The sequence below is a fragment of the Streptomyces sp. NPDC058001 genome, from assembly GCF_042886315.1.
GTDB lineage: Bacteria > Actinomycetota > Actinomycetes > Streptomycetales > Streptomycetaceae > Streptomyces.
In genome coordinates this window covers 170,835-227,162 of sequence record NZ_JBHVQT010000002.1, presented here as the reverse complement: position 1 = coordinate 227,162, position 56,328 = coordinate 170,835, and the positions used below count along the sequence as shown (strand labels likewise).

Genomic DNA, 56,328 nt, shown 5'->3' with positions numbered 1-56,328 from the left:
TCGCGTTCCAGGAGTCGACGAAGTCCCGTTCCATCGGGCTGAACGCGTATGCCTCCGCCTCCTCCGGGGTCGGGACCAGGCCGGGGCGGCCGGTGCGCAGGCGGACCATGTTCAGGGCCGCCGCCTGCACCTGCCGGCGGGCCTCCCGCTCGTCGTCGGTCGCCAGGGCCGAGACTCCGATCAGGGCGTACGGGGCGTCGAGCACCTGGGACGGGCGGAACGACTCCCGGTACAGGTCGAGCGCCGGGATGGTGTTCTGCGCCGAGAAGTGGTGCGCGAACGCGAACGGCAGGCCGAGCGTGCCCGCGAGCCGCGCGCTGAAGCCGGACGAGCCCAGCAGCCAGATCGGCGGGCGGTGCGGCGACTGCACCCCGCCGGGTGAGGTCGCCTGAATCGGACCCGGCACGGCGTGGATACGGGCGTACGGGTGGCCGTCAGGGAAGTCGTCGTCCAGGAAACGCGTCAACTCGGCGAGCTGCTGCGGGAAGTCGTCGGCGCCCTCGTTCAGGCGGTCGGTGCGGCGCAGGGCCGCCGCCGTCGCGCCGTCGGTGCCGGGGGCGCGGCCCAGGCCCAGGTCGATACGGCCCGGGGCCAGCGCCTCCAGGGTGCCGAACTGCTCCGCGATCACCAGCGGGGCGTGGTTGGGGAGCATGACGCCGCCCGAGCCCAGGCGGATGGTGGTCGTGTGGGCCGCCAGGTGGGCCAGGATGACCGCCGGGGACGTCGAGGCCACGCCCGGCATGGAGTGGTGTTCCGCCACCCAGTACCGGTGATAGCCCCGCTGCTCGGCCTCCGTCACGATCTTGACACTGGTACGGAGGGCTTCCGTGGCGGTGGTGCCGGCGCCTACCGTCGCGAGGTCCAGGACCGAGAGGGGGACAGGGGCGCTGCCTTGAGCGGTGCCTCGGATGTCGTCCTTCGCCTGGTTGTTCGTCGCCACGGGGTCCTCCTGATCGGGGGTTCGGTACTCCAGCCACGGCTAACAGGAGGTGGGCTCCGTTTTATTCCCGGCGCCCATGGGGGCGGGGAAGGGGACCTCCCTTTGCCTACCCGTGTTGCCTACCCGTGGGCCTGGACCAGCGGTTCCTTGGTGAACAGGGTGCCCAGGGCCGGGGCGTTCACCCTGCGGGCCGCGAGGCGCAGGGCCTCCCAGACCGTGACCTGGTTGGCCGTGAGGACCGGTTTGCCGAGGTCGGATTCCAGGTCGCGGACGTAGGCGGCGGTGTGCAGGGCCGTGTCGGGCAGGAGGATCGCCTCCGCTTCGGGGTGATCCGCCGTCCGGGCGAGGGCCGTGACCTCGGCCCGGCCCCAGGTGCCGACTTCCGCCGCCGTGATGATCCCGCTCCCCCGCGTCGCCACGACCTCCACGCCCGCCGCCTTCAGGAAGGCCGCGAAGAGGGCCGCCACGTCCTCGGGGTACGTCGCCCCGATCGCGACCCGCCGCACCCCCAGCTCCCGCACCGCGTGCGCGAAGGCGAAGGAGGTGCTGGACGCCGGGATCCCCGCCGTACGGGCCAGGGCGCGTACCTGTTCGTGCGCGCCCTCCCAGCCGAAGACGAAACTGGCGCTGGTGCACGCCCACACCAGGGCCTCGGCGCCGGCGAGCCGGATCTCCTCGACCCCGGCGGCCAGCCGGTCCGCCGAGCCCATCTCCAGGAGCGCGTCGACCCGGTGCGCGTCCTCGCCGATGTCCGTGTGGACCACGGCCAGCCGGATGTCGCTGCCCAGTAGCTGCTCGATCCTCGGATAGTCGTCCTCCGCCGAGTACCCCGGGTACAGGAATCCGAGTGCGGTCACGTCCAGCCTCCTTCGCGTGGGTGCCCCCCGCCGCACCCTCAGGGCAGCGGCGGAGGACCGTCGGGCAGGGTCGGTGTCCCCCCGCCCGGTGCGGGAGGCGTGTCGAGCTGCACCGCGCCCGGCCTCGCGCCGGGATCGAGCAGCGCCTGATACGGCCCCACCGCACGCGTACCCAATCGACGCAGGGCTGCCCACATCGTCACCTGGTTCGCGGAGATCACCGGCATCCGCAGTTCGGCCTCCAACTGGGGGATCACGTCGTACGTCGGCAGGTTCGTACAGCTGATGAACAGTGCGTCAGCGGCCCCACGTACAGCATGCCTCGCCATGGTCACGACGTCCCGGTAGGGCACCTTCCAGATGTGCCGGGTCAGTCCGAGGCTGGCGCGGCCCGTGACGACGACGCCGGCCTCGGCGAGGTAGTCCTCCAGGGACCGGGTCACGGAGGTCGTGTACGGCGTGACCAGGGCGATCCTGCGGGCCGACAGTTCGGCCAGGGCGTCCAGCAGGGCGCCGGACGTGGTGAGCGAGGGCAGGGCGCCCGCGCGGGTCATCGCCTCGCACATGGCGCGCTCACCGGCGATACCGCCGACGAAGCTGCCGGAGGTGCAGGCGTAGGCGATGACCTCGGGTTCGGCGGCGCCGAGCGCGCGTACCGCCTCGCCGAGGGTCTCGTGCTCGCTGACCAGGCGCGCCAGGTCGAGGCTGACCTCGACGGGCACGTACGGCGTTCGGGTCAGGAACAGCGAGATGTCGTCGGGCACCCAGCGCCACAGTTCGCGGTCGAGGGCGAAGTCGAAGGGGGCGACCACACCGATCCCGCGTTGGGGGTGTGGTCCACCGAGGAAGGAGACGAAGGAGACGTCCATAGCAGGCCCCAGAGTGGGTAAGAGCGTGCGAGGCCAGCGGTGTCCGGAGGTACGGCCGCCGGTGGCCGGGGACAGAGAGCCGGCAACAGGCCGGGACGTCGGGACGGGATGGTGCGGGTCGAGAGACACAGGCCCGTGTTGACGAAGGTAGTTTCGGGTGCCAGCGTGGTCAATCCGCCCCTCTCGGACAACCAGAACAGCCCAGCTCGGACGGCTGCCCGGACGACACATCGGACAACGACTCGGACGACAACTCCGACGGCAACCAGAGAAGCGGATCCGCATTGCGAAACGGTTTCCCGACCATGTCCGAAGCGACTTCCCACCCCCCGACCTCCCGCCCCCCGACCCTCCTCGTCCTCGACGCGGACCCGCCGCCCCGCCTCGGACGGCTGACCGGGCGGGCCAGGATCGTGCACACCGACGCGGCGGGGCTCGCGGACCGACTTCCGGACGCCGATGCGCTGTTGGTGTGGGATTTCCGCTCGGACGCGGTGCGCGGGGCATGGCCGGGTGAGGGGCCGCGCCCCGGCTGGGTGCACACGGCGAGCGCGGGCGTCGACCATCTGCTCGGTCCGGAACTCGCCGCGTCGGACACGGTCGTCACCAACGCGCGCGGTGTCTTCGACCGGCCCATCGCCGAGTACGTCGGCGGACTCGTGCTCGCCATGGCCAAGGATCTGCCGCGCACCCTCGCCCTCCAGGAGCGGCGCGAATGGCGGCACCGCGAGACGCTGAAGGTGTCCGGCACCCGGGCCTGCGTGGTCGGTTCAGGGCCGATCGGGCAAGCCATCGCCGGGACGCTGAAGGCGCTCGGCGTCCTCACGGCCGTGGTGGGCCGCACCGCACGCTCCGGAGTGCACGGGCCCGCCGAGTTGGACCGGCTGGCGGCGCGCGCCGACTGGGTGGTGTGCGCGGCGCCGCTGACCGACGACACCCGGGGCATGTTCGACGCGCGGCGGTTCGGCCTGATGCAGCCGTCGGCGCGGTTCATCAATGTGGGGCGCGGCCCGCTGGTCGTGGAGGCGGACCTGGTGGCCGCGCTGGAGCACCGTTGGATCGCGGGCGCGGCCCTGGACGTCTTCACGGACGAGCCGCTGCCGCCGGACAGCCCCCTGTGGAGCGCACCGGGACTGATCGTCTCGCCGCACATGAGCGGGGACACGGTCGGCTGGCGGGACGAGTTGGGCACCCAGTTCGTGGAGCAGTACGAGCGCTGGGTGGCCGGAAAGCCGCTGTTGAACGTGGTCGACAAGAAACGTGGGTATGTCCCCGGTGACTGAAACCGGTCACTGAACCCGGTTCACGAAACCGGTCACTGAACCCGGTCACGGAACGGCAAGCCCTGGAGGGTGCATGACGCGGCTCACGGATCTGACGGCGGCCCAGCTCGTGGACGGCTACCGCAAGGGCGAGTTCAGCCCCGTGGACGCGGTGGAGGCGGTGCTGCGGCGGATCGAGGAGACACAGGACGCCGTCAACGCGTTCGTGCTCGTGAACGGGGACGAGTCCCTGGCGGCGGCGCGCGCGTCCGCCGACCGCTGGCAGCGCGGTGAACCGGCCGGGCTGCTCGACGGTGTCCCGGTCACGGTCAAGGACCTGCTCCTGATGCGCGGACACCCGACGCTGCGCGGTTCCCTGACGGTCGACGCGGACGGGTCCTGGGACGAGGACGCGCCGTCCGTGGCGCGGCTGCGGGAGCACGGCGCGGTGTTCGTGGCGAAGACGACGACGCCCGAGTTCGGCTGGAAGGGTGTCACGGACTCCCCGCGGTACGGCGTGACCCGCAACCCGTACGACACCGCGCGGACCTCGGGCGGCTCCAGCGGGGGCAGCGCGGTCGCGGTGGCGGTCGGCGCGGGACCGCTGTCGCTCGGTACGGACGGCGGCGGCAGTGTCCGTATCCCCGCGTCGTTCTGCGGGATCTTCGGGCTGAAGCCGACGTACGGACGGGTGCCGCTGTATCCGGTGAGCGCCTTCGGGACGCTGTCCCATGTGGGGCCGATGACACGGGACGCGGCGGACGCGGCGCTGATGATGGACGTGATCAGCGGGCCCGACGCGCGGGACTGGTCCCAGCTCGGGCCGGTCACCGGAAGCTTCCTGGACGGCATCGACGGCGGGGTGCGCGGGCTGCGGGTCGCGTTCTCGCCGACGCTCGGCGGCCAGGTCGCGGTACGCCCCGCCGTCGCCGCCGCCGTGCGGCGGGCCGTGGAGGGCCTGGCCGGACTCGGCGCGTACGTCGAGGAGACCGACCCCGATCTGACGGAGCCGGTGGACGCCTTCCACACCCTGTGGTTCAGCGGCGCGGCCGGCGTGACGCACGCGCTCGGTCCTGACCGGCGCGAGCTGCTCGACCCGGGGCTGCGCGAGATCATCACGGCCGGCGCCCGCTACAGCGCCCAGGACTACATCACCGCCACGGACACCCGGGCGGAACTGGGGCGCCGGATGGGCCGGTTCCACGAGACGTACGACGTACTGGTGACGCCGACGATGCCGCTGACCGCGTTCGAGGCGGGGGCCGAGGTGCCCGCGGGGAGCGGGGCGCGCCGGTGGACGGGGTGGACGCCGTTCACGTACCCGTTCAACATGACGCAGCAGCCCGCCGCGACCGTGCCGTGCGGTCTCGACGGGGACGGGCTGCCGGTCGGGCTCCAGATCGTGGCGGCCCGGCACGGGGACCGGACGGTGCTGCGCACGGCCCACGCGCTGTACGAGGCCGGGATCGCGGGAATTCCGGCGCCATCGGTGCCGTAGAGGCGTCGGTGCCGTAGGGGCGTCGCTCCCGTAGCGGCAAGGGCCTTTCAGGCCCGTCGGAAGGTGAGCGTCTCGCCCAGCGCGCCGGCCCGCCACAGGTCGTTCGCGGCCTCCGCCATCGCGTCCAGCCCTTCGACCACCTGGCCCCAGACGATCCCCGGGACCCAGCCGACGTCCCCGTTGAGCAGCAGGTTGTTGCGCTCGTAGAACAGGGCCAGGTCGACCGTGGTGGCGCCCGCCGCGACACCGGAGCCCGAGCCGTAGCCGTACGCCTGGCTGCCGAGCTGGGTGCCGTTGAACGTGAAGTAGCAGAGGTCCCCGGGGATCGGGGTCACCGTCGGGTTCTCCAGCGGGGGCTCCTCGGCGGCGAACGGCGGGAACAGGGCGTAGATCTCGTTCCGGGCGTATTTGGCGTGGTACACGTCACCTTCCAGCGGCAGCGCGTCCCAGACGGCGGCGCAGGTCAGCGGTGCCCGGTCGGTGAGGAGTTTCGCGGTGCAGTGCACACCGCGCCGGGTCAGGGCGATGTCGAGATAGCGATCAGTCATGCACCAAGGGTTCCCAGGGGTCACCGGCGCATACCCGGGTCACGGAAGCATCAGGGGCTCGAAATGATCCGCATACCTCGCGTGAGCCGGGGTAGCCGCGCGGCCATGGCTCCACCATTCGGAAACGACGCAGAGACCATAGGCCGGACGGCGCCCGGCTCTCCCCGATTCGGCAGACGCGCCCTGCTCGCGGGCGCAGCGGCGGTCGGTGCCGCCGGGGCGCTCGGCGCCGCGGGATGCAGCCGCGTGCCCAGCGGCGACACCCTGGCCCGGCTGAAATCGCAGGGCACCGTCCGCCTCGGCATCGCCGGTGAGGTGCCGTACGGCTATATCGACGACGACGGCGAGTTCACCGGTGAGGCCGTCGAGCTGGCGAAGGTGATCTTCAAGCGGCTGGGTGTGGACCAGGTGCAGCCCGTGGCGACGGACTTCAGCTCACTGATCCCCGGGCTCCAGACCCAGCAGTTCGATGTGGTCTCCGCCGGTATGTACATCAACAAGGAACGCTGCCAGCAGGTCATCTTCTCGGACCCCGAGTACCAGATGCTCGACTCGTTCATCGTCCGCAAGGGCAACCCGAAGAACCTGCGCTCGTACCAGGACGTCGTACGGACCAAGGCGAAGTTCGGTACGGGGACGGGGTACGCGGAGATCCAGTACGCCGTCGACTCGGGGTACCCGGAGAAGGACATCGTCATCCTCCAGGACCAGGTCGCGGGCCTGAACGCGGTGGAGGCCGGGCGGATCGACGTGTTCGCCGGGACCGCGCTCACCACCCGTGAGGTGACGAAGAAGAGCGCGAAGGCGGAGGCTACCGAGCCGTTCGCGCCCCTGATCAAGGGCGAGAAGCGGATCGACGGCGGCGGGTTCACCTTCCGGCCGAACGACACCAAGCTGCGGGACGCCTTCAACGTGGAGATCCACAAGATGAAGGACAGCGGCGAACTCTTCCGCATCCTGCGGCCGTTCGGCTTCACCGAGGCCGAGATGACCACGCTGACGGCAGAGGAGCTGTGCCGATGACAGCGGGACTCTGGCAGAACTGGGTGCTCCCCGGAATCTGGGTCACCCTCCAACTCACTGTCTACAGCGCCGCGCTGGCGACCGCGGTCGCCTTCGGCGTGGGCATCGCCCGAACCCACCGGCTGCGCTTCATACGCTTCCTCGCCGGTCTGTACACCGAGATATTCCGCGGTACGTCGGCGCTGGTCCTGATGTTCTGGATCTTCTTCGTGCTGCCGCAGCTCGCGGGCTGGTCACTGGTCCCGATGTGGGCCGCGGTCCTCGCGCTCGGCCTGTCCTACGGCGCGTACGGCGCCGAGGTCGTGCGGGGCGCGCTGGGCGCGGTGGCGCCCGCGCAGCGTGAGGCGGGCGTCGCGCTGAGCTTCACGCCCTGGCAGCGGATGCGGCTGATCCTGCTGCCGCAGGCGGTGCCGGAGATGATCCCGCCGTTCAACAATCTGCTGATCGAGCTGCTCAAGGGCACCGCCCTGGTCTCGCTGCTCGGTATCGGCGATGTGTCCTTCGCCGCCTATCTGGTCCGGCTCGCCACCCAGGAGAGCGCGCAGATCTACGCGATCACGCTGGTCATCTACTTCGTGATCGCGTTCCTCCTGACGCGCGGGATGCGCGCCCTGGAACGGAAGACCAAGGCCGGGATCGGCCGGCGCCCGGAGCCCGCCGGCACGGGAGGGGGCGTCGCGTGAACACCACGTATATAGCGAGCAGCGGGGGTACGACCGTGGCGGCGGACAGCTGGGACTGGTCCGCCGTCGGGGACTTCATGCCGCACTTCTGGGACGGCGTCGTCACCACCCTCCAGGTCCTGGCGCTCGGTTCGCTGATCTCGTTCTCGGTCGGTCTGGTGTGGGCGCTGGCCCTGCGCGCCCCGACCCGTTTCGTCCGGTGGCCGGTCGGTGTCTTCACCGAGTTCGTCCGCAACACCCCCCTGCTCGTGCAGTTGTTCTTCCTGTTCTTCGTGCTGCCGGAGTGGGGCATCCAGTTCTCCGCCCTGACCACCGGCATCGTGGCGATCGGGCTGCACTACTCGACGTACACCGCGCAGGTCTACCGCGCGGGCATCGAGGCCGTACCGGCCGGGCAGTGGGAGGCGGCCAGGGCGTTGAGCCTGCCGTACGGCCGCACCTGGACCGCGGTGATCCTGCCGCAGGCCGTCCGCCGGGTGATACCGGCGCTCGGCAACTACGTCATCGCGATGCTCAAGGACACCCCGCTGCTCGCCGGGATCGGGGTGCTCGAACTGTTGCAGCGCTCGCGTCTGGAGGCCGCGCAGACCTTCCAGTACACCGAGGCGCTGACCGTCGTCGGGGTCGCCTTCATCCTCATCGCCTATCCGTCCTCGCTGTTGATCCGAACCCTGGAGCGTCGTCTTGTCCGCTGACACCAGCCCCCGCCCGCATCAGGACCCCCACAAGGAACAGGCCAATCCGGCCGTCGACGGCAGCGAGCTGATCCGGTTCGACAACGTCACCAAGCGGTTCGGCGACACCACCGTCCTCGACCGGCTCGACTTCTCGGTCGCCTCCGGCAAGCACGTCACGCTGATCGGTCCCTCCGGCTCCGGCAAGACGACGATCCTGCGGCTGCTGATGACGCTGCTGAAGCCCGACGAGGGCACGATCAAGGTCGGCGGCGACTTCCTCACGCACGAGGAGAGGAACGGCAAGCTGGTCCCGGCCGGTGAGAAGCATGTCCGGGAGGTCCGCAAGAACATCGGGATGGTGTTCCAGCAGTTCAACCTCTTCCCGAACATGAAGGTGCTGCGCAACATCACCGAGGCACCCGTGACCGTACTCGGCCTGTCCAAGGACGAGGCGGAGGAGCGGGCCAGGGAACTCCTCGACATGGTCGGGCTCGGTGACCGCTGCGACGCCTATCCGACACAGTTGTCCGGCGGGCAGCAGCAGCGGGTCGCCATCGCGCGGGCGCTCGCGATGCGGCCCCAGGTGCTGCTCCTGGACGAGGTGACGTCCGCGCTCGACCCGGAACTCGTCGCGGGTGTCCTCGACGTCCTCAGGGACATCGCCCGCACCACGGACATCACGATGCTCTGCGTGACCCACGAGATGAACTTCGCCCGGGACATCTCCGACCAGGTGCTGATGTTCGACGCCGGGCGGGTCATCGAGTCCGGGTCGCCGGAGAAAATGTTCAGCGAGCCGGAGCAGGAGCGGACCCGTGAGTTTCTGAGCGCAGTGCTGTGAGCACGGACGGTAACCATCCAGGTCGGGGCTCCGTGGCGTGCCTCAGGCATATGCCAGAGGTGTCGCGCCCCTGTTGAAAGGGGTCGGGGCGCGCGGACAATCTTCGTCAACAGGCGCGCCCCGGGACCCGGTTGACGGCTATCGTGGACGCAGCCCAGCCGTCCGGAAGAGGCCCATCCAGGGAGATGCCGTGGCGCTGAAGCACGAGTCGACCGCGCCGTACCAGTCGGTACAGCACGCACTGCGGGTGCTCGACCTCGTCTCCCGGCGCGGTACGGGGGTGACGGAGCCGGAGCTGTCCCGCGAGACCGGGCTGCCCGCCGACCGCCTGGCACCCCTGCTGCGGATGCTGCGCCGCGAGGGGTACGTGGCCCAGCTCACCGATGCCGCCTATGTCACCGGCGACGCCCTGAACCGGCTCGCCGCCGCGCACGGCCGGGACCAGGCGCTGCGCGAAACCCTCCAGCAGACCCTGGACCGGCTGCGCGAGAGTCTGGGCGCGGCGATCTACGTCAGCCGGTACATCGACGGCGAGGTCCGGATCACCCAGTGCGCGGACGGGCCGCTGACGCCCGCGGTGCACGAGTGGGTGGACTTCCGGAAGTCGGCGCACGCCAGCGCGGTCGGCAAGAGCCTGCTCGGGCAACTCGACCTGGACGGCCGCCGCGACCATCTCGCCCGGCACCGGATGGCCCGGCTGACCTCGCGGACCATCACCGACGAGCGGGTCCTGCTGAACCGGCTCGACGCCCACCCCGCGACGGTGCCGGTGCTGGACCTCCAGGAGTACGCGGTGGGGACGGTCTGCGCGGCCGTGCCGATCACCGCGGGCTCATCGGCCGGCGCACTCGCCCTGTCCCTTCCGGTGGAGCAGGCACACCGGTTACGGGAGGCCGCGGACACCCTGAACCGCGAGGCGGCACCGGTCCTGCTGTCGCTGACGCTCTAGCAGCGTGGCGCGTGGGTTCGGCGGCCGGAGCACCCTTCCGGACCAGGTACTATTTTCTGCGTCAGCGCGCGCCGCTAGCTCAGTTGGTTAGAGCAGCTGACTCTTAATCAGCGGGTCCGGGGTTCGAGTCCCTGGCGGCGCACAGACGCGGTACGGCATGGGGCTCCTCGGTTTCCGAGGGGCCCCGGTCGCGTTCCGGACGGGGCCGAGCGGAGGATACGGACATGACCGGCACAGGTACCGGCACAGGTACCGACTCCTCGCCCCTGTTCCCGGCCTCCGTGGTCCATGTCGAGATGTTCCACGATCCGCCGGACGCGGTGCTGTTCCCCGAGGAGGAGGCGCTGATCGCGCGGGCCGTACCGAAGCGGCGGCGCGAGTTCACCACCGCCCGCCTCTGTGCCCGTGAGGCGCTGGCCCGGCTCGGGTACCCGGCGGCGCCGATCCTGCGCGATCCTCGCGGGGCGCCGCTCTGGCCCGAGGGCGTGGTCGGCAGCCTGACGCACTGCGCCGGGTACCGGGCGGCGGCGGTGGCGCACCGCACGGATCTGGTGGCCCTGGGCCTGGACGCCGAGCCGAACGCGCCGCTCCCCGACCGTGACACGCTCGCCCTCATCGCCCTGCCCGGGGAGCGCGACCACCTCGCCGAACTGGCGGCGGCCCACCCCGACCTGGAAGTCCACTGGGACCGGCTCCTGTTCAGCGCCAAGGAGAGCGTCTACAAGGCGTGGTATCCGCTGACGGGCCGCTGGCTGGGTTTCGAGGAGGCCGAAGTCACCCTCTCGGCACGGGAGAATTCTTTCCGCGCCAAGTTCCTGGTACCGGGCCCGACGGTAGGGGGTACCCCCCTGACCCACATCACGGGCCGCTGGCACAGCAGCGGCGGCCTGGTCCTGACCTCGACGGCGGTTCCAACTTTTCCCCACCCACCCACCCATTAGAAACCGCCACCGGACGAGAGCCGGGGTCCGTCCGACAAGGGGAGCGGTGCGGGACGGCACGGGGGGGGCGGTGCGGGACGGCAAGGGGGGGGTGCGGGACGGCAAGGGGCGGGGTCCGGGCCCACGAGTGCCGGGGTCCGTCCGGCAAGGCGCGGGGGCCGGGACGGCCAGAGGCGGGGGCGGGCCGGCGAGGCCCGTATTTCATCCCGCCGCAGCGGTGGCCCGCCACGACGGCGAGTGTCCGGCGGAACAGGTGGCAGCGGTCAGCCCGCGAGCAGATCTTCTCTGCCCTCACCTTGGAACTCCGCCCGAAGGGCAGTCCAGCCCGCCAGCGCCAAGGGGCCGGGACAGCCAGAGGCAAGGGCGGGTCGGTGAGGTCCGTCAGTCCGGGAACAGGTGCTGTCTGCCCTGGGCCTGGAATTCTGCCCGCAGGGCGGTCAAGTCCGTCGGGGTCAGGGGGCGGTAGCCCGGGGTGCCGGGTGGGCGCCACCAGACCGGTTCCGCGGTGCCGAACCCCTGTCGCCGCAAAGCCACGCGGTGCACTTTGTTCGTCGCCGTCACCGGCATCCGGTCGACCACCCGGACGAAACGCGGCGCCATCTTCGTACCCAAGTCCGGTTGGGAGTCGAGGAATTCGGCGAAGGCCAGGGGGTCGAAGGAGGCTCCGTCGTGGAGGGCGAGGGCCGCCATGACCTGGTCGCCGGCCACGGGATCCGGCACCGCGTACACGGCCACGGCGGCGGCACCCCCGTATCGCGCGAGGATGTTCTCGATCATCGCGGCGGCCAGGTTCTCGCTGTCGACGCGCAGCCGGTCGTCGGTGCGGCCCGCGAAGTACAGGAAGCCGTCGGCGTCGCGGTAGAAGAGGTCCCCGGTCCAGTACCAGCCTCCGCGCCGGCGGGCGGCGTCGGCCTCGGGGTTGCGCCAGTACCCCTCGAAGGGGTTGGGGCCGCGGTTGACCAACTCCCCTATAGACACATCGCCGTTGAGCAGGCGGCCCGCCGTGTCGAAGGTCGCCGGGGGACACTCCGTACGGGTCTCGGGGTCGACCACCGCGAGGTCGTCGCCGGGCGCGGCCCGGCCCACGGCGCCCACCGGTGTCCCGGGGGTGCGCTGGATCGCGGCGCCGCCCTCGGACGACCCGTACCCCTCGACCAGGCGTACCCCGAACCGCTCCTCGAAACGGGCCGCGTCCACCGCCCCCGCCTCGGTGCCGAAGCCGATGCGCAGCGTGTGCTCCCGGTCGTCGGGGCGCGGCGGGGTCGCGAGGAGGTACTGCACGGCCCGGCCCACGTAGGTGAAGTACGTGGCCCGGTAGGCGCGTACGTCGTCGAGGAACCGGGACGCGGAGAAGCGGCGGCGCAGCGCGACCCCGGCCCCGGCGGCGAGCGCGGGCGCCCAGTCGGCGATGACGGCGTTGCCGTGGAAGAGGGGCATGCAGATGTAGTGCACGTCGTCCGGTCCCACGGCGAAGTGGTCGGCGAGGGAGCGGCCCGCGGCGGCGAGCCGGCCCTGGGTGCAGATCGCCGCCTTGGGCGCCCCGGTCGAGCCGGAGGTGAAGTAGAGCAGCAGCCGGTCCCCCGGCCGGGCCCGGCCGGCGTCGGGTTCGGCACCGGCGTAGGGCGCGAGCAGTTCCGCGTAGGCGTCCGTGTCGGTCACCAGGACGCGTACGCCCGGCAGTTCGAGGCCGTCCAGGAGCGGCAGCCGGCTCCGCTCGGTGATCAGCACGCGGCACTCGGTGTGCCGGATGTCGCGGGCGAGTTCGGGGCCGCGCCGGGTCGGGTTGACGCCCGCGACGGCGGCCCCGGCGAGCGCGGCGGCGCTCAGCCACAGCGGGTATTCGGGGGTGTTGTCGAGCAGCACACCGAGGTGGGGCGGGGCGCCGGGCGGCAGCAGGTCGGCCAGCAGCGCGGCCCGCGCCGCCGCGCCCGCGGCGACCTCGTGATGGCTCAGCGTCCGGTCCTCGCACCACAGCCCGGGGCGGTGGTCGCCCCACCCCCGCCGGACCAGCTCCGCGACGGTCATCGCCTGGGATCCCATGACCGCGCACCATAATTGACGGAGCGTCAGAAGAACATGTTCGCGGCGGTCACCATGAACCCGGCGCAGAAGGCGATGACGACGCCGAGGAAGACCAGGATGCCGGCGAGTGCCAGTCCGGCCTTGACGGGAGCGACCGGCCGGGCCGTGGCCTTCTCGGGCCGCTCGGCGGCGTAGTGCACGACGACGACGTCGCCTTCGATGACCGTGCCGGGCCCGTCGGCCTCCTCGAACCGGACGGACCGGCCGTCGCGGGTCGTGAACTCGTAGACATGGTGCAGGGTCGTGTACGTGTGTCCCGAATCGCTGTCGCGCCGGGTCGTCGTGTACGTCCGCAGACAGCGCGCCTCCGCCGTCAGCCCGCTGTTCCAGGCCCGGCGCACCTCCAGCCAGCGCGTGATCGTCTTCGCGGCCATGAACAGCGCCAACGCCGCGATGAGCGACGGCACCGCGTAGAACATGAACTCCATGACATACCCCCCGTGTCGGCCGGTTCGGCCCTGCGCACGCCACGCGTGGAGTGGCGTGCGCAGAACCTACCTGTGGGGGGTTCGGTGAAGCCTCAGGTAATGCTCAGAGAGCTGGGGATGCTCGGATTACTCAGTGCTTGCCCGGTCAGAACGTGACGTCCGAGCAGGCGTAGAACGCGTTCCCGGTGTCGGCGATCGTCCACACCGCGAGGATCACGTGGTGCCCGCTCCTGCCGGACGGGACGGTGCCCGAGTGCGAGAGCGTGGCCGGCGGCTGGCCGCTGTACGGCACCGTCAGGAACGGGGTCGTGTCGAGCGCGGCCCGGGTCAGCGGAGCGTTCTCGTTCCAGCCGTTCTTGGTGATGTAGTACCTGAAGTCGGTCGTGGAGTGCCTGGCCGTGAACTGCCAGCGGAAGGTGTAGCTCTGCCCGCCGTTCAGTTTCGTGGTGGGCCAGGCGCCCCCGGACGGCGTCTTCGGCTGGTCGAGCGCGCTGAACTGGGTGAGGTTCGCGGAGCAGATCCTGCCGTCGGCAGGCCCGCCGCCCGGGAAGCCCTTCGGGCCCTCGACACTCTGGGGCTCCCACTGGATGGCACCGCAGTTCGCGACGGATCCACCGGTGGCACAGAGTTTCTGACGACTGACGGGGAGATCGGTGTAGCCGTGGCTGCTCGCGCCACCGGCCGACAGCACGAACGCGCCGACGGTGGTGAGGCCGAGCATGGCCGCGTAGATCTTTTTTCGCATGCTGCCGCTCCTGGGGAAACGTGGGGGTGTTCCGTGAGGCGTACGCAGAGCTGCGGTCTAGACCAAGTCTCAGATTATTGCCGTTAGTTGAACATGTCCATACCAATGATGAGCCGGTTCCGGTCAGGCTGGAACCGGTCAGGACAGGGGCAGGACAAAGGATCAGGGCGAGAGGTCAGGGCGGCGAGTCGGCGTTCCGGCCCGTGCAGAACGCGACCGTCAGATCCTTCACCAGGGCCTTGCGCTCGTAGTCGTCCAGCTCGACGAGACCCCGCACGGTGAGCCGTGTGACCGTGTCCTCGACCGAGTCGACCACCGACGTGAGCACGGTGTCGCGGTGCTGCGCGTCGAGCGCCGCGATCCGGCGCCGCTGCATCGCCGCCGCCACCTCGGGCGCGTACTCGATCCGGGTCGGCTGCGCCGAGAACACCTCCAGGCCGACCGGCGCGGTCTCCGCCGCGAGCAGCCCGGTCAGCGCGTCCCCGACCGCCTCCGCGTCCCGCAGCGTCGGCGCGTCCTGCCGGAAGGCGTCGGCCGGCAACTGCGAGAGGACCCGGGCGAGCGCCGCCTCCACGCACTCCCGCAGATACTCCTGATGGTCCGCCACGGCGAGCGTCGCCCGCGCGGTGTCCTTGATCCGCCACACCACGAGCACCACGGCCCGCAGCGCAACCCCGTTGGCGTCGACCGCCGGCATCGGCTCGCTGCGCCAGTGCCGCAGCCGTACGTCGACTCCGCGCCGCAACAGCAGCGGGTTGACCCACATCAGACCGGTACGCCGGACGCTGCCCCGGTACCGGCCGAAGAGCGTGAGCACCGAGGCCCGTCCGACCCGGCCCCGGGCCAGGCCGCCGAAGCCGAAGAGGGCGACGGTGCCCGAGGCGGCGAGCGCGGCCCACTGCCTGGTGCTGATGTCGCCGCCGCCGAGCCCCCTGCCGGTCAGCCGGGGTACGTCGAACCCGGCGCCGCCGAGCCCGGCCTTCCCGAGCCCGACCCCCGCGTATCCACCGCCCGCGTACGCCGGCAGGCCCAGGAGCTGGACGAGCAGCGGGGGCAGTACGCCCGCCCACCACAGCGTGACCAGACAGCCCGCGATGCCGGCGAGTCCGGCCAGGACACCGACCGCGCCCGGCAGGGCACGGCCGAGCCGTTCGACCGGGACGGGACCGATGTCCGGCGCGGACCGGGCGCCGACCGACGCGGGCGCGGCACGGCGCACCGGCGCACGCTGCGGGGACCGGAGGTCGGGCCAGGGCTGCTGGTCCGCGCGGAACGGGTGCTCGCTACGGGGCTGTTCGCCCGTGCGGAACGGGTGGTCGGTGCGGGGCTGTTCGCCCGTGCGGAACGGGTGGTCCGTGCGGGGCTGTTCGCCCGTGCGGAACGGGTGGTCCGTGCGGGGCTGTTCGCCCGTGCCGTGGCGCCTGCCCACGACGGCCGGGGGCAGATCGACCGGCGGCGCCTCGGGCTCGTCGCGGAACAGGAGATGGACCGGGATCTCGGTGGTGACCTCGTTGTGGATCAGCCGCGGCGGGCGAGCGCCGGGTTCGTCGGGCCGCGGGGACCGCGGGGTTGTCGTGCTGCTCATCCGTGCCTCCGTCATGAGAAGAGCCGCCGCCAGGTCTCGGGGCCGGGGTAACCGTCGGCCGCGGCGCCGCGCCAGCCCTGCGCGCGCTGGAACGCCTCGACGCAGCGCCGGTCGCTCTCGCTCCAGCGCGGTCCGGGACCCCGCGTGTAGTACTTGCCGAACCCCTTCTTCACGAGCTGCCTGCCGAGCCGCTCGACATACGCGTTGGACTGCCCCGGGCGGAAGACCCCCAGGCCGGGGTAGGCGGGCACACCGGCCGACGGCGACCCGCCCGGCTTCCCCCCACCGGACTGCCCTGTGCCTCCTGATCCGGCGGGTTTCGGGGCGCCTGCCGCCTTCGGGATGTCCTGCCCCTTCCCCTTCACCAGCAGATCCCAGGTGGCCGCACCCGGGATGCCGTCCGCGTCGGCGCCCTTCCAGCCCTGGGCCTGCTGGAACGCCTGGGTCGCGCGCCGGTCCGCCTCGCCCCAGCGCGGTCCGGGACCCGAGGTGTAGAAGCGCTGGCCGCCCCGGGCGGCGAGCATGGCGCCGAGCTGGGTCACGTGCTTGTTGTTCGCGCCCGGCCCGAAGGACGCCTTGCCCGGGTACGGCGTGACCCCGGTGGACGGCCGGGAACCCGCGGGGACGGCGCCGCCGGGCCTCACGCCCTTGTACCGGTAGGGCACATAGCGGTCGGAGTACTGCCAGTACGGGTACGGCGTCGACTGCTTGCGCGCGTTCGGCGGGGTCAGCTCGTAGGCGGTGTAGTACGTCCTCGTGTAATCCGCCCAGCCGCCGAAGATCGTGACGTGCGAGCCCTTCTCCGGATCGGACGGATTGTGGAAGAGGAGCATGTCGCCGGGCTGCAACTCGTCCTTGGTGATCCGCACCCCGTACGCCCCGAGGCTGCCGGTCCACTCGTTCTGGCCGAGCCCCCAGGCCATCGACACGAACCCCGAGCAGTCCTGGCGGTACCCGTCCCTCCAGTACTTGGACATGCTGTACGGCACCCTCGCCGCCATCCACCCCTTGGCCCGGTTGATGATCTCGGCCCGGCTCGTCGGGGGCGTCCTGACCGGGGTCGACGCCGTGCCCGGCGGCCCGCTCGCCCCACCGTGCAACGGAGCCTTCGTACCCTGCGGGGTGTCCGGCTCGTCATCGAGGGGGTCACGGGGTTGTCCGTGAGCGGACGGGGCAGCGGGTCGTCCGTGAGCGGACTGAGCACCGGCCCGCTCCTGGGCGGACGAAGGGGCGGGTTGCCCGGGGCCGAGCGGAGCGGCGGGCTGCCCTGAAGCGGACCGAGCACTCGCCTGCCCCGGATCCGACTGAGCACCCGCCTGCTCCTGAGCGGACTGGCCGGCCAGCTGCCCGGGACCGGGCGAATCAACGGATTGCCCCACGGCGGCCCCCGTCACCGGCTGCCCGGAACCGGCGGGAGCGCCCGGCGCGACCGGCAGCCCCGGACCGGCCGGACGGTTGTCCGCGACCCCGGAAACAGACTGGCCGTCCACCTGCCCCGGACCTGACTGAGCACCCGCCTGCCCTGGACCGGACTGAGCGGCCGACTGTCCCGCAGCGGACCGGTTCACCGGCAACCCGGAATCGGCGGTGCCCGACTGCCCCAGTTCCGCCGGGCGGTGCTCCGCTGCGACCGCCGGCATCCCCTGCGTACCGCCCAGGACCGTCCCCGCCGCTGCCGCGAGGACGAGCGCGCGGCGCGCACCGTGCGCCGCCGGGCTGCCGCCGAGCCGGACCGGCAGGGCATACATGGCACGCCGCCAGTGGACACAGCCGGCACAGTCACAGTCGCTCGCGGGATCGATCTCTTCGAACTCCGGAGCGTCCATACGATTCCCCTCACCCACCGGATTGACATCTCCGCGCATCTGCACGGTCGTCAGTTTCTCAACGGTCCGGGCATATCGCACGTTGATGATCCAAATGACTGACAGTCAGGACATAAGCCGCGTTACGGGCATGGGATGGAGGGCGTGCCAACGGGCGCGGCAGCGGGTGGAACCGCGAGTCACGGAGGTGCTGAGCACCCTTTCCGGTCGGGTAGAGTTCTCCAGGTCAGCAGGCGCCGCTAGCTCAGTTGGTTAGAGCAGCTGACTCTTAATCAGCGGGTCCGGGGTTCGAGTCCCTGGCGGCGCACCGACCGAAGAGGCCCTCGCGACAGCGGGGGCCTTTCCGTTGTCTCCGTTCCTGGACGCCCGCCACCTGGGGGGCGCCGGACGGATACCGTGGGCGTCATGGCGCGCGACATCCAGGAGCGGATCAAGAAGCTCATCATCGACCGGCGGTTGCCCTCCGGTGCGGTCCTGCCGACCGAGCCCGAACTGATGGAGTTGCTCGGCGTGAGCCGCAACTCCGTCCGCGAGGCGCTCAAGGCACTTCAGGCGATGGGCATCGTCGAGATCCGGCACGGCTTCGGCACGTATGTCGGACCGATGTCGATGGCCCCCATGATCGAGGGCCTCACCTTCCGCACGGTCGCCGGGCACTACCGGGGCGAGGACAGCCTCCGCCAGCTCCTGGAGCTGCGGGCCGCCGTCGAGACCGGGCTGATCGCCCGGCTCGCGGGCCGGCTGCCCGCCGCGGATCTCGCCGAACTGGACGCCCTGGTGGACCGCATGGACGCCGCGGCAGCCGCGGGCGACGGGCTCATCGAGAGCGACCGCGCCTTCCACGCGACGCTCTACCGCGGCCTCGGCAACCAGTTGCTCAGCGAACTGCTCGAAGCGTTCTGGGACGCCTTCCACCGGGTGCGGACGGACCTCGTGGACCTGCCGCACGACCCCAAGGTCACCTGCCGCCAGCACCGCGAGATCCTCGACGCCGTACGTTCGGGCGACGCGGTCCGCGCCGAGCGGGCCATACAGGAGCACTTCGGTGACATCCGCACCCGACTGAGCGGCACAAGCAACGGTACGGGCTCCGACACAGGCAGCGTTACGGGCACCGACACAGGCACCGGTACATCACAGTCGTATACGTCACCCCCGCCCGAAAGCCCCGCGCCCTTGCGATCATGACAAGCGGCATAGAACCCTGGCCCGGAGCCCGGAAATCCCATGAGGCCACAGGGACGGACGAGTTGGGAGTCCGGACCCGTCGCGGCGCGGGGGGCGGGCGGCGGGGCCCCGGTTCGTGAACGGATGCCGAGACGGGCATCATGCAACCGGAAGGCCGCCGTTCATCATCTCACTGAGCGGTGGCCTGCCACTGATGTGCCCGGGAAGATCAGGGGAATCCGTACCGGGCGGACGATCGACGAACACGCGGTCTCCCGCGTGTTGGGGGGTATGACTCATGACGTCGCCGCCTGACGGCGCCCGGCAGAACTTCGACCCGTCCGAGACCACGCAACTGCGCGTGCCGTCTCACCGGACGGGAGGCTTCCGAAGAATCAAGAAGACGCTGCCGCGCTACGACTACGAGCACTACAGCCGGCTCGCCGGACCCCTCACGCAGCCCGATCCGGGCAAGCCGTACAAGGTGCAGTACCGCTCACTGCTCTCGCAGGAGCCGCACCGCGTGCGGGCCGCGCTCATGCTGGGCGCCGCGCCGCTGCTCTCCCTCGTACTGCTCGCCTGGCTGCTCCAGCCGACGCACTGGACCGAGCGGGACTACCCGAAGTACGACTTCCTGCCCGTCCTCGACATGGTGATGCTCGTCTCCATCGGCCTCATCGAGTTCTTCCGGTGCATGAACGTCCTGTCGAACGCGCACGCCACACTCGTCGCCAGGGATCCCATACCGGTCGTCCCGGAGACCGGCACCCGGGTCGCGTTCCTCACCTCCTTCGTGCCCGGCAAGGAACCCCTCGCCATGGTCACGAAGACGCTGGAGGCCGCCGTCAAGGTGCGCCACCGCGGGCTGCTGCACATCTGGCTCCTCGACGAGGGCGACGACCCGGAGGTGAAGGAGGTCTGCGCGCGCCTGGGCGTGCACCACTTCTCCCGCAAGGGGATACCCCAGTGGAACCAGCCCAAGGGCCCGCACCGGGCGAAGACGAAGCACGGCAACTACAACGCGTGGCTCGACGCGCACGGCGGCGACTACGACTTCTTCGCCTCCGTCGACACCGACCACGTACCGCTGCCGAACTATCTGGAGCGGATGCTCGGCTTCTTCCGTGACCCGGACGTCGGCTTCGTCATCGGCCCGCAGGTGTACGGAAACTACGACACCTTCGTCACCAAGGCCGCCGAGTCGCAGCAGTTCCTCTTCCACGCCCTGATCCAGCGCGCGGGCAACGCCTACGGCGCGCCGATGTTCGTCGGCACCTCCAACGCCGTACGGATCAGCGCGCTCAAGCAGATCGGCGGTCTGTACGACTCGATCACCGAGGACATGGCGACCGGGTTCGAGATCCACCGGGCGAAGAACCCGGTGACCGGCAAGAAGTGGCGCTCGGTCTACACCCCGGACGTGCTGGCCGTCGGTGAGGGTCCCAACGCCTGGACGGACTTCTTCACCCAGCAACTGCGCTGGTCGCGCGGGACGTACGAGACGATCCTCAAGCAGTACTGGAAGGGCTTCTACTCGCTGCCGCCGAGCAAGCTCTTCAACTACACGATGATGATCATCTTCTACCCGATGTCCGCGCTCAACTGGATCCTGGCGGCGCTGAGTTGTGCGCTGTTCCTGGGTATGGGCGCCTCGGGTGTGAACATCGACCCGACGATCTGGCTGATGCTGTACGGCAACGCGTCCGCCCTCCAGATCGGGCTCTACATCTGGAACCGCCGGCACAATGTGTCCCCGCACGAGCCGGAGGGCTCCGGCGGTGTCGCCGGCATGGTGATGTCCGCGCTGTCCGCGCCGATCTACGCGCGGTCGCTGATGGATGCCGTGCTGCGCCGCAAGAGCAAGTTCGTGGTGACGCCGAAGGGCGATTCGGCGAGCCCGGACACCCTGTTCGGCACCTTCCGGATCCATCTCTTCTTCATCGCGGTGTTCGGTGCCTCGATGGGTGCCTCCTTCTACTTCGGGCACTCCCATCCCGCCATGCTGATCTGGGCGTCGTTCGCCCTGCTGATCACGGCCGCCCCGATCTTCGCGTGGCGCTGGACGCTGCGGCAGGCGAAGAAGAAGCCGCCCGTCGCGCCTCCGCCGTCCGACGGCACGGTCCCACCGCAGGCCGGCCCGGCACGTGGACGGCACGCGGCCCCTGGCGCCCACACCCCGCAGCAGAAACCGAACTGGACGTCGACACCGAACGACCAGACCGTACAGATCGCCCTTGGGGGACGTAAGAAATGAAAGACGGTTCCAGCCGCCGCCGCTTCCGACGCATCGCGATAGGCGCGGCGGTAGTTGTTGCGCTGGCCGCGATGAACGGTCCCGCCCTGTATCGGTTCGGGTCCGAGAAATACCACGACTACAAGATCAACAAGCCGGAGTACAAGGCCGCGAACGGGAAATGGGACATCGTCGAATTCCCGGCGGAGTTCAAGCAGAACACGATTCACGCGGCGCTTCTGCACACCGGAAAGATTCTGCTGGTCGCGGGGTCGGGCAACAATCAGCAGAACTTCGACGACAAGAAGTTCGACACCCGGCTGTGGGATCCGATCAGAAACACGATCAAGAAGATCCCCACGCCGAAGGACCTGTTCTGCACGGGCCATACGCAGTTGTCCAACGGAAATCTGCTGATAGCCGGCGGCACCAAACGGTACGAGAAGCTGAAGGGTGACGTCAGCAAGGCGGGCGGCCTGATGGTCGTCCACAACGAGAACCCGGACAAGCCGATCACGCTGCCCGCGGGCACCAAGTTCACCGGCAAGTCCAACGGCAAGACGTTCACGTCGAGGGACCCCGTCGTGGTCGAGCGGGCGGAGAAGGTCTTCGACCCGGACACCGGTGAGTTCGTACGCAACGACCCGGGGCTCGGCCGGATCTATGTCGAGGCACAGAAGAGCGGCGCGCAGTACGAGACGGGCACCCAGGACAACTACCGGGTGCAGGGTCTCTCCGGCGCCGACGCCCGTAACACCTACGGCATGGCGGAGAAGCTGGCCCTGGACAAGAAGGACTTCCAGGGGATCCGGGACGCCTTCGAGTTCGATCCGGTCGCCGAGAAGTACATCCAGGTCGACCCGATGAAGGAGGCCCGCTGGTACCCGACGCTGACGACGCTCAGCGACGGCAAGGTGCTCAGCCTGTCGGGCCTGGACGAGATCGGGCAGCTGGTGCCGGGCAAGAACGAGGTGTTCGACCCCGAGACCAGGACCTGGGAGTACACCGAGGGCATCCGGCAGTTCCCGACGTATCCGGCGATCTCGCTGATGCAGAACGGCAAGCTGTTCTACTCCGGTTCCAACGCGGGGTACGGCCCTGACGACGTGGGCCGTGACCCGGGCATCTGGGACCTGGAGACCAACAAGTTCCGCAAGCTGCCCGGGATGAGCGACCCGAAGCTCCTGGAGACCTCCGGCACGGTGCTGCTGCCGCCCGCGCAGGACGAGAAGTACATGGTGATCGGCGGCGGCGGGGTCGGCGAGTCCCAGGAGTCCAGCAGGAAGACCCGCATCGTCGACCTCCAGGCGGACGACCCGAAGTTCGTGGACGGTCCCGAGCTGGAGAAGGGGACCCGCTATCCGCAGTCCTCGATCCTGCCCGACGACACGGTGCTGGTGTCGGGCGGCTCGGAGGACTACCGGGGCCGCGGTGACACCAACATCCACCAGGCGCGGATCTACGACACGAAGGCCAACTCCTTCCGGAAGGTGGCCGATCCGCTGGTGGGCCGCAACTACCACTCCGGTTCGCTGCTGCTGCCGGACGGCCGCGTGATGTTCTTCGGATCGGACTCCCTGTACGCGGACAAGGCCAACACCAAGCCGGGCACGTTCGAGCAGCGCATCGAGATGTACACACCGCCGTACCTCTACCGCGACTCGCGCCCTTCGCTGTCCGGCGGCCCGAAGACCATCGAGCGGGGCGGTTCGGCGACGTTCTCCGCGCAGCAGGCGTCGTCCGTCAAGACGGCCCGGCTGATCCGCCCGAGCGCGTCCACCCATGTCACGGACGTCGACCAGCGATCCATCGCCCTGGACGTGAAGAAGTCGACCGACAGCATCACGGTCACGGTCCCGAAGAGCCGCAACCTGGTGGAATCAGGCTGGTACATGCTCTTCGTCACCGACACCGAGGGCACACCGTCAAAGGCCCAGTGGGTGAAGGTGCCGTAGGCGGAGGCGAATTCAGCTCCGTACGCCGGAGGGGCCCCGGCGCGACACCCGCGCCGGGGCCCCTCCGTCATACGGGAACGGTGAGGTCACTTCGTGGCCTTGGCCAGGCTCAACGCGTACTCCGGCCACCACTCGCCCGCCTTTGGGCCCCCCTTGCAGGTGCCGTCCGATTCGCCGGGGCGTTTGATCCAGAGGAAGGCGTGGATCTGTGGGTCGCCGGTTTTGGTGGTGGGGGTTTCGCCGAGGGCTCGGCCCGGTGGGTTGCACCAGCGTTCGTTCGGGTCGCCGTCCGTGTAGGGGCCGTTGCCGTTGCGGCTGGTGTCGATCACGAAGGGCTTGCCGCCGACCTTCGCGGACAGCTCCTTGCCGTACGCCGTACTGTCCGCCGTCGTATAGAAGTTGGACACGTTGACGGAGAAACCGTCCGCCTGCTCGACGCCCGCCCACTTCAGCGGTTCGAAGATCTGGTCGGGTTTGCCCCAGCCGGTGTTGCCCGCGTCGAGGTAGACCTTGGTGTTCTTCAGCGCCTTGAGGCTGCCGATGGCGCCCTTGAGCAGGTCGTACCGCTCCTCGTGGAACTCGTCCGGGGTGCAGCCGTCGACCAGGTGCAGTACCGCGTCCGGTTCCAGGACGACCGTCGCCGGGCGGTCGCCGATACCCTTCGCGACCCCGTCGATCCAGGCACGGTACGCGTTGCCGTCGGCGGCGCCGCCCGCCGAGAAGTTGCCGCAGTCGCGGTGCGGAATGTTGTAGAGGACCAGGACCGCGTCCCGGTCCGCCTTCGCCGCGGCCTCCGTGAAGCCCCGCGCCTCCGCTTCCGGGTTCTCCGCACCGATCCACTCGGCGGTCGGCTCCTCCGCTATCTTCCGGATCTGCCCGGCGTCGTCCTTCTTTCCGTCCTTCTCATACGCGCGGACCTGATCCGCCGCGTTCCCCTCCGGATTCACCCAGTACGGGTCCGTTCCCTTCGGCTGCTGCCGAATCGGCTCCGACGTGTCCTTCTTCGCGGAGTCGTCGCCGGAAGAACATCCCGCCAGCAGCAGTGCCGCCCCCGCCACGGCCGCCGACCATTTCACCCTGCCGTACATCCACTCCCCCTCGGGTGCACCTTCCGAGGTCCAATCCTGACATAGGCGACCTCGCGATCGAACGGGCCTTGGACGAGGGGTTCTTGAATGAGAGGAAGTCACATCCCCCGTGCGGCGCCGTCGTGCGACGGAATACCCTGGGTGACGGGCAGGTGTCCGTTCCGGAGTTTCATGAGCGACCTCCCGCAGACGCCGGGCCACTCCCGCGGCCCGTGCGCGCGGTCGAGGACCGGCCCGGTCGGCGGCTCCAGGGGGAGCAGGTCGCCGACCGGGCAGGGTCGTCCCCCGGCCCCGAATCGCCGTGGCGGCGTGGGCGGTTCAGGATTTCTTACCGGTCAGATACGCCGACACCACCACATTCGCGCTGTACTCACGGGTCGCCTTGTCGAAGGTGCCGCCGTAGGTGATGAGCCGCAGTTCGGCCCGGTCATGTCGGTGCGGCCCGTAGGCGCGGGCCGCGTCGAAGCGGTCGCGGGCGTAGACCCGTACGTCGTCGACGGTGAACTCGGCGGTGGTGCCGTCGGCGCGGGTCACCCGGATCTTCGCGCCGGGTGTCACGGTGCTGAGGTTGTGGAAGACGGCCCGCCGGGTCTCGGTGTCGACGTGCCCGACGAGCAGCGCGGCGCCCGCCGCACCGGGCCGGGTACCCGCGTCGTACCAGCCGACGGTGCCCGACTGGTCGAACGGCGGCGGGTCGACGGCCCCGGACCGGTCGAGGCCACGACCCACCACGGGGGCCCGGACGCCGGTCGCGGGAACGTCGACGCGCAACGGCTCCGAGGCCGTGAGGGGTTTGATCGGAGGCGGGAGCGGGGTGCCCGGAGGGCGGCCGACAGCGGCGACATCGCCGGTGGTCGGCCCGGATATCCCGCCGGGGACATCGGTGATCCCCTGGCCCCAGAGCCACAGGCCGAGAAGGAGGACGGCCCAGGCGACCCCGGTGACGAGGCGCCCGGTGCCGTCCGCGCGTTCCCGGTCGGCCATGGGGGCCCGCTGTCTCACTCGTCCCGGCCGTTGTGCGGTCGCCGCCTGCGTACCCGGAAGACAACGACGCACGCCGCCACTCCCGCGAGGACAAGACCGATGACGGCCTGCCGGGTGCCGGGTCCCTCGGACTCCTCGGCGGGGGTCAGCCGTGATGTGCCACCGCCCGCGCGCTGGGGGGCGGTCGGGGACGCAGCCGGCTCGTGCCCGCTGCCGTGCGCGACGACGTGCACGACGTCTTTGGCCTTGGCCTCCTTGCCGTCGCAGGTCACCGTGATCGTGTAATCGCCGGGGGCCGCCGACGACTTGATCCGGGTCTGCGCGAACAGGGTCGGCCCGTCGGCGGACGGCGCGAGGTCGGCGGGGGCGACGAACGCGTCCGATGCGGCGCGGCCCGACGTGCCCTCACAGCCGGTGACCCGCAGGTCGACCTCGGAACCCGGTGGCGCCTCGGACGGATTCACGGCGACGGATCCCTCGGCCCGGGCGTGAGCGGTCGCCGCGGGCAGCGCCGCCAGGACGGCGGCCACTCCCACGGTACGGAGAGAAATCATCCCTGTACTCATCGTGAACCTCCTGGTATTCGCAGGTTCACGCGCCGGGACCCGTCCCGCATCCCGGCGGGGGGTCACGGCTGGTCCGTACGGGGGATTCGCCGGGCGCCGCACGCATCTCTGACGTCCGGTGTCTGACGTCCGGCACCCGGGCGACGAGTCCCGATCAGATCCTGTCGACCAGATCGGCGATCGAATCGACGACCTTGGACGGGCGGAACGGGTACTTCTCGATGTCCTCGGCCGTCGTCACCCCGGTCAGTACGAGGAACGTCTCCATCCCCGCCTCAAGCCCCGCGAGGACATCCGTGTCCATCCGGTCGCCGATCATCGCACTGGTCTCGGAGTGCGCGCCGATCGCGTTGAGCCCGGTCCGCATCATCAGCGGGTTCGGCTTGCCCGCGAAGTACGGGTCCTTGCCGGTCGCCTTGGTGATCAGCGCGGCGACCGAACCGGCCGCGGGCAGCGCGCCCTCGGTGGACGGCCCGGTCTCGTCCGGGTTGGTGCAGATGAAACGGGCGCCGTTGTTGATCAGCCGGACGGCCTTCGTCATCGCCTCGAACGAATAGGTGCGGGTCTCGCCGAGCACCACATAGTCCGGGTCGTGGTCGGTGAGGACGTACCCGATGTCGTGCAGCGCCGTCGTCAGCCCGGCCTCGCCGATGACATACGCGGTGCCGCCGGGGCGCTGGTCCTCCAGGAACCGGGCGGTGGCCAGGGCCGACGTCCAGATGTTCGCGACCGGCACGTCCAGACCCATACGGGCCAGGCGGGCGTGCAGATCACGGGCGGTGTAGATGGAGTTGTTGGTCAGCACCAGAAAGGGCATCCCGGAGTCCCGGAGCTTCTTGATGAAGGCTTCGGCGCCGGGGATCGGTACGCCCTCGTGGATGAGTACCCCGTCCATGTCGGTGAGCCACGATTCGATGGGCTTGCGCTCTGCCATGGCCGGTCTCCTGGGATGCGTACGTACGGGTGCGGTGCGGGGACGCCCGGACGACGCTGTGCCGGGCGCCCCCAGCGTAGTCAGCCCCCGGCCGGCGGGACCCGGCCGGTCAGCCGCCGGTGGCCGTCTTCCAGGCGTCCATGTAGCCCGCGAGGTTCTTGTCGATGCCGGCCCAGTCGGGCTGGAGGATCTCGACGTCCGCCATCAGCTCGTTCCGGTACGCGACCGCACGGCCAGGTCCCGTGCGGTGGGGAGCGTGTCGCCCTCGGCCAACTCGCCGACCAGCACGGCGATACGGGCCCTCACGGCGTAGTACTTCGGGAGACGACGTCAGTGCCGGTGCGGGCCGGGGGTCTGGAAGCGGCGGGCGATCGTGAAGAGGGCGGTGCCGGTGAGGAGCAGGGCGACGGCGGCGGCGGCGAGTCCCTTGCGGGACGGGGAGCCGGTGGAGGCGAGTTGGTGGGGCGCGGCGGGACGGCTGCCGGGCGAGGGCTCGACGGCGGCGGCCGGGTTCTTACTCCCGTCGGGCACCCGCGCGGCGTCGACACGGAACCGGTACGGCCCGGACTCCCCGACCCAGGCACCGTCGTCGCCGCGGCGCTGGACGACCGCGGCCTGGGCGACGATCTCGTTCGCGGCGGTGTCGGCGGCGAAGGCGAGCCGGACGTCGACGGTGGTGCTGCCGTGGGCGGGCACGGTGAATCCGCCGAACCCGTCGTCGAACACGGCGATCGTCTCGTCCCGGTCGGTCCGCTCGATCGCGGCGGGCCGCCACCGCCTACCGTCCCGGAACTCCATCCGCACCTGCGGACCGCGCAAGGCCCGGGTGGTGTCCACGAGTACGACGACCGGGTGCACGCCTTCGCAGGCGGCCCCGGTCGCGTTGCCCAACTCGATCTGCCAGGCGAGCGGCCCTTCCCCGGCCCGGTACCGGCCGGGCCCGCCATGGATCCGGGTGTCGAGCGGGAAGGCGTCGTCGGGCGCGGCCGGGCAGGAGGGCGGCGCCAGGGCGGGGGCGCCGGGTGCCCGGCGGACAGCGGGCGGGGTGTGGGTCACGGCGGGGGCGACCGTGACGGAGGTGAGGGCGGGGGCACGGGTGAGGGTGCCGGGGGTGGGGGTCGAGGTGGCGGGGGCCGGCGTGGTGGCGGGGGTGACCGTGAAGGCCGCGGCCTGGGCTGTCGTGGTGGCCTGGGCTGTCGTGGCGGCCTGAGCCGTCGTGGCGGTCAGGGCGGCGGCGGAGAGGGTGGCGGCGGCGATGACATGCCGGGCGAGGGGGGTGCTCTGTCGCATGACGGGCCTTTGGTCGTGGGCTCGCGACCCTGCCAGCGGGGGTCGGGAGCCGGGGACCGCCACGCACGGCGTCCGCCCGATCGGCGGCCGAAGTCCCTTCGATCAGCGGACGCGCATCAGCAGGGGGATCGCATCGGCAGGGGTCCGTATCGGCTCAGCGGACGCGTGCGGGCCCGGCGCGCTCGGCCGACTCCCGCCCGAACACCGGGGCCAGGACCAGTTGAGCCGCTCCCTCGGCAGTGGCGCGCGGGCCGCCCGGCGCGAGGGTCACCGGAATCCCGGGGGCGCCCATGACCGAGGCGACGCCTTGGACAAAGATCTCCTCGTACGCCGTCACCGTCCGGCCGCCCAGCAGCACCAGGTCGATGTCGAGCAGCCCGACGAGGTTCGCGGCGGCCGTGCCGAGGACCCGTGCCGCCTCCTCCGGGGCGCCCCGGCCCACCGCCGCGAGACACAGCGCCTCGACACACCCCCGCCTGCCGCACCCGCACGGTGTCCCGTCCAGGTCGATCACCTGGTGCCCGAACTCCCCCGCCCCCGTCCGCGCCCCCCGGTACAGGGCCCCGCCCAGCACCAACCCGGCGCCAAGTCCCGTACCGAGATGCAGATACGCGAAGGACCCGTACGCCGGGACCACCGCCCCGCCCAGGCCGAGGGCGAGTCCGAGTGCCGCCGCGTTGGTGTCCTTGTCGACGGTGACCGGCAGGCCGAGGCGGCGCTCCAGGACGTCCCGTAGCGCGAACCCCTCCCACTCGGGGAAGCCCGTGACCCGGCCCAGCACGCCCCGCCGGTGGTCCAGCGGACCGGGCAGCGCGACCCCGACACCGAGGGGGGCTGCGCCCGTACCGTTCGGCAGCACCTCCGCCACCGCACCGGCCACCGCGCCGAGTACGGGTTCCGCGCCCGCCCCGAGGTCCAGCGGCGCACGGCGTTCCGCGACGACCGTGCCGCGCAGATCGACCAGTACCGCCGTGATCTCGTCACGGTCCAGATGCACCCCGATCGCGTGGCCCGCCTCCGGTACGAGCCGTAGCAGCGTCGACGGTTTGCCGCCCGTCGAGGCCCGGCGCCCCGCGTCCGCGACCAGTCCCTCGCCGCGCAGCCGCGCCGTGATCTTGCTGACGGCCTGGGGGGTGAGGCCGGTCCGCGCGGCCAGTTCCAGACGGCTGATGCCGACGGCGCCGGACCTGCGCAGCAGGTCGAGGACGAGGGCGGTGTTGTGCCCGCGCAGCGCCGGGAGATTGACGCCGTGGGGCCCGGGATCACCGGTGTCGGAACCGGTGTCACCACTACCGGAACCGGTGTCACCACTGTCGGAACCGGGGCCTGCCTTGTAGACGCCGGAACCGGGGCCGGCCCCGTCGACCTCGCTGTTGATGTTGCTGTTCACACCCCCATTGTCCGGCCCGCTTGCACTTTGGCAACAGCGTTGCTTAAGTGGGCCTATGACTGGATCGGTCTCACCCCTCCGCGTGGGTCTCGTCGGATACGGGCTCGCGGGCTCCGTCTTCCACGCCCCGCTGATCGCCGCCACCGAAGGGCTCGCCCTCGACACGATCGTCACGTCGTCGCCGGAGCGCCGGGAGCAGGCGCGCGCCGAGTTCCCGGATGTCCGTTTCGCCGACACGGCGGACGCTCTCTGGACCCCGTCCGCCTCGGCCGAACTGGACCTGGTCGTCATCGCGTCGCCGAACAAGACGCACGTACCGCTGGCCACCGCCGCGCTCACGGCGGGGCTGCCGGTGGTCGTGGACAAGCCGATCGCGGGGACGGCGGCGGAGGCCCGCGAGTTGGCCGCTCTCGCCGACGAACGCGGCCTGCTCCTCTCGGTGTTCCAGAATCGCCGCTGGGACAACGACTTCCTGACGCTCCGCAAGCTGATCGCCGACGGTGAGCTGGGTGAGATCTATCGCTTCGAGTCCCGCTTCGAGCGCTGGCGGCCCCAACTCAAGGGCGGCTGGCGGGAGTCGGGCGACCCGGGCGAGATCGGCGGCCTGCTGTACGACCTGGGCAGCCATGTCGTGGACCAGGCGCTGTTCCTCTTCGGCCGGGTGGCGTCGGTGTACGCGGAGTCGGACGTACGGCGGCCGGGCGCGGCGACCGACGACGACACGTTCCTCGCGCTCACGCACGCGAACGGTGTCCGCTCGCACCTCTACGCCTCGGCGACCACGGCCCAACTAGGCCCCCGTTTCCGGGTGTTGGGTTCCTCCGCCGGCTATGTGAAGTACGGCCTCGACCCGCAGGAGACGGCCCTGCGCGAGGGTGAGCGCCCGGCACCGGGTGAGCCGTGGGGCGACGAGCCGGAACACCTGTGGGGCACCGTGGGTTCCGGCGAATCCCCCCTGACGGGCGGCGGACGCCCGGAGCCGACCCTCTCCGGCGACTACCCCGCGTACTACGCGGCCGTGGCCGCCGCCCTCCACGACGGCGCCCCCAATCCGGTGACCGCAGGCGAGGCCGCCGCGACGCTCGACGTCCTGGAGGCGGCCCGCCGCTCGGCCCGCGACGGTGTGACGGTGACGCTGTGACGATCGAGGAACTGATAGAGCAACTGGAGTCCCAGGAAAGCCACTTGGTACTGGCGCGCTTCTCCTACGAGGACGCGTGGGCGCTCGGTTCGCTCCTGGTGACGATGGCGCGGGACCGGAACGCCCCGGTGGCGATCGACATCCGCCGAGGGGGCCAGCAACTCTTCCACGCGGCGTTGCCCGGTTCGACCCCGGACAACGACGCCTGGATCGACCGCAAACGCCGCGTGGTCGAACGCTACGGCTCGTCGTCCTACCTGGTAGGCACCCGCTTCCGAGCCAAGGGCACGACCTTCGAGGACGCATCCCGCCTCGACCCGAACGAATACGCGGCCCACGGCGGCGCGTTTCCCCTCACGGTGGAGGGAGCGGGGGTGGTAGGCACGGTAACGGTCTCGGGCCTCCCCCAGGCCGACGACCACGCGATGGTGGTGGCGGCCTTGGAGGAGTTCACGTCGGGCTGAGGAGCCCGCGCAGCTACGGCCGCGCTACCTGAACGTCGACTAGGTGCCGCTCGTCCGGATCTGCGCCCGCGTTCGTTCCGCGCGTACGTACGGCGGGTGTTCTTCTCGATCTTCCAGGCGACTAACGGCCGGCCAGGTCGAGGTGCTCGGGAGTCATTGCGGTGTGCGGCAGTACGTCAGATGGTCACTCCGACCGGATCGGAGTAACGCTTCTCTGTACTTGAAGGCGAAGGCCGCGGCAGGTCCGGTCACGGGATGCGGCTGGGGCCGACGGCCTGCCCACCTGCGGCGCTACGGCACCGCACGCTCAGACAGCAACGGCCCCCGCCAAGGAGCAACGGGGGCCGATCACAGTTCCCCGGCAACGGGCCAGGGGTACCGTTCTGGTGTCGATGCAGAACGGAGCCCAGTATGCCCCCGCACACTGAAGAGCACACAGGCGCACGCATCGCGCACGTGCGCAAAGTCCGCCGGTTGACGCAACGCGAGTTGGCTGACCTCTCTCACGTCTCGTACAGCACCCTGACCAAGGTGGAGCAGGGTGCCTTGCCCGCAAGCCCATCGGTGATCGGCGCACTCGCTCGCGCACTCTCGGTGCCAGTCACCGAACTGACGGGACAGCCCTACCTCGATGAGCTGCGGCAGGACCAGCTGGACGGCTTGATCAACCCGATTCGCGAGGCGCTGAACATCTATGACCTTGGCCCCGACCCGGACGTGACCCCGCGCCCGGTTGAGGAGTTGGAGGCGCACGCGGAGGAACTGTGCGCCATGGTCCGCGCGACGAACATCAAGCAGGTTGCCGCCGACCTTCCCGGCCTGATCCATGAAGCCACGACGACAGCGCACACGCACCCGGCAGACCGCAGCTGGCGGTTGCTCGCAAGTACATACCGCACCGCCTACGACGTGACGACGAAGCTCGGGTTCCCCGACTTGTGCACGGTGGCGCTGGACCGCATGGATTGGGCAGCGCAGCGGGCATCTGACCCGGTGCTGGGCGGAATGCGTCAGTACCTGCGAGCACTCGCCTATCTGCGAGCGAGCGACTACCGAACGGGCAAGCGGCTGATCCGTTTGGGCATGGCCACCCTGGAACAGGCGGAGCCGGGACGCGTGCCCGATGTCGTCGCAGGACAACTCCACCTCGGCGCCGCCGTGTTGGCGGGGCGCGACAAGGACAAAGGCACCGCAGAAGGGCACCTCAGCGAGGCAGAACGCATTTCGGAGCGGACAGGTCCGGCCGAGAAGGTCCATTGGCTGTCCTTCGGGCCGACCAACGTCGGCGTACACCGCGTCAGCGTTCTGGCGGAACTGGATCTGTACCCCGAAGCCGTGCACTCCGCGCAGGAGATCACGATTCCGGACGGATGGCCGCCGTCCCGGCTCGCGCACCACCACGCCGAGGTGGCGCGAGCGCAGATGTGGGCAGGGCGCACTGACTCGGCATTCAAGAGTTTGCTGAAAGCGCGGAAGCTCGCACCGCAGCAAACCCGATACCACCCTATGGTCCGCGAGACATACTCCGGGCTGGAGGCGGCCAAGCGCAGGATGCCGGACACCTTCAACAACTACGGTACTTGGCTGGGTATGTGACGTAGCGTCAAACAATGGCCGGGGCTATCAGCGATGTCTGATAGTTCCGGCCTTCGGCTGTCGGCACGATGCCAGGGTCAGAAGACCCCCGCGACGTTGCTGGACGCCCGGGGGCATGGACACCAACCCTGTGGAGGTTGACGACATGCCGCACTGTATCGCCCGTATCTTCGAGCCGCTGTTGCGGTTGTTACTCCCTGCGCCAGGGCGGCACCGGAGAGCCGAGAAGACCCCCGCCACGCCGACCGCGGACGTGCCGACGGCCCTTCTTCTCCCACGGGTCCCCCCATTGCGAGGCGAGGACATCAGGCTTGTCCGCCCCTACCTCGTCGCGCACGAGCGGCGACAGGACGAACGACGGCAGCGGGTACGCCGGCGTGTGCTGGTGCTCGCCACGTGCGGCATCGACACCGGCACGCGTCGGATTCACGGCGTGGAGGTGACGGCCTGATGAGCTACGACCGAAACGCCGTTTCCGCACCCCCTCCGGGCTTGCGGTTGCTGCCGTGGGAGACCGACACCGGCAAACCATGCTTCCTGTCCACGAACGGCAACCCGGGGGCACTGGCCCGAATCGCGGACGAGATCGAGGCAGTCCAGTTGCGCGACGGCGCCGACGTCCTCAAGGGCGCCCAAGCCGTCTTGGACGACCGCAAGGCCGGGGAGTACGCGCTACGCCTCGCGCTGCGGGCGGCCACGCACTGCCTCGGTGACGTCTTGCGCATCGCCGACAGCCGAGGCGCCCGTCTGCGCGTGCCCGACGACGCGCACGACGCCGACGATGACCGGGACAACGGCGCCGACAGCGACGGACCGAGTCTTCCAGCCGAGGCTTTCGGATGAACGCGGGCGACGGGATCATTCGAGGCCGGTACCGGTTCGCGGAATGGACGCTGACAGCCATACGGACCATGGCCGTACGTCACTTCGGCAAGTGCCTCACGTGCGGCGAGCGCTCCGACGACACAGCCGACGCGGACGACGCACAGGTGTGGTGTCTCAAGCACGCGGGCCTGACTCACCACAGCGGCTATGAGCTGGCTGCCTTCCAGTGCTTCAACGCCACCATGACCGATCGCAGCGATGAGTCGCACGCGACATAGACCGCGGTGAGGCAAGCAAGGCCGGGGTCCTGATTCTCGCACCCCGAAGAGCCGGGGCCCTGCCATGTCCGGGCAGCGAGGGCACCTCCGAACACCGAAATCTAGGACGTACTTTTGCAAGTAGCTTGCGAGTTGGTCACCAACTCCGTAGAGCACGGCCAGGGAGCCGTGGCCCTGTGGATGCGGCACACCGACGACGAACTCCGCATCGAAGTCACCGACGAGAACTCGGCCCCCGCCCAGTTACAGGACGCCGCCGACGAGGACGTGTGCGGCCGGGGGCTGTTCCTCGTCGCCTCTCTGGCTGGCGCGTGGGGTGTGGGTGACGACGGCCGCACCACCTGGGCGGCCTTCACCCTGACCGGGCGGACGTGATGACCGCCTCCCTGCACGAGACCTCGCGGCCGAGCGGCGACTTTTCCCACGACGACGCGACAGCCGACAGGCTCCTCTACGGCCTGCGACGCTCCCTCGCCGCCGAAGCGATCACCGATGACCTGTACGACGACCTGGAATCCGTACTCGGCGAATACGCCGTACACCCATCCCCCGCCGAAGGCACGGCCATCGCCGACCGGCTGAGACACACGGCCACCCAGCTCGCGGACGTAATCCCGTACCTCATCAAGCCGTACCCCACAGACCAACAGCGGCACGCAATCGACCAGTTGGGCGCCGTGATCAACCTGAGCGCGGAACAACCCGCCCCGGAAAACTCCCACGGTCACCTCGTACGCCTCGCAAGCTCCCTCCTCACCCTCCTCGACCAGATGGGAGACGTCGCCTCATGACGCGCCGCCCGAACAACCCCAGCAACCCGGAAAGCCGAGTACCCATGTCCCACTTCCGGACCACCCACCGCAAGGACTACGAACCCCACACCGACCTTGCCGCGCTCAAGGCACTCCGCCGCAAACACCCCGCACTGATCCACGTACTCGGCACCTGCCTCAGCGTCACCTCGTTACTCGCCGCCGTCATCACCGCCCACACAACCCGAGGCCGGTGACGCAGCGGTGGACAATCCCGTGAACCCCGACACAGGAACACCCCGGCACACGATCCACGATCCGGCCTACGCGACGACCCTGCTCACACGCCTCTTCGGAACCGGAGACACCGCCCTGCCCTGCGCCCGCGAGGACTACCACCTCACCCCAGACCAACAGGCGACCGTCCTCGCCATCGACGGCGGACCCAACGCCGACGACGACATCACCCCCGACACCTGGTGCCCCCTACACCCCCACCACCCCGGCCCCCACTACTCCCTCCTCCGCTACCTCAGCAACGACACAGTCGTATGGGTCAGGTGGCTCGGCCCTCTGAGTGAGCTGGTCACCCTCACCGAATGCACCCTCACCACCACCGACCACGACACCTGCCCCCTCTTCACCGGCCACACCGGACCCTGCCCACCCCCAAGAACCGCCGCATAGGCTCCCCGCATGCATACGTGGACGATCCAGTCGGAATCTGTCGCTGCCGCCGGTGTCGAAGACGCGCTGTGGGAGTACGCCGCCGAGGTGGCCCGCCGTGTCTGGGGGCGTTCGGCGACGGAGAGCGAACTGCGCGAGGCCATGAAAAACGACCCGCACGACGACCTGGCGCCGCCGCACGGGATGTTCCTCGCCGCTCGCGCGGACGACGGCGCGCTCCTCGGGTATGTCGGTGTGAGGCTGCTGGCCGAGGCGCCGGCGACCGCTGAGATCAAGCGCATGTATGTGCGCCCGACGGGACGCGGAACGGGGCTCGGCCGAGGGCTGCTGCTGGCGGCCGAGGCTGCCGCCCGTGGGCTGGGTGCCGCCCGCATCGTGCTCGAAACCAACACCCGACTCACCGAAGCCAGAGCCATGTACGAGGCCCACGGCTACGCGGAGACGGCACCGTACAACGACCACGACGCCGCCGAGCACTGGTACGGGAAGCCCCTGTAACGGCCCACCCGTCGGGGGCACAACGCCCCGGTGCCGGGTCCCCGGAATGTGACCCCGTGACAAGACAACCCGGCACCGGTCAAGCCGCCCGCCAGGGCTACGCCGGCTTCAGTTCCTGGCGTTGGCGACCGAGCCCCCCGATTTCCAGCTCCACCACATCCCCCGCCCGGAGATACGGCTTCGGTTCCGGTTGGCCCAGGGCTACGCCTGCCGGGGTGCCCGTGTTGATGATGTCTCCGGGGTACAGGGTCATGAACTGGCTTACGTAGCGGACCACTTCGGCTACCGGGAAGATCTGGTCGGCCGTACTGCCGTTCTGCTTCTGTTCGCCGTTGACCCAGAGCTTCAGAGCAAGTGCCTGCGGGTCGGGGACCTCGTCGGCCGTCACCAGCCAGGGGCCCAACGGGTTGAACGTCTCGCAGTTCTTGCCCTTGTCCCACGTGCCGCCGCGCTCGATCTGGAACTGCCGCTCCGACACGTCGTGCGCCACCGCGTACCCGGCGACATGCGCGAGCGCCTCCTCGTGCGAGGCGAGATAGCGGGCCGTCCGGCCGATGACGACGGCGAGTTCGACCTCCCAGTCCGTCTTCACGGAACCGCGCGGCACGAGCACCGTGTCGTTCGGACCGATCACCGTGTCCGCCGCCTTGAAGAAGACGACCGGCTCGGACGGCGGCTCGGCGCCCGTCTCGGCCGCGTGGTCGTGGTAGTTCAGCCCGATGCACACGACCTTGCCGATGCCCGCCACCGGCGGCCCGACGCGCAGCCCGTCCGCGTCCAGGACCGGCAGCTCACCGGCCTCGGCGGCGGCCCGGATCCGGCCGAGCGCGGCCTCGTCCGCGAGCAGCCCGCCGTCGATGTCCTTGACGTGTCCGGACAGGTCCCGCAGGGTCCCGTCGGCGTCGAGAAGCGCCGGACGCTCCGCTCCCGCCGTACCGACACGCAGCAGCTTCATGGTCAATCTCCCTGGATCCTAGGTCGCGCGGAGGCCCGGCCGATGCGTTGCGGTCATCGGACGACTGGTCGATCCTCCGACGCCCCCGTCCACTCCGCAAGACCCCGTTCACGGACTGGACCAACCCACCAACCAACCAGCCCACCAACCAACCCACACCGGTCGGCGACCCCTCAGTCCCCCCAGCCCCCTCAGTCCCCCCAGCCCTCCCGCACCGACAACCGCTCCAACCGCCCCGGGTCCGCCAGAATGTCGAGTTCCACGATCCGGCCGTCCACGATCGTGAAGCCCATGACCCCGGTGACCCTGCCCTCGACGGTCGTCACCAGGCCCGGCATACCGTTCACCAGGGCCGGACGGGAGAACGCGGCAAGGTTCCGGTACATCAGCGCCTGTCCGGCGACGGTACGGGCACCCCGTACCACCTCGGCCGCCCCGACACCCGTGCCCTGGTCGGCGCGGAGCACGATGTCCGGGTCGAGCAGCGCGACCAGCGCATCGAAGTCACCGGCGCGCGAGGCCGCGAGAAACGCCTCGACGACCTCGCGCTGCCGCCCCGGATCGGTCTCCGGCTCCGGCGTACCGGTACCGCCCCGCAACCGGCGCCGGGCCCGGCTCGCCAACTGCCGGGTCGCGGCCGGTGAACGCCCCACGATCGACGCGATCTCCTCGAACGGCACCGCGAACATGTCGTGCAGGACGAACGCCAGCCGCTCCGCCGGGTCCAGCGTCTCCAGGACAACGAGCAGCGCGAGCCCGACCGAGTCCGCGAGCAGCGCCTCCTGTTCGGGGTCGACCGCGCCGTCCCGGGCGACGATCGGGTCGGGTACGCGGACGCCCAGGGGGTCCTCACGGCGTGACGCGCGGGAGCGCAGCATGTCGAGGCAGACCCGGCCGACGACCGTCGTCAGCCAGCCGCCGAGGTTGTCGATGGTGTCGGCGTCGGAGCGGCTGAGCCGCAGCCACGCCTCCTGGACGGCGTCGTCCGCCTCACTCAGCGAGCCGAGCATCCGGTAGGCGACGGCCCTCAACTGCGGCCGGTTCTCCTCGAACCGCCGCGCCAGCACGTCCCGCTCGTCGGTCATCCCGTACGCCTCCCAGTCGCCCGTTCACGTCATTTCACCTCACTGACGTGCGGGGCGCCCCTGATGTGACAGCGGGCCCCTCGACGTCCCGGTACATGTCGCGGTACAGCACCGCCCGCTCCACCGCGCTCCACGCGGTGCTGGTCACCACGTACAGCGCGGCGGCCAGCGGCACCACGGCGACCGTGAACAGGGTCATGAACGACATCAGCGGCATGAAACGGGTCATCGCGCCCATGCCCGGCATCTGCTGCCCGTCCCCGGCGACCGGCAGCGGCGCCGCCGCCATCTGAAGCTTGGTACGCCGGTACGAGAAGGTGGCGACGGCCGTGACCAGCGCGAACAGGGCCAGGTAGACCAGGCCCGCCGGGCCGAAGAGCCCGCCGTCGGACAGCGCGTCGAACCAGCGGTTGCCGAGCGGGGCGGCGCCGAGCTTGTGCCCGAGGAGTTCGTTCGGCTCGCCGCCGATCCGGGAGTTGGAGAACACGTGGTAAAGCAGGAAGAACGCGGGCAGTTGGAACAGGCTCGGCAGACAGCCCGACAGCGGCGACACCTTCTCCTCGCGGTGCAGCTCCATCACCGCCTTCTGGAACTTCTCGGGGTTCTTGCCGTGCTTCTTGCGCAGCTCGGCGATCCGCGGCGCCAGCTTGGTCCGCGCCTTCGCCCCGCGCGCCGACGCCCGCGACAGGGGATGCACGAGGAGGCGTACGAGCGCGGTGAACACGATGATCGCGACCGCGGCGGCGGAGGCGTTGAAGACGGGTTCGAGCAGATCGGCGAGGTGCCCGACCAGACTGGAGAAGGCGACAAAGAGGGAGGAAAGGGACATGACTGAGCCCTCCGGGGGTCTCGTCGTACCGGGAATGGATCGGTAGGACGAGCCGCGCGGGCGGCACGGTGGTGCCGGTCGAACCGGGGTGTGCCTACGCGGCCGTCGGAAGGAGACGGCCGGGTGCCCGGGGCCTGGGGCGCCCCGAGGCGTCGGGATCGCGCTGCGGCAGGAAGGCGGTGCGGTGCTCACGGTCGCGGATGGCCGTACGGACCCGGGTGCGCGGCACGGCGGGCGCGCAGCGCGAGGCGAGGACGGCGCAGACGGCGAGCGCGGAGCCCGCGGCGGCGGTGGCCGCGAACGCGACGACGGCGGAGAGGCCGCCGGTGTCCGCGAGGACGACGTCGGCGAGGACCACTTCGGCGAGGAGGAAGAGCAGGAGGAGGGCGGGACGGAGCAGCGCCCGGACCCGGCCCGGGGGCCGCGCGGGGGTAGCGGTCGCCGTACGTCGCATGATCGCCGCTGCCCCTCTCTGGTACATACAGTCGAGTCGGCGCGCGCCGACTCTCCCCCCGTTTATACAGGAGTGCCGTCTATACAGGAGTGCCGTCTTCGGCAGGAGTGCCGTCTTCGGCAGGAGCCCCGTCCTGCTCGGCGGGAGCCCGGTCCCGCTCGGCAGAAGCCCCTTCCCGCTGCCGTCGCAGCCCGCTGTCCGTGCGGGCCAGGACATCGGCGTCCGGCCGCTCGTCCCGGTCGGCGGGCCCCACGTACACGGCGACGAGCGCCACCGCGAGATTCGCGGCGAGGGCGACGAGGCCCGCGTTGATCCCGAACACCGGATCGTTGCCGGTGAAGACGAGGCAGCAGACGAGAACGGACCCGACGGCGAGCCCGCTGACGGCGGCCACCCAGGTGAACCGCCGCCACACCAGCCCGAGCAGCAGCATCGGGACGAGCTGCGCCAGACCCTCGTACGAGATGAGCGAGAGGCGTACGAGGGTGGTGGGCGCCCCGTATGTCAGGCCGAGCGCGATCAGGCCCGCGGCGACCACGACGATCTGCGCGGCGGCCTTCTCCCGGCGCGGGGCCCGCAGCCGCGGTACGAGCGACAGCACGCTACGCCCCCACATCGTGCCGATGACCAGCATGAACACGGCCATCGGCACAATCGAGGAGAGCGCGGCGGCGACCCCGATGACCCCCACGGCCCACGCGGGCAGCGAGTCGACGACCAGCCGGAACAGGGCGAGGTTCGACTCGGCGCCGGTCAGACCCGGCACGACGAACAGGGCGGCGAGTCCGAGGAACATCGGGACGAAGAGGAGGACGTTGTACACGGGCAGCCAGATGGCGTTGCGGCGCAGCGCGTCGGCGTCGCGGGCGCCGAGGTAGCCGGCGACGGTGGTCGGGAAGATGACGACGGTGAGGGCGTTGAGCAGCGACGTACTGAGGTACCACCCCTGCCCGAGGGCGCTGTCGGCGCCGCCGTGTCCGGGCAGCGTCAGCCACTCGCCTTTCTCCGCGACGAGCCGGTCGAGGAAGGGGCCGTAGCCGTCGAAGTAGTGCACCGGTACGTACACGGCGAGGAAGCCGAGGGTGCCGATCACGAGGATGTCCTTCAGCACCGACACCCAGGCGCTGCCGCGCAACCCGCTGACCACGACGAAGCCGGTGGTGACGGCGAAGGCGACGAAGTACGCCCAGTCGAGGCCGATCGCCCCGTACGAGATGGTGGTGACCACGACGCCCATGCCGGTGATCTGCAACTGGATGTACGGCAACAGGCACGCTGTCACGAGCACCGCGACCACGGCACCGAGCCAGGGACTGCGGTAGCGGTGCGCGATCATGTCGCTGATCCCGACCAGGCCGTGCCGGCGCGCGTACGACCAGAGCATCGGGCCGACGAGATAGCCGACGGCGTATCCGCAGGACATGTACGCGACGACGTACAGCACCGGGGCGCCGTAGTTGTAGCCCCAGCCGGCAGCGCCGAGATAGCTGAAACTCGTGTAACTCTCGCCCGCCATGAGCACCCAGATGAACACGGCGCCGAGGCTGCGCCCGCCCACCGACCACTCGGCGAGCCCGCCCTGCCCACCGCCGCGGCCCCGGACGGCGAGGAGACCGAGGGCGACGGTGGCGACCATGAAGACGGCGAAGACGGAGGTGGCGACGGCGGCGTTCACGTGTGGTCACCGGCGCGGTGATCGCCGCGCCAGGCCAGCCAGACGGCGAACGGCGTCACGACCGTCGCCAGCAGCAGCCAGAAGAAGAGGAACGGCAGCCCGAGGACAACCGGTTGTACGCGGTTGACGAAGGGGAGGGCTACGAGGAAGAGGAGGAAGGGGATGAGGAGGAACAGGAGGTGGGGGCGGCGGGGGCGCCGGGGACTGTGAGGGGGGTGGGGGCGTGTCACGGCAGGGGAGCTTATCGATCAACCCGGAGGGTCGGCGCCGCCGGTCAGCGGGGTCGCATCGAGGTGAGTTTGCCCCAGACGATCAGCCGGTACCGGGAGGTGTACTCGGGGGTGCAGGTGGTGAGCGTGAGGTAGTACCCGGGCTCGCTGTACCCGTATCCGGTACGGACCTGGCTGCGGGGCACCGGTCGGATGACGCCGCCGTCCCCGGCCGAGGTCTGCGGCAGCGTCCTGTCGACGACATAGGTGTACGTGGCCGACTTCGTCTCGACGCCGATCTCGTCGCCCTTGCGGAGCCGGTTGATGTAACGGAACGGCTCCCCATGGGTGTTGCGGTGCCCGGCCAACGCGAAGTTCCCGGCCTGGCCCGGCTGAGCGGTGCCGGGGTAGTGCCCGACATACCCCTTGTTGAGGACACCGGCCTTGCCGACACCTTGGGCGACGGGGACGCGGAGGCCGAGGCGGGGGATGGTGAGGACGGCGTAGGCGTGGTTCCAGGTGGGTGGGGGTGTCTGCGAGCGGGTGTTGTTACGGGGGGCGGGGGTGTCGCTGGTACCGGAACTGGTGTCGGGGCTGGGGTCGGGGGTGTCTGTGGCGTCTGTGATGTCTGTGGAGTCTGTGGTGCCCGTGGTATCTGCTGTATCCGGCGTATCCGGGTCACGCCATTCGCGCTCCAGGGCGCGTACGGTGCGGTCGGCGTCGGCGCGGGCTTCCCGGTTGGTCCACCAGAGCTGATGGGCGACGAGCAGCAGCAGGACGGCACCGAGCGTGACGGCGATCTCTGCGCCGGTCCACAGGGCACGGCGGGCGAGGGCGCGGCGGCGCAGGTGCCGGTGGCCGACGACGGAGGAACGCGCACGCCACACGTGGGGGCTCCCTTCGGGCCGGGTGTCCGGCGGAACGATAGGGGGTGGGGGCGCAAGTCACCAGGAGCGAGTGCGACCCGCTCCCCCACCGCCGTACACGGACAGCAGTACGGTGTCACCCATGCGCCGCGACACGCCTGCTGAGAACGCCGAGAACGCCGATCCCGTCGATCACATCGCCGAAGCCGAGCGCCTGGAGCGCACGGCCGGGCGGTACCCCGAAGACGCCGAACAGCTGCTGGTGCAAGCCGCCGCACATCTCGAACTGGCAGGCGCCCGCGCCCGCGCCTCCACCCTCTACGACCGCCTGCTCGCCCCGTCCCCGCCGGCCCCGCTGGAGAACCCGACCCTGGTACGGGCGCTGAAGGCGGCGAACCTCTGGGAGTACGGGCACGAGGCCGAGGCCAGGGCGATCATCGACGGCGTACGGGCCGCCGCGCCGAAAGACCCGGCGCCCTGGGTGATCGTGGCCGAGTCGCTGGAGGCGCACGACGAACTGGAGGCGGCGCACGAGACGTACACGCGCGCCGCGAACCTGCTGCTGACGGAGGAGGAGCCGCCGCCGTACACGACGCACCCGATCCTCTTCGGCCGGCACCGCGTACGGCGCATGCTGGGCGAGGATCACGACACGTGGGACGCGCTGGCGGACGACCTGCACGGCGGCCCGGTACCGCTGGACGAGCTGCACGACCCGAAGCGGGTGTGGTCGCTGGGGTCGGACAACCCGGCGGAACTCCAGGCGGAGATCTCCCGGCTGCGCGCGGAACTCGGCGCGTACCGCGAGGCGTTGTCGCGCCCGTACCCGGTGGCGGTGCTGCACTGGCCGGCCGCCGAACTCGCGGAGCTGGTGGCGGCGTATCCGGCGCTGGCGCGGGAGTATCCGTCGCACGAGGAGCACTTGGCGACGATAGAGGCGTCGCTGCGGGAGCTGGCGGCGTCGGGGACGGCGAACCTGGGCATCGTCACGGCGACGGTCCCGTCGTACGAGGCGTTCGCGGCATCGGAGTCCGCGCCCCCCTCCGACCCGTCCCTCCTCCCCCAATACACCACCACCCTGGCCTCCCGAGGCCGAGCCCTCCCTTGGCCCCCGTCACGGACGGAGGCTTGTTGGTGCGGGTCTGGGCGGGGGTATGGGGAGTGTCACGGGGTGTGATCTTGGCATCCCAGCCATGAGTTCCCCGCGCTTTGACCACGCCTGTCAGTGATGAGTGTTAACACTGACACGACCAGGGTCGTGGGAGGGATCGGGAATGACGGGTACACGGGGCGCCAACGAACCAGTCGCCGGGCTATACGAGCAATTGATCACCCTGCGATTGGAGAGCCGGCTGCACCAACTCGACGATCTGCGCTGGCGTGCCATCGACGCTGAGGTGGGCGCCGAGTCCACCCCGCATGTGCTTGCCCGGCATGTGGCCGAAACAGTCCGCCGCGTGCTTCAAGACCTGCCCGAGGCCGAGCGGGTGCATGCGGCGAATCACATCTTGGAGTCGGTCGGCACCCTCGATGGCGCGCGCGAGTGGGTAGACCTGGTGGCCGACGGGCCACGGCAACTGCTGGCGATCGCGAAGGAAGAGTCCAAGGGCGTCTATGCAATTCGGCCAGCGACGCCGCTGTCTGAGACTGCTTTGATCACCAACGCGCCGGAGGATCCAAGTCTCGGTTTTGAACTGCGCGCCGAGATCGCCACCGCCGACCGTGTTGATCTGCTCTGCGCCTTCGTGAAATGGCATGGCATCCGGGTCCTAGAACAATCGTTGCGGGCAGCGCATGATCGCGGAGTTCCGCTTCGTGTCATCACAACCACCTACATCGGGGCGACTGAACGACAGGCGCTAGATCGCTTGGTTCATGAATTTGGTGCCGAAGTCAAGGTCAACTATGAGCTTCGCTCCACTCGCCTGCACGCCAAGGCGTGGTTGTTCCGTAGGAACAGTGGATACGACACGGCATATGTGGGGAGTTCCAACCTTTCGAAAGCCGCGCTTCTCGACGGCTTGGAGTGGAACGTCCGCATGTCGTCCGTAGCAACGCCCGCGGTTCTGGGGAAGTTTGAGGCGACCTTCGACTCCTATTGGAACGATCCGGCCTTTGAGCTATACCGTCCGGATCTCGACGCCACCCGACTCGAAGCCGCGCTAGAGCAAGCAGGTGGTGGCAGTCCGCGTGATGGGCGCCACAGCATCACACTGTCTGGCTTGGACGTCACTGCCTACCCTCACCAACAGGACATGTTGGAACGGCTGGAAGTGGAACGCTCGATTCGTGGCCGACACCACAATCTGTTGGTGGCTGCAACGGGTACGGGTAAGACCGTGATGGCCGCGTTGGACTATAAGAGACTATGCCGCGCTGCGGGTCGCAACCTCAAGCTTCTCTTTGTCGCCCACCGCAAAGAGATCCTGGACCAGTCTCTCCGTACGTACCAAGCTGTACTGAACGACGCTAACTTCGGAGAGCTGTTCTATAGCGGCGAGATCCCTCAGGAGTGGACGCATGTCTTCGCGAGTGTCCAGTCACTCAACTCCCGTACCCTGGAAGGACTTCCGGCGGATCACTTTGATGTGATCGTTATTGATGAGTTCCATCACGGCACATCTCCGACCTACCGGAAGCTCATCGAGCACTTCGCGCCGCAAGAGCTCTTGGGGCTTACGGCGACGCCTGAGCGCATGGATGGGATCAACATCCAGGACGAGTTCTTCGACGGGCACATCGCGGCAGAGTTGCGCCTGTGGGAGGCGTTGGAGAACGACCTCCTCAGTCCGTTCCACTACTTCGGGATCAGTGACAGCACCGATCTCAGTGCTGTCGAGTGGAAGCGCGGCGCATACGACGCCGCATCGCTCAGCGAAGCGTTCACTGGTAATAACACCCGTGCGCGTCTGGTCGTCAAGGCTGTCCAGGACAAGATCGCCAACCCGGGAACGATGCGGGCGCTCGGCTTCTGCGTCTCCGTTGCGCACGCGCACTACATGGCGCGCTTCTTCCGGGAGGCTGGGCTCCAGGCAGTTGCCTTGTCCGGCGAGAGCCCCCGGACGGAGAGGCTTCAGGCGCTCTCCGACCTCAAGGCCGGCGAGCTCCAAGTAATCTTCTCGGTTGATCTATTCAACGAGGGCCTTGATATCCCGAACGTTGACACTCTGCTGCTTCTGCGCCCTACCTCAAGCGCAACGGTCTTCCTTCAACAGCTTGGCCGCGGCCTCCGGCGCACAGAGGACAAAGCCGTACTGACTGTTCTCGACTTCATCGGTCAGCATCGCAAAGAGTTTCGCTTTGAGAACCAGTTTCGGGCACTCACAAACCTCACCAGGCGGCGCCTACTCGATAATCTTGAGCACGACTTCCCCATGCTCCCCTCTGGCTGCCAGATCATCCTGGAGAGCAAAGCGAAGCAGACCATCATCAAGAACATCAAGGATCAGCTCAATGTCACAGTGAAGGTACTCGCTCGCGAGGTCTCGACATATGGAACCCCTCGACTCTCCTCCTACTTGGACGAGAGCGGGCGCGACATCAAGGAGATCTACAGGGGAACCGCTAATTCCTGGACCGGCCTGCTACGGCGAGCCCGCATTCTCACCACGGACAGCTCGAAGCACGAGGAGAGTCTCCTCAAACGCATCCCGTCGTTCCTCCACGTAGATGACCCTGAGCGTATTAAGACATACCAGCGTCTCCTCACAGAGGATGCCCCTGCGTATGACCTGCTGACTCCCTTCGAACAGCATTACGCACGCATGTTGTTCTTTAACTTCTGGGATAAGGCCGGAGGCTTCTCCAGTTATCAAGAAGGACTGCACTCTCTCCAGGCCGAAGCGCCCGTCCGCGACGAGCTCCGTCAAGTGCTCGACCACTGCCTAGCCCATGCCGAGCACTTCCCCATTGCACTCGAAGGTCCCCATCAGGACCTTCCTCTCAAGGTCCATAGCTCTTATAACCGCTCGGAGATCCTTGCCGCGCTGGGCGTGGCACGCCTTGGCGGCCAAATGCCTGGTTCCTTCGCACAAGGCGTAGTGGAGGCAAAGGGGATCAATACGGATGCCCTCCTCATTACGCTAGAGAAGGACGAGAAGGACTTCTCCCCCACTGTGCGGTACAAGGACTACGCTCTCAGCCCCACGCTCTTCCACTGGGAGTCCCAGAACTCAACAGGCGAAGACTCACTAACAGGCCGTCGCTACCGCGAGCACGAGGGACGTGGCAGCCACGTGCTCCTCTTCGTGCGTCGCTACAAGAACACGGACATCGGCGGCGCTGAACCCTGGATGCTACTGGGGCCTGCCCGCTACGAATCGCACACGGGGAGCAAGCCAATGGCGATCACGTGGCGGCTGGAGCACAAACTCCCGGCCGACGTGTGGACGTACTCGGCTATCGCTGGGGCGAGTTGATCACTGGGTCACGCGGCCGGGCTTCCAAAAACCCTTGGCCATAGGTAGGGTCCCTCCATCGGGTGATCTTGGAGGGGTCTTGGATATCGCTGTTGGAGCTGAGAGACGCCGCGCCGGTCTTCATGTCAAATACGGCGGCAACCCGCAGAGCGGCATAAGTCACTCCGCCAGCACTCCTGTTGTGATGTGCTTCATCAACCACAAGAGGGGCGCCCGGTTCGGATACCAGGATGGCTGGGCCGACGACGGGTTCTTTCACTACACCGGAGAGGGGCAGGTGGGCGACCAGAAGATGAGCAGTAGCGGCAACAAGGCCATCCTCAATCACGCCGTGGAACACCGAGGCATTTACCTCTTCGAGAGTGTATCGAAGGGCGTCGTTGCCTACCGCGGGCAATATGAGTTGCCGAGCGAGGACGCCTGGTACAGAGCCGAAGCTCGTGACCGTGATGGGGATATGCGCTCCGTCATCATCTTCAAGTTGCGACCCTGCACTCCCGGTGAGCAGACTCATGAACCACGCATCAGCCATATGCCCGCGGCCACGACCACGGTCACGGACGTAGCGCCCGAGCAGTTCATCGCCACGCGCAGCAGTCAAACTCCGAATAGGAAACCCACCACAGCCCACCGCCGGGAGAGCGCGCTGCTGTCTTCTTACACGAAGCATTTGACGAAGCGTGGTCACCAGGTATGTCGCAAGAAGATCACCCCGCGAGGGGAACGTGACAGTCTTTTCACGGACCTTTTCAACCTCTCGGAGAACCTTCTCGTGGAGGCCAAGGGGCAGGCCACCCGAGAATCAATCCGCATGGCCATAGGGCAACTCTTCGACTACGAGCGCTACATCTCGCCGCGCCCCAGGTTGGCCATACTCGTGCCTAGCCGTCCCCGGCAAGACCTACGGGACCTCTGTGCTGCGCTGTCCATCCAGACGATTTGGCCCGGTGACCGCACCAACACGTTTGAAGCCGAGCCACCTGCGCCCTCAACACCCGGGCTTAGCTTCGACGTTTCATGACGGCCCGTCAGCCCTTCTGGCGGACCGTCATGAACTTCGAGGTTAAGGGCTTGCAGGAATCAATGTGTTGCTTACCTGCAAGCCCTTAGAACTCGCAACACGATCATGGTTCAGGCATGTTGGGCGTCTCCAGCCGATGAGGCTGTAGGCAAGGCATACGAACGCGTCGTGGAGTTCGGTTCGGCGTTCCCATCGGACGGCGAGGCGCTTGAACTGGTGGATCAGGGCGAAGGTCTGCTCGACGATGTGGCGGAGCTTGCCCATTCCCTGGATGTTCGGCGCGCCCTTGCGGGAGGTGACAGGCAGGATCGGGCGTTTGCGGAGTTCGTCGCGGTTGGGGTTGGAGTCGTAGCCCTTGTCGCCGAGCAGGGCTTCGGGCCGTCTGCCGGGTCAGCCGGCGACAGGCGGGATGCCGTCGACCAGGGCGAGGGTCTGGGTGACGTCGTTGACGTTCGCCGCGGTCGTGACGACCCTGAGCGGAGTGCCACGCCCATCGCAGATCAAGTGGTGCTTGCTGCCCGTCTTCCGCCGGTCGACCGGCGAGGGACCGGTGTCGACGCCCCCCTCTACGCCTGGATGTGGGGGGCTGTCCACACACGCCCTGGACCAGTCGGTCTGCCCCGCGGCGTTCAGCTTGGCCAGCAGAATCCGGTGCAACTGGTCGAAGACCTCGGCCTGCTGCCACCGTTCCGGTCTGCGCCAGCAGGTTTGACCGGAGCCGAATCCCAGTTCCAATGGCAGGAGTTGCCAGGCGACATCATTGTAGAGGACGTAGAGGATGCCCTGCAGACACAGCCGGTCTACCACTGGCCTCGGCCCTGGTGACCTAGCCGGCCAGGGTGGCAGCAGCCGCTCTATTTGTGCCCACAAGCCGTCGTCCACGATCCACGGCCGAGTACCCACACATTGCGAACGGCCGAATCGGCACACCGGTCCCGCCCGACCAGGACACTTCAACAAGATCCCGTTACGAACTCTTAGGCAGGGTCGCCGCTGTTCCCATAGGCCATGGCTGCACGGCACGTGTCCAGATGCTGAGGGCAGCCGAAGTACTGTTTGGGCCGCTTAAAGAGTCCCGCTCTCTTGGTCACTCGGTACTCGGGCAGTTCGTTGCAACCCTACACATCGCAGGACGGCGCACCGTCTGCGTCCGAGATTCGGTAGAAGTCCATGGCAACTATGTCGCGCGCGCGGATGCCCAGCGCAGCAAGCTTGGCATCACGGCCGTAGAGGATCTGCTGGGTGCGAATCAAATGGCCGTTGATGAGCTCTCGATGCTGCTTCATGTCGGAACCCTACTGAACGCAGCTGACGTCATGGGCTTCTACTAGAGGCTACTCAACCGCAATTGACAGGCAAACGCCTCGAAAGAGTGGTCTGGACTGCACTCGCCAATCGGCCTAGCAGCAGACCAGGTGCGCTCAGACGTGCCATCACCGCCTACCAGCCACGGTCGCTGGCTGATAGTGGCGCCACGTGGCTGGAAGTCCACGGCATATCACATTCAAGCGATACCCCATCAAAAGGTATCAAGTTTGACATTTTCTCTGCCATGGTAACGAGACATACGGCCATTCAGCTTGCTGTATGTGGCGGAGTAGTGACGGGGAGCTGCACAGTGGTTACGATCTTCCCCTAATTGACTGTCAACTGGGGTGTGGGGATATGACGACTGACTCAACGGGAACCGCGCGTGGGCTCGCTGACAAGCTCTCGACTGATGGCGGCAGCTCGACCCAAGAGATCCCCGTAGAGATCAGTTTTGAGATAATCAGACTCTTCTCGGAGGGGCTCTATCAGAGCCCCCATAAGGCCATTGAAGAGTTGGTCTCCAATGGGTTCGATGCCGGAGCGTATAACGTACATGTCGTTACGCCTAGGTCTCTCGCAGATGATCCTGCCAGCTCCGATTCATTATGGGTTGTGGACGACGGATGCGGTATGGACGCTGACGGATTTCAGCGTCTTTGGCGGGTTGCTGAGTCAACTAAGTCTATCGGCGCAACTGTACGTGGGCGGGCACCCATTGGGCAGTTCGGAATTGGTAAGCTGGCTGCCTATGTCCTTGCTCGGCGACTGACTCATATTAGCAAAAGGGACGGTAGTTACTTCTACGCCTCTATGGACTTCCGAAAGGTGGAGGGTAGGCGGCAAAATGATCCTGTGGCACCTCCGGTAGCAGTCGAGCTTCATCGAGTTGAAGAAGAGGATGCACGCGAACTTCTTGCCGAGATTGAGGTACGCGATCCCGCTGCATGGTCCCTTCTTTTCGGCGACAAGTCTGCTGAGAGTTGGACCGCCGCCGCGCTAAGTGACTTCAAGACGCTGTTCGAGAAGTTCAGGCCAGGCGTTCTTAGTTGGGTACTTCGAACTGGCCTACCGTTGAAGTCAGATTTCCGAATTCTCCTCAATGGCGCGGAACTGCGGTCCGCTAAAGAAGACGCCACGGTACTGCTTGCATCCCCAGTGGGCGGGCCTGAGGATAAGGTAGCTGAAAAACTATCGCTGGAAGTCACAACAAACGGTCTCAAGATTCCGGGTCTTGATGGTGAGATTACTGGCAGTGTCACTCTCTATGAGAAGCCATTGGCTGCCGGGAAATCCATGCAGTACGGGCGCAGTAACGGATTCTTCATTCGAGTTCGCGGCCGTGTAATTAACCTAGAGGATGAGCTTTTCGGGCTAGAGGCGCTCAATCATGCCGTCTGGTCTCGTTTTGCTCTCGATGTAGAGGCGGATGGACTCAGGGAGCACCTTCTCTCATCCCGAGAAGGTGTTCGCGATGTTCCCGCGATAGACCTATTCCGGGACTATCTCCGAGCCAAGTTTAATGAGGCACGGTCTGTTTATGGCGCGGAAAACAAGAACAAGCTCATTGGTATCGACCTAGCGCAACTGCTCTACGGAGCGTCGCCCAGCGTGCTAGGTGATCCACTAGTCGCGGCGGTTCGCCAGGCAATCACTCAAGACTTCCAACCGTCTCACTATATTTCAGCACCCGCACACGTCGAAGAAGAGAGTCGGGCAGAGTGGTTCGATGGATTCCGCCTGGAAGTCATGCAGCAACCGATTCTCGATGTACAGCTCAGCAAAATGGGACCGTACGACCGCCTCGCCGAGTACGATGCGGCCAGTCGCGTGCTGAAAATCAACGAAGAGCACCCCTTCATCGCAAAGATCATCGCTCACTCGAAGAATCAAACACCCGCGACTCTATTTGCCACGTCAGAGATTCTCACCGACGCATTTCTACGGGAGGGTGGTATTCCCCCCGAGGTAACGGCTGAGGTTTTCTCGCTACGTGACAGGGCGTTGAGGCAGATCGCGGGTGACTACGGTCCAGACCCCGTGGAGGTGTTGCGCCATCTATCAATAGCTGACCAGGACAAGGATGCGCTTGAAAAAGCCGTCGGCCAAGCTTTCATCGTTCTCGGCTTTGAGTATGAAAGGCGCGGCGGAAACAGGGGTGGGGCTGACGGTGTCCTAGACGCACGTCTCGGAAAGAGTGACACTAAGCTGGAGGATTTCCGTGTCGTCTACGACGCCAAGACCACTGCCAGTACGAGCATTTCGGTAGATAAGGTGCACTTCGATGCGCTTTGGGACTTCAAGAACATCGAGTCCGCCCAATTCGGGTTCATCATTGGGAAAAGGTTCGCCGGCCAGGATGACCCGGAATCGGCTGTAAACCGTCGGACAGCACAAGGGCGAGAAGACCGTCCCATGACGGTGATGCTTACTGAGCACCTGCGCCACCTGGTCGAGCTTCACTATCAGTTCGGTGTCACCTTGAATCAGATTCGGGTACTGTTTGAGGAAGCGTTGACCGTCACCGAGGTGGGTGAATGGCTGCGCAATCTTGAGCGTGAACTCTCGCTGGAGCAGCCTCCCGTGCCACTTCGGAAACTGCTCAAGAAACTCGAAGAGTGCAAGGAAGACACGCTAAGCGAGCCGAACGTTAATGCAGTTCGTATCATGGATCCTCGTTTGAAGCAGTATGAGCCGGAGCGTCTTGTGGCAGCACTGCATGCTGTGCAGACGATAGTCGGCAGCCGGTGGATCGAGGTCAGCAAGACCAGTGGGAATGTGCGCTTGTCGCAAACGACCGAGAGTATCATCAACGAGGTTGACAGGCGCCTACAAGACGATCTAGGTCTGCCTGCTGTTGCCGACGAGACCTCGGAGTCCTGATCGATGAGTACGCTTGCCCCGCATCCGTTTCCTGCCCGCATGGCACCTGAGTTGGCATTACGGGCCCTGGAGTGCCAGCCAGCAGGTAGCGTCGTACTTGATCCGATGTGCGGTTCCGGCACTGTTCTCAGAACTGCATTGATCGCCGGTCATCAAGCAATCGGTGTGGACATGGATCCGTTGGCGGTGCTAATGGCCAGAGTTTGGACCAGTCATCGTTCGGCGACTGGTCTCGCACAAGCCGCGCATGAGATTGTCAATGAAGCTGCTGGCTTGCAGGCCGAGGATATCCACCTTCCTTGGATCGACGACGACCCAGAAACCAAAAAGTTCATCAAGTTTTGGTTCGCGGAGTCTCAGCTTAGCGATCTTCGAAAGATTTCCTTTCTAATTGAGCGCCATAGTGGCCAACTAAAGGATTCTTTGCAGCTATCACTTAGCCGTATTGTAATCACAAAGAAGCGGGGGGCATCGCTCGCACATGACGTGTCACACAGTAGACCCCACCGAGTAGGCACGATTAACGACTTCGACGTTCTAGGCGGCTTTCGTAAAGCTGCCACGCAGATAGAGCATCGGCTTCTTGCTGAGCTGCCGAACGAGGCGTCTGTTCGTTTGGGTGACGCTCGGGGCATGCCTTTCATGCAATCTGGGTCGGTTGATCTAGTTGTCACCTCTCCCCCTTATTTGAACGCGATTGATTACCTACGCGGGCATCGAATGGCTCTGGTTTGGCTCGGGCATTCAGTAGGTGGTCTGCGAGATATTCGTGGCACCAGTGTTGGGGCAGAGAGAGGGCTAAAGGGAGACGACGCCTTGGAAGACTTGGTGGTTGACACTGATGTCGACTCACTGCCGCAAAGAACTCTCGGAATTCTTTATCGGTACGCTCAAGATATGAAGGATGTAGCCGCGGAGCTACATCGAGTGCTTAAGCCGAGTTCGCCGGCAGTTTTGGTGGTAGGGAATTCCACCGTGCGTGGGACATTTGTCGATAACGCGTCAGTTGTCCGACGCGCCTCTGAACAACTGGGCTTTGTTACTCAAGATATTTCCGAGCGGGATCTGCCTTCGAATCGTCGCTACCTGCCACCGCCAACCTCGGCTGGAGAGGCGCTTGATCAGCGTATGCGTAAAGAAGTGGTCCTCACTATTCGAAAGTGATGCGAGCTCCGATTTAGGTCGACGGAGCTGCTTTGCACTGAAGCAGCTTTGGTGTGGGTGATCACGGCCCATTAGTCTGGTTATTTTACCTTGGCGTCATGACCGGCTGCTGGTCGGGAACTCAGAAAGTGCATTCTGAGCTAGGACGATGAACCTTGTCGAGGGGTTCTATCGGTCCAACTGGAGGACACTTTCTATGTGCGAAGTATTGGTCCGTGTCTCAGGCTCCATGTATCCGCTGACAGTTCGGGTACCATTGTTGGCTGACCTTGCCGACGCCACTGGGTTGGCCAGCGCGTACTCTGCCGCAATGAGACCACTTCGGGCCACGCGGCACTGGTCACGACCCGGGCCGAATCGCCACCAACCTCGCGGCAATGCTGGGTGATGGCGGCGAGGCCATCATGGATCTCGTCGTACTACGCGACCAGAGCAACGTGTTCGCCCGAGTCGCCTTGACACCAACCGTCTAGCGACTGCTGGCCGCCGTCGACGAACGCGTACTGGGCCGACTATGGTTGGCCCGCGCTCAGGCACGGGCAGTGGCCCGGCTGCAGGCATCCGAGACCCGCTCCGGCATGCCGGCGGCGAAAGCCGATGGACGGGAAATGCCCGGCCTGGTCCTGCACATCGACGCTACGCTGACCACCTGCCATGCCGAGAAGGACCAGGCCGCATCCATCTATAAGTGCGGCTTCGGCTTACACCCTGGTGTGCTTCCTGGCCCAACCGGCGAGGGCATGTCCGGGCCTTCGACCCGAGAACTTCGGAGCACATACCGCCGCGGATCACATCGCGGTGTGTTGGACGACGTTCTCGCACAGATTCCCAATGCCCACCGGCACGGCACCGACATCGTCATCCGCACCGACAGCGCTAGATCCGCAGAGTCCTTCTTCACTGACCGGCATGCTCGACCTTGCCGGCTACTCGGTCGACACCCGCATCATCGTCCGCCGCGAACGTCCCCACCCAGGAACCCCTCACTTCCGGCTCGGCCCAGTTCCTGGAGCTCCGTCACCGCGGACACGTCACCGTGGAAGACCACATCCGGCACTGCAAAACCACCGGCTTCGGCCGCATCCTCTCCCGCCACTTCCAGGTCAACGCCGCTTGGCTCGAACTCAGCCTCGCTGCGCTCAACCTCCTTGCCTGGACCCGCGTCCCCCTGCTGGACGGCGAACTCGCGGCCGCCGAACCCAAGGAACTCCGCTACCAAATCCTGCACATCGCGCCCGGATCACCCGGGGCGGCCACTGCCTCCAACATGAACTCGCCGCCGCATTCCGCCGCCTGGCCGCACTGCCCCGATCCGCTAGCTGACTCGACGTCCCCGCCCGCCCGCCTCAAGGACCTTGGAGAACCCGACCCCGCGTCCAGCCGACACAACCTCACTCGGGCGCCCAGCGACCCCAACCGAAACGACGGGGCTAGCCTTCGAGCAGCAGACATTCGCCGTAGAGGAGGCAAAATCATGGCGCAGGTGCCTGGGGCTGTTGTTGCTGGTGTGGGGCTTGTTGGGGGGTTTGGGGTGGCTCGGTGGAGTGGGCGGCGGGAACTCGGCGGTGTGGTGTTGGCCTTGGCGGGGGGTGTGGCCGCGCAACAGTGGCGGCGGGATGCCGGGGGGCGGGTCGCCGGGGCGTTGGGGGTTGCCTATGTCGCCGCTTTCGCCGGGTCCCATCCGCTCGCGAAGAAGATCGGCGCCTGGCCGGCGGTGTTCACCGTGGCCGGCGGGGTGGCCGCAGCGTCCTGGGCACTCGCCGACCGACACCACTGAGCGAGGCCGGCCCTCCGCGGGTCGGCCAACCTGGGCACGCGCCCGGCCGCATCACCGCGCAAGGTCTGCCCGCCCCGGCACGCGCCGCTGAGGCAAGCCCCCCACCCCGGTCCACCCCAAGTCGCTCCGATCCGCCAAGTCGTCAAGCCGACGCGTCGTCATCCCGGTGGGTCACCACATTGATTACCTTGCCGTTCGGGTCGCGGGTGAAGAAGCGGCGGACTCCCCAGGGTTCGTCGCGTAGGTCTCGGACGATTTCCGCGCCGGACGCGCGTACCGCCGCGTAGACCGCGTCCACGTCTTCCACCTCGACGCTGATGTCGGGGACGACCGGGGCGGTCTGTTCCTCGGTGATCAGGATGATTTGGGCCGTGGGGTTGGTGGGGGACGCCAGGGTGCTGACCCAGCCCAGGTCCATGACCTCCTCGAAGCCGAGGAGTTCGTAGAAGGCGCGGCTCTCCGTCTTCGCCCGCGTGTGGATGTCCGGTACCGCTCGGCGGATTGTCATCGTCCTCACCAGCCCTCAGTTCGTACTACGGGGTTACGGGGTTACGGGGTGCGGAAAGTGGTCCGGTAGGTGCCGGGAGATACGCCCAGTACCTCCTGGAAGTGCAGGCGCAGCGACGCGCTCGTGCCCAGGCCCGACTCCGCCGCCACGCGGTCGACGGTGTGGTCCGTCTCCTCCAGCAGGACGCGGGCCTGGTTCACGCGGGTGCGGATCAGCCACTGGCCCGGGGTCAGGCCCGTCTCGTCGCGGAAGCGGCGGCTGAACGTCCGTACGCTCATCAGGGCCTGGGTCGCCAGGTCGGCCAGGGTGATCGGCTCGGCGAGGCGTTCCAGCGCCCAGGCTCGCGCCACGGCGGTCGAGCGGTTGTCCATGGCGACCACCGGGCGGCGGATGTACTGGGCCTGGCCGCCCTCGCGATGCGGCGGTACGACGGTGCGGCGCGCGATGTCCGCCGCGACCGCCGCTCCGTGGTCCGCGCGGATCATGTGCAGGCAGAGGTCGATACCGGCCGCCTCGCCCGCGGAGGTGAGTACGCGGCCCTCGTCGACGTAGAGGACATCGGGGTCGACCGTCACGGACGGGAACGTCCGTGCGAAGCGGTCCGTCGACAGCCAGTGCGTCGTCGCCCGTTTCCCGTCGAGCAGGCCCGCCGCCGCGAGGACGAACGCGCCCGTGCAGATCGAGGCGATACGGGTGTCGGGACGGGCGCGGGCCAGTGCGTCGGCGAGTGGGCCGGGCAGGGCCAGGGGCGACAGGGACTCGTCCTGCTCGTGCGAGGCCGGCACGATCACGGTGTCGGCGGTCTCGATCGCCTCCGGGCCGTGCGGCGCGTGGATCGGGAAGTCCGCGTCGGTACGGATCGGGCCAGGGGTCACCGCGCAGGTCATGACCGTGTACAGCGGGGACCCGTACACGTCATGGGTCGAGCGGGTCGCGTGGCCGAACAGCTGGTGGACCAGGCCCAGTTCGAGGGGCAGGACACCGTCCCGTACCAGAACGGCCACGCGGTGCGGCGGCGCCGTGGGGGAGGAGTCCTCGACGGAAGTCATGGCGCGATCCTTGCATATCGTGGCTATCTGGCCACTTTCCAAAGTCGCCCCCCTCCACCCCGGCCCCTCCGGCGGAGCGCTCACGCGCCCAAGGCCCGGGACACCGTGTAGATGACCAGGCCGGCCAGCGAGCCGACCACGGTGCCGTTGATACGGATGAACTGGAGGTCCCGGCCGATGTGGGCCTCGATCTTCTTCGAGGTGTGGTCGGCGTCCCAGCTCGCGACGGTGTCGGTGATGAGGGAGGTGATCTCGTCGCGGTAAGTGGTGACGACGTACACCGCCGCGCCCTCGACCCAGCCGTCCACCTTCGCCTGGAGACGCGGATCCGTGGCCATCCGGGAGCCGAGCGAGAGCAGCGAGGCCCGTACCCGCAGCCGCAGCTCACTGCGCTCGTCCTCGGCCGCCGCGACTATCATCGAGCGGACCGCCGACCAGGTCGACGCGATGAGGTCCTGAACCTCGCCACGCGCGAGCACCTCGCCCTTGAGGCGTTCGACGCGGGCCCGGGTGTCCGTGTCGGAC

The 56,328-nt window shown here is 68.2% G+C and carries 53 protein-coding genes, 2 tRNA genes and 2 pseudogenes (2 of these 57 running past the window's edge); 29 read left to right on the top strand and 28 right to left on the bottom strand.

What is annotated here, in order from left to right:
* The 3 genes from ACFVT5_RS04550 to ACFVT5_RS04540 form a co-directional block, all read right to left on the bottom strand.
* Positions 1–940: the 5' portion of an LLM class flavin-dependent oxidoreductase gene (locus ACFVT5_RS04550; RefSeq protein WP_389881353.1), read on the bottom strand. 164 nt of this gene lie to the left of the window's left edge; the window shows 940 of its 1,104 coding nt (coding positions 1–940); its start codon is at positions 938–940; its stop codon lies beyond the left edge, outside the window.
* A 119-nt stretch (positions 941–1,059) separates the two neighbouring features.
* Entirely contained in the window at positions 1,060–1,797 is a 738-nt protein-coding gene (locus ACFVT5_RS04545) for a decarboxylase (RefSeq protein WP_389881351.1), read from the bottom strand.
* Between the two features lie 38 nt (positions 1,798–1,835).
* Positions 1,836–2,666, bottom strand: a complete 831-nt coding sequence (locus ACFVT5_RS04540) for an aspartate/glutamate racemase family protein (RefSeq protein WP_389881349.1) — start codon at positions 2,664–2,666, stop codon at positions 1,836–1,838.
* Between the two features lie 305 nt (positions 2,667–2,971).
* Here ACFVT5_RS04540 and ACFVT5_RS04535 point away from each other — a divergent pair, with 305 nt between their 5' ends.
* On the top strand, positions 2,972–3,949 hold the full coding sequence (locus tag ACFVT5_RS04535; RefSeq protein WP_389881347.1) for a D-2-hydroxyacid dehydrogenase: 978 nt from the start codon (positions 2,972–2,974) through the stop codon (positions 3,947–3,949).
* A gap of 73 nt (positions 3,950–4,022) precedes the next feature.
* Positions 4,023–5,426 (top strand): amidase, encoded by a 1,404-nt coding sequence (locus tag ACFVT5_RS04530; RefSeq protein WP_389881345.1) that lies wholly within the window; start codon positions 4,023–4,025, stop codon positions 5,424–5,426.
* 47 nt (positions 5,427–5,473) lie between these two features.
* On the opposite strand, the gene ACFVT5_RS04525 is transcribed toward ACFVT5_RS04530, so the two are convergent.
* Positions 5,474–5,974: a DUF3830 family protein gene (locus ACFVT5_RS04525; protein ID WP_389881343.1), complete on the bottom strand. Its 501-nt coding sequence runs from the start codon at positions 5,972–5,974 to the stop codon at positions 5,474–5,476.
* Positions 5,975–6,079: 105 nt separating this feature from the next.
* On the opposite strand from ACFVT5_RS04525, the gene ehuB reads away from it, so the two are divergent.
* From ehuB to ACFVT5_RS04490, 7 genes are all read left to right on the top strand, one after another.
* On the top strand, positions 6,080–6,997 hold the full coding sequence (gene ehuB, locus ACFVT5_RS04520; RefSeq protein ID WP_389881341.1) for an ectoine/hydroxyectoine ABC transporter substrate-binding protein EhuB: 918 nt from the start codon (positions 6,080–6,082) through the stop codon (positions 6,995–6,997).
* Entirely contained in the window at positions 6,994–7,680 is a 687-nt protein-coding gene (gene ehuC, locus ACFVT5_RS04515; RefSeq protein ID WP_389881339.1) for an ectoine/hydroxyectoine ABC transporter permease subunit EhuC, read from the top strand. The genes ehuB and ehuC overlap by 4 nt, the downstream gene beginning before the upstream one ends.
* A gap of 77 nt (positions 7,681–7,757) precedes the next feature.
* Entirely contained in the window at positions 7,758–8,375 is a 618-nt protein-coding gene (ehuD, locus tag ACFVT5_RS04510; protein ID WP_389882062.1) for an ectoine/hydroxyectoine ABC transporter permease subunit EhuD, read from the top strand.
* Complete coding sequence (gene ehuA, locus ACFVT5_RS04505; RefSeq protein WP_389881337.1) at positions 8,365–9,198, top strand: ectoine/hydroxyectoine ABC transporter ATP-binding protein EhuA; 834 nt, start codon at positions 8,365–8,367, stop codon at positions 9,196–9,198. The genes ehuD and ehuA overlap by 11 nt, the downstream gene beginning before the upstream one ends.
* Before the next feature lie 190 nt (positions 9,199–9,388).
* Positions 9,389–10,147, top strand: coding sequence for an IclR family transcriptional regulator (locus tag ACFVT5_RS04500; RefSeq protein ID WP_389881335.1), 759 nt, complete (start codon positions 9,389–9,391; stop codon positions 10,145–10,147).
* Positions 10,148–10,215: 68 nt separating this feature from the next.
* A tRNA-Lys gene (locus tag ACFVT5_RS04495) sits at positions 10,216–10,289 on the top strand.
* A gap of 82 nt (positions 10,290–10,371) precedes the next feature.
* Complete coding sequence (locus ACFVT5_RS04490) at positions 10,372–11,088, top strand: 4'-phosphopantetheinyl transferase (RefSeq protein ID WP_389881334.1); 717 nt, start codon at positions 10,372–10,374, stop codon at positions 11,086–11,088.
* A gap of 381 nt (positions 11,089–11,469) precedes the next feature.
* On the opposite strand, the gene ACFVT5_RS04485 is transcribed toward ACFVT5_RS04490, so the two are convergent.
* The 5 genes from ACFVT5_RS04485 to ACFVT5_RS04465 form a co-directional block, all read right to left on the bottom strand.
* Positions 11,470–13,128, bottom strand: a complete 1,659-nt coding sequence (locus ACFVT5_RS04485; protein WP_389881332.1) for a long-chain-fatty-acid--CoA ligase — start codon at positions 13,126–13,128, stop codon at positions 11,470–11,472.
* 26 nt (positions 13,129–13,154) lie between these two features.
* Positions 13,155–13,598, bottom strand: coding sequence for a DUF3592 domain-containing protein (locus tag ACFVT5_RS04480; protein WP_389881330.1), 444 nt, complete (start codon positions 13,596–13,598; stop codon positions 13,155–13,157).
* A 145-nt stretch (positions 13,599–13,743) separates the two neighbouring features.
* Entirely contained in the window at positions 13,744–14,343 is a 600-nt protein-coding gene (locus ACFVT5_RS04475) for a lytic polysaccharide monooxygenase (RefSeq protein WP_389881329.1), read from the bottom strand.
* Positions 14,344–14,518: 175 nt separating this feature from the next.
* Positions 14,519–15,928, bottom strand: a complete 1,410-nt coding sequence (locus ACFVT5_RS04470; RefSeq protein WP_389881327.1) for an SPFH domain-containing protein — start codon at positions 15,926–15,928, stop codon at positions 14,519–14,521.
* Positions 15,929–15,939: 11 nt separating this feature from the next.
* Entirely contained in the window at positions 15,940–17,307 is a 1,368-nt protein-coding gene (locus ACFVT5_RS04465; RefSeq protein ID WP_389882060.1) for a peptidoglycan-binding protein, read from the bottom strand.
* A gap of 680 nt (positions 17,308–17,987) precedes the next feature.
* Here ACFVT5_RS04465 and ACFVT5_RS04460 point away from each other — a divergent pair.
* The 4 genes from ACFVT5_RS04460 to ACFVT5_RS04445 all read left to right on the top strand — a co-directional run bounded on the left by ACFVT5_RS04460 (position 17,988) and on the right by ACFVT5_RS04445 (position 23,109).
* Positions 17,988–18,061 (top strand) — tRNA-Lys (locus ACFVT5_RS04460).
* 98 nt (positions 18,062–18,159) lie between these two features.
* Positions 18,160–18,942, top strand: coding sequence for a FadR/GntR family transcriptional regulator (locus ACFVT5_RS04455; RefSeq protein ID WP_389881325.1), 783 nt, complete (start codon positions 18,160–18,162; stop codon positions 18,940–18,942).
* A gap of 277 nt (positions 18,943–19,219) precedes the next feature.
* Entirely contained in the window at positions 19,220–21,175 is a 1,956-nt protein-coding gene (locus ACFVT5_RS04450; protein ID WP_389881323.1) for a glycosyltransferase family 2 protein, read from the top strand.
* Positions 21,172–23,109 (top strand): galactose oxidase-like domain-containing protein, encoded by a 1,938-nt coding sequence (locus ACFVT5_RS04445; protein ID WP_389881321.1) that lies wholly within the window; start codon positions 21,172–21,174, stop codon positions 23,107–23,109. The genes ACFVT5_RS04450 and ACFVT5_RS04445 overlap by 4 nt, the downstream gene beginning before the upstream one ends.
* An 86-nt stretch (positions 23,110–23,195) precedes the next feature.
* Here the strand turns inward: ACFVT5_RS04445 and ACFVT5_RS04440 are convergent, their stop codons facing one another.
* The 7 genes and pseudogenes from ACFVT5_RS04440 to ACFVT5_RS04410 form a co-directional block, all read right to left on the bottom strand.
* The gene (locus ACFVT5_RS04440) at positions 23,196–24,197 is read right to left on the bottom strand and encodes a glycoside hydrolase family 6 protein (RefSeq protein WP_389881319.1); all 1,002 of its coding nucleotides are present in this window, start codon (positions 24,195–24,197) and stop codon (positions 23,196–23,198) included.
* Between the two features lie 318 nt (positions 24,198–24,515).
* Positions 24,516–25,181, bottom strand: coding sequence for a class F sortase (locus ACFVT5_RS04435; protein WP_389881317.1), 666 nt, complete (start codon positions 25,179–25,181; stop codon positions 24,516–24,518).
* A gap of 14 nt (positions 25,182–25,195) precedes the next feature.
* Positions 25,196–25,747, bottom strand: a complete 552-nt coding sequence (locus ACFVT5_RS04430) for a hypothetical protein (protein WP_389881315.1) — start codon at positions 25,745–25,747, stop codon at positions 25,196–25,198.
* 154 nt (positions 25,748–25,901) lie between these two features.
* A complete protein-coding gene (locus ACFVT5_RS04425; protein ID WP_389881313.1) occupies positions 25,902–26,681 on the bottom strand; it encodes an HAD-IIA family hydrolase in 780 nt (259 codons plus the stop codon).
* A gap of 225 nt (positions 26,682–26,906) precedes the next feature.
* Positions 26,907–27,008: pseudogene (locus tag ACFVT5_RS04420) on the bottom strand (GntR family transcriptional regulator); the annotation flags it as partial.
* 3 nt (positions 27,009–27,011) lie between these two features.
* Entirely contained in the window at positions 27,012–27,971 is a 960-nt protein-coding gene (locus ACFVT5_RS04415; protein ID WP_389881311.1) for a hypothetical protein, read from the bottom strand.
* Between the two features lie 154 nt (positions 27,972–28,125).
* Positions 28,126–29,349 carry an ROK family protein gene (locus ACFVT5_RS04410; RefSeq protein WP_389882058.1) on the bottom strand — a complete coding sequence of 408 codons (1,224 nt, stop codon included), beginning with the start codon at positions 29,347–29,349 and terminating at the stop codon, positions 28,126–28,128.
* A 67-nt stretch (positions 29,350–29,416) separates the two neighbouring features.
* On the opposite strand from ACFVT5_RS04410, the gene ACFVT5_RS04405 reads away from it, so the two are divergent.
* The 10 genes from ACFVT5_RS04405 (at position 29,417) to ACFVT5_RS04360 (ending at position 35,602) form a co-directional block, all read left to right on the top strand.
* Entirely contained in the window at positions 29,417–30,502 is a 1,086-nt protein-coding gene (locus tag ACFVT5_RS04405) for a Gfo/Idh/MocA family oxidoreductase (protein WP_389881309.1), read from the top strand.
* The gene (locus ACFVT5_RS04400) at positions 30,499–30,966 is read left to right on the top strand and encodes a heme-degrading domain-containing protein (protein ID WP_389881307.1); all 468 of its coding nucleotides are present in this window, start codon (positions 30,499–30,501) and stop codon (positions 30,964–30,966) included. The genes ACFVT5_RS04405 and ACFVT5_RS04400 overlap by 4 nt, the downstream gene beginning before the upstream one ends.
* A 411-nt stretch (positions 30,967–31,377) precedes the next feature.
* Positions 31,378–32,562: a helix-turn-helix domain-containing protein gene (locus ACFVT5_RS04395; RefSeq protein ID WP_389881305.1), complete on the top strand. Its 1,185-nt coding sequence runs from the start codon at positions 31,378–31,380 to the stop codon at positions 32,560–32,562.
* A 450-nt stretch (positions 32,563–33,012) separates the two neighbouring features.
* Positions 33,013–33,405 (top strand): hypothetical protein, encoded by a 393-nt coding sequence (locus ACFVT5_RS04390; RefSeq protein WP_389881303.1) that lies wholly within the window; start codon positions 33,013–33,015, stop codon positions 33,403–33,405.
* Between the two features lie 68 nt (positions 33,406–33,473).
* Entirely contained in the window at positions 33,474–33,665 is a 192-nt protein-coding gene (locus tag ACFVT5_RS04385) for a hypothetical protein (RefSeq protein WP_389881301.1), read from the top strand.
* A gap of 132 nt (positions 33,666–33,797) precedes the next feature.
* Entirely contained in the window at positions 33,798–34,040 is a 243-nt protein-coding gene (locus tag ACFVT5_RS04380) for an ATP-binding protein (protein WP_389881299.1), read from the top strand.
* Positions 34,040–34,456, top strand: coding sequence for a DUF6415 family natural product biosynthesis protein (locus ACFVT5_RS04375; protein WP_389881297.1), 417 nt, complete (start codon positions 34,040–34,042; stop codon positions 34,454–34,456). Before ACFVT5_RS04380 ends, ACFVT5_RS04375 begins: the two co-directional genes overlap by 1 nt.
* Complete coding sequence (locus ACFVT5_RS04370; RefSeq protein WP_389881295.1) at positions 34,453–34,674, top strand: hypothetical protein; 222 nt, start codon at positions 34,453–34,455, stop codon at positions 34,672–34,674. The genes ACFVT5_RS04375 and ACFVT5_RS04370 overlap by 4 nt, the downstream gene beginning before the upstream one ends.
* A gap of 19 nt (positions 34,675–34,693) precedes the next feature.
* A complete protein-coding gene (locus ACFVT5_RS04365) occupies positions 34,694–35,104 on the top strand; it encodes a hypothetical protein (protein WP_389881293.1) in 411 nt (136 codons plus the stop codon).
* Between the two features lie 9 nt (positions 35,105–35,113).
* Complete coding sequence (locus ACFVT5_RS04360; protein WP_389881291.1) at positions 35,114–35,602, top strand: GNAT family N-acetyltransferase; 489 nt, start codon at positions 35,114–35,116, stop codon at positions 35,600–35,602.
* A 97-nt stretch (positions 35,603–35,699) separates the two neighbouring features.
* Here ACFVT5_RS04360 and ACFVT5_RS04355 read toward each other — a convergent pair whose 3' ends face one another.
* The 7 genes from ACFVT5_RS04355 to ACFVT5_RS04325 form a co-directional block, all read right to left on the bottom strand.
* Entirely contained in the window at positions 35,700–36,557 is an 858-nt protein-coding gene (locus ACFVT5_RS04355) for a fumarylacetoacetate hydrolase family protein (protein WP_389881289.1), read from the bottom strand.
* Between the two features lie 191 nt (positions 36,558–36,748).
* Positions 36,749–37,642: an RNA polymerase sigma factor SigJ gene (gene sigJ, locus ACFVT5_RS04350; protein ID WP_389881288.1), complete on the bottom strand. Its 894-nt coding sequence runs from the start codon at positions 37,640–37,642 to the stop codon at positions 36,749–36,751.
* Positions 37,643–37,676: 34 nt separating this feature from the next.
* On the bottom strand, positions 37,677–38,471 hold the full coding sequence (locus ACFVT5_RS04345; RefSeq protein ID WP_389881286.1) for a YidC/Oxa1 family membrane protein insertase: 795 nt from the start codon (positions 38,469–38,471) through the stop codon (positions 37,677–37,679).
* 94 nt (positions 38,472–38,565) lie between these two features.
* Positions 38,566–38,925 carry a DUF6412 domain-containing protein gene (locus ACFVT5_RS04340; RefSeq protein WP_389881284.1) on the bottom strand — a complete coding sequence of 120 codons (360 nt, stop codon included), beginning with the start codon at positions 38,923–38,925 and terminating at the stop codon, positions 38,566–38,568.
* Positions 38,926–39,004: 79 nt separating this feature from the next.
* Positions 39,005–40,600 (bottom strand): sodium:solute symporter, encoded by a 1,596-nt coding sequence (locus ACFVT5_RS04335; protein ID WP_389881282.1) that lies wholly within the window; start codon positions 40,598–40,600, stop codon positions 39,005–39,007.
* Positions 40,597–40,830: a DUF3311 domain-containing protein gene (locus tag ACFVT5_RS04330; protein WP_389881280.1), complete on the bottom strand. Its 234-nt coding sequence runs from the start codon at positions 40,828–40,830 to the stop codon at positions 40,597–40,599. Before ACFVT5_RS04330 ends, ACFVT5_RS04335 begins: the two co-directional genes overlap by 4 nt.
* A 44-nt stretch (positions 40,831–40,874) precedes the next feature.
* Positions 40,875–41,696, bottom strand: a complete 822-nt coding sequence (locus tag ACFVT5_RS04325) for a class E sortase (protein WP_389881278.1) — start codon at positions 41,694–41,696, stop codon at positions 40,875–40,877.
* Between the two features lie 121 nt (positions 41,697–41,817).
* Between ACFVT5_RS04325 and ACFVT5_RS04320 the strand changes: the two genes are divergently transcribed.
* The 3 genes from ACFVT5_RS04320 to ACFVT5_RS04310 all read left to right on the top strand — a co-directional run bounded on the left by ACFVT5_RS04320 (position 41,818) and on the right by ACFVT5_RS04310 (position 47,114).
* A complete protein-coding gene (locus ACFVT5_RS04320; RefSeq protein ID WP_389881277.1) occupies positions 41,818–42,852 on the top strand; it encodes an SEC-C metal-binding domain-containing protein in 1,035 nt (344 codons plus the stop codon).
* Between the two features lie 97 nt (positions 42,853–42,949).
* Positions 42,950–46,093 (top strand): DUF3427 domain-containing protein, encoded by a 3,144-nt coding sequence (locus ACFVT5_RS04315; RefSeq protein WP_389881275.1) that lies wholly within the window; start codon positions 42,950–42,952, stop codon positions 46,091–46,093.
* Positions 46,094–46,172: 79 nt separating this feature from the next.
* Positions 46,173–47,114: a restriction endonuclease gene (locus ACFVT5_RS04310; protein ID WP_389881273.1), complete on the top strand. Its 942-nt coding sequence runs from the start codon at positions 46,173–46,175 to the stop codon at positions 47,112–47,114.
* Between the two features lie 42 nt (positions 47,115–47,156).
* Here the strand turns inward: ACFVT5_RS04310 and ACFVT5_RS04305 are convergent.
* Both ACFVT5_RS04305 and ACFVT5_RS04300 read right to left on the bottom strand, forming a co-directional pair.
* Positions 47,157–48,017 (bottom strand): annotated as a pseudogene (locus ACFVT5_RS04305) (IS5 family transposase).
* A 215-nt stretch (positions 48,018–48,232) separates the two neighbouring features.
* Complete coding sequence (locus ACFVT5_RS04300; RefSeq protein ID WP_389881271.1) at positions 48,233–48,400, bottom strand: hypothetical protein; 168 nt, start codon at positions 48,398–48,400, stop codon at positions 48,233–48,235.
* A 379-nt stretch (positions 48,401–48,779) separates the two neighbouring features.
* Between ACFVT5_RS04300 and ACFVT5_RS04295 the strand changes: the two genes are divergently transcribed.
* The 3 genes from ACFVT5_RS04295 to ACFVT5_RS04285 all read left to right on the top strand — a co-directional run bounded on the left by ACFVT5_RS04295 (position 48,780) and on the right by ACFVT5_RS04285 (position 54,246).
* Positions 48,780–51,305, top strand: coding sequence for an ATP-binding protein (locus ACFVT5_RS04295; RefSeq protein WP_389881269.1), 2,526 nt, complete (start codon positions 48,780–48,782; stop codon positions 51,303–51,305).
* Positions 51,306–51,308: 3 nt separating this feature from the next.
* Positions 51,309–52,469, top strand: coding sequence for a hypothetical protein (locus ACFVT5_RS04290; protein ID WP_389881267.1), 1,161 nt, complete (start codon positions 51,309–51,311; stop codon positions 52,467–52,469).
* 1,474 nt (positions 52,470–53,943) lie between these two features.
* Complete coding sequence (locus tag ACFVT5_RS04285; RefSeq protein WP_389882056.1) at positions 53,944–54,246, top strand: hypothetical protein; 303 nt, start codon at positions 53,944–53,946, stop codon at positions 54,244–54,246.
* 142 nt (positions 54,247–54,388) lie between these two features.
* On the opposite strand, the gene ACFVT5_RS04280 is transcribed toward ACFVT5_RS04285, so the two are convergent.
* The 3 genes from ACFVT5_RS04280 to ACFVT5_RS04270 all read right to left on the bottom strand — a co-directional run.
* Entirely contained in the window at positions 54,389–54,754 is a 366-nt protein-coding gene (locus ACFVT5_RS04280) for a VOC family protein (RefSeq protein ID WP_389881265.1), read from the bottom strand.
* Positions 54,755–54,795: 41 nt separating this feature from the next.
* The gene (locus ACFVT5_RS04275; RefSeq protein ID WP_389881263.1) at positions 54,796–55,803 is read right to left on the bottom strand and encodes a GlxA family transcriptional regulator; all 1,008 of its coding nucleotides are present in this window, start codon (positions 55,801–55,803) and stop codon (positions 54,796–54,798) included.
* 80 nt (positions 55,804–55,883) lie between these two features.
* A protein-coding gene (locus ACFVT5_RS04270) for a DUF445 domain-containing protein (RefSeq protein WP_389881261.1) crosses the window boundary here: on the bottom strand, positions 55,884–56,328 show its final stretch. 863 nt of this gene lie beyond the right edge of the window; 445 of the gene's 1,308 nt are visible here — the last part of the coding sequence; the start codon falls outside the window, past its right edge; it ends in the stop codon at positions 55,884–55,886.

Bases quoted from the DNA above. Each gene is read 5' to 3' on its own strand.
- ACFVT5_RS04285 (WP_389882056.1), top strand. From the start codon at position 53,944: ATGGCGCAGGTGCCTGGGGCTGTTGTTGCTGGTGTGGGGCTTGTTGGG.
- ehuC (WP_389881339.1), top strand. From the start codon at position 6,994: ATGACAGCGGGACTCTGGCAGAACTGGGTGCTCCCCGGAATCTGGGTC.
- ACFVT5_RS04375 (WP_389881297.1), top strand. From the start codon at position 34,040: ATGACCGCCTCCCTGCACGAGACCTCGCGGCCGAGCGGCGACTTTTCC.
- ACFVT5_RS04485 (WP_389881332.1), bottom strand. From the start codon at position 13,128: ATGGGATCCCAGGCGATGACCGTCGCGGAGCTGGTCCGGCGGGGGTGG.
- ACFVT5_RS04480 (WP_389881330.1), bottom strand. From the start codon at position 13,598: ATGGAGTTCATGTTCTACGCGGTGCCGTCGCTCATCGCGGCGTTGGCG.
- ACFVT5_RS04435 (WP_389881317.1), bottom strand. From the start codon at position 25,181: ATGGCCGACCGGGAACGCGCGGACGGCACCGGGCGCCTCGTCACCGGG.
- ACFVT5_RS04405 (WP_389881309.1), top strand. From the start codon at position 29,417: ATGACTGGATCGGTCTCACCCCTCCGCGTGGGTCTCGTCGGATACGGG.
- ACFVT5_RS04385 (WP_389881301.1), top strand. From the start codon at position 33,474: ATGGCCGTACGTCACTTCGGCAAGTGCCTCACGTGCGGCGAGCGCTCC.
- ACFVT5_RS04390 (WP_389881303.1), top strand. From the start codon at position 33,013: ATGAGCTACGACCGAAACGCCGTTTCCGCACCCCCTCCGGGCTTGCGG.
- ACFVT5_RS04355 (WP_389881289.1), bottom strand. From the start codon at position 36,557: ATGAAGCTGCTGCGTGTCGGTACGGCGGGAGCGGAGCGTCCGGCGCTT.
- ACFVT5_RS04360 (WP_389881291.1), top strand. From the start codon at position 35,114: ATGCATACGTGGACGATCCAGTCGGAATCTGTCGCTGCCGCCGGTGTC.
- ACFVT5_RS04295 (WP_389881269.1), top strand. From the start codon at position 48,780: ATGACGACTGACTCAACGGGAACCGCGCGTGGGCTCGCTGACAAGCTC.
- ACFVT5_RS04430 (WP_389881315.1), bottom strand. From the start codon at position 25,747: ATGAGTACAGGGATGATTTCTCTCCGTACCGTGGGAGTGGCCGCCGTC.
- ACFVT5_RS04450 (WP_389881323.1), top strand. From the start codon at position 19,220: ATGACGTCGCCGCCTGACGGCGCCCGGCAGAACTTCGACCCGTCCGAG.
- ACFVT5_RS04300 (WP_389881271.1), bottom strand. From the start codon at position 48,400: ATGAAGCAGCATCGAGAGCTCATCAACGGCCATTTGATTCGCACCCAG.
- ACFVT5_RS04445 (WP_389881321.1), top strand. From the start codon at position 21,172: ATGAAAGACGGTTCCAGCCGCCGCCGCTTCCGACGCATCGCGATAGGC.
- sigJ (WP_389881288.1), bottom strand. From the start codon at position 37,642: ATGACCGACGAGCGGGACGTGCTGGCGCGGCGGTTCGAGGAGAACCGG.
- ACFVT5_RS04540 (WP_389881349.1), bottom strand. From the start codon at position 2,666: ATGGACGTCTCCTTCGTCTCCTTCCTCGGTGGACCACACCCCCAACGC.
- ACFVT5_RS04470 (WP_389881327.1), bottom strand. From the start codon at position 15,928: ATGAGCAGCACGACAACCCCGCGGTCCCCGCGGCCCGACGAACCCGGC.
- ACFVT5_RS04370 (WP_389881295.1), top strand. From the start codon at position 34,453: ATGACGCGCCGCCCGAACAACCCCAGCAACCCGGAAAGCCGAGTACCC.
- ehuB (WP_389881341.1), top strand. From the start codon at position 6,080: ATGGCTCCACCATTCGGAAACGACGCAGAGACCATAGGCCGGACGGCG.
- ACFVT5_RS04315 (WP_389881275.1), top strand. From the start codon at position 42,950: ATGACGGGTACACGGGGCGCCAACGAACCAGTCGCCGGGCTATACGAG.
- ACFVT5_RS04415 (WP_389881311.1), bottom strand. From the start codon at position 27,971: ATGCGACAGAGCACCCCCCTCGCCCGGCATGTCATCGCCGCCGCCACC.
- ACFVT5_RS04340 (WP_389881284.1), bottom strand. From the start codon at position 38,925: ATGCGACGTACGGCGACCGCTACCCCCGCGCGGCCCCCGGGCCGGGTC.
- ACFVT5_RS04530 (WP_389881345.1), top strand. From the start codon at position 4,023: ATGACGCGGCTCACGGATCTGACGGCGGCCCAGCTCGTGGACGGCTAC.
- ACFVT5_RS04320 (WP_389881277.1), top strand. From the start codon at position 41,818: ATGCGCCGCGACACGCCTGCTGAGAACGCCGAGAACGCCGATCCCGTC.
- ACFVT5_RS04475 (WP_389881329.1), bottom strand. From the start codon at position 14,343: ATGCGAAAAAAGATCTACGCGGCCATGCTCGGCCTCACCACCGTCGGC.
- ACFVT5_RS04345 (WP_389881286.1), bottom strand. From the start codon at position 38,471: ATGTCCCTTTCCTCCCTCTTTGTCGCCTTCTCCAGTCTGGTCGGGCAC.
- ACFVT5_RS04280 (WP_389881265.1), bottom strand. From the start codon at position 54,754: ATGACAATCCGCCGAGCGGTACCGGACATCCACACGCGGGCGAAGACG.
- ACFVT5_RS04535 (WP_389881347.1), top strand. From the start codon at position 2,972: ATGTCCGAAGCGACTTCCCACCCCCCGACCTCCCGCCCCCCGACCCTC.
- ACFVT5_RS04525 (WP_389881343.1), bottom strand. From the start codon at position 5,974: ATGACTGATCGCTATCTCGACATCGCCCTGACCCGGCGCGGTGTGCAC.
- ehuD (WP_389882062.1), top strand. From the start codon at position 7,758: ATGCCGCACTTCTGGGACGGCGTCGTCACCACCCTCCAGGTCCTGGCG.
- ACFVT5_RS04440 (WP_389881319.1), bottom strand. From the start codon at position 24,197: ATGTACGGCAGGGTGAAATGGTCGGCGGCCGTGGCGGGGGCGGCACTG.
- ACFVT5_RS04275 (WP_389881263.1), bottom strand. From the start codon at position 55,803: ATGACTTCCGTCGAGGACTCCTCCCCCACGGCGCCGCCGCACCGCGTG.
- ACFVT5_RS04290 (WP_389881267.1), top strand. From the start codon at position 51,309: ATGAGTACGCTTGCCCCGCATCCGTTTCCTGCCCGCATGGCACCTGAG.
- ACFVT5_RS04425 (WP_389881313.1), bottom strand. From the start codon at position 26,681: ATGGCAGAGCGCAAGCCCATCGAATCGTGGCTCACCGACATGGACGGG.
- ACFVT5_RS04455 (WP_389881325.1), top strand. From the start codon at position 18,160: ATGGCGCGCGACATCCAGGAGCGGATCAAGAAGCTCATCATCGACCGG.
- ACFVT5_RS04395 (WP_389881305.1), top strand. From the start codon at position 31,378: ATGCCCCCGCACACTGAAGAGCACACAGGCGCACGCATCGCGCACGTG.
- ACFVT5_RS04490 (WP_389881334.1), top strand. From the start codon at position 10,372: ATGACCGGCACAGGTACCGGCACAGGTACCGACTCCTCGCCCCTGTTC.